Origin of the sequence: Ammoniphilus oxalaticus, from assembly GCF_003609605.1 — a bacterium.
Lineage (GTDB): Bacteria > Bacillota > Bacilli > Aneurinibacillales > RAOX-1 > Ammoniphilus > Ammoniphilus oxalaticus.
On sequence record NZ_MCHY01000009.1, the window covers coordinates 346030 to 403549 of the forward strand.

The 57520-nt window shown below is 42.8% G+C and carries 63 protein-coding genes (2 of these 63 running past the window's edge); 50 read left to right on the plus strand and 13 right to left on the minus strand.

The features are described from left to right. From BEP19_RS13135 to BEP19_RS13145, 3 genes are all read left to right on the plus strand, one after another. Positions 1 to 114, plus strand: the 3' end of a protein-coding gene (locus BEP19_RS13135; protein WP_120190370.1) for a ParB/RepB/Spo0J family partition protein. The gene continues 738 nt to the left of window position 1, outside the view; only the last 114 of its 852 coding nucleotides appear in the window; the start codon falls outside the window, past its left edge; its stop codon occupies positions 112 to 114. A gap of 75 nt (positions 115 to 189) precedes the next feature. Further along, positions 190 to 1350 (plus strand): aminotransferase class V-fold PLP-dependent enzyme, encoded by a 1161-nt coding sequence (locus BEP19_RS13140; RefSeq protein WP_120190371.1) that lies wholly within the window; start codon positions 190 to 192, stop codon positions 1348 to 1350. A 29-nt stretch (positions 1351 to 1379) separates the two neighbouring features. Beyond that, positions 1380 to 2093, plus strand: coding sequence for a DUF554 domain-containing protein (locus tag BEP19_RS13145; RefSeq protein WP_120190372.1), 714 nt, complete (start codon positions 1380 to 1382; stop codon positions 2091 to 2093). Positions 2094 to 2251: 158 nt separating this feature from the next. On the opposite strand, the gene yyaC is transcribed toward BEP19_RS13145, so the two are convergent. Then, the gene (yyaC, locus tag BEP19_RS13150; RefSeq protein WP_120190373.1) at positions 2252 to 2869 is read right to left on the minus strand and encodes a spore protease YyaC; all 618 of its coding nucleotides are present in this window, start codon (positions 2867 to 2869) and stop codon (positions 2252 to 2254) included. Between the two features lie 114 nt (positions 2870 to 2983). On the opposite strand from yyaC, the gene BEP19_RS13155 reads away from it, so the two are divergent. The 13 genes from BEP19_RS13155 to BEP19_RS13215 all read left to right on the plus strand — a co-directional run bounded on the left by BEP19_RS13155 (position 2984) and on the right by BEP19_RS13215 (position 14031). Continuing rightward, positions 2984 to 4012, plus strand: a complete 1029-nt coding sequence (locus BEP19_RS13155; protein ID WP_120190374.1) for a YkvI family membrane protein — start codon at positions 2984 to 2986, stop codon at positions 4010 to 4012. A gap of 19 nt (positions 4013 to 4031) precedes the next feature. After that, positions 4032 to 4280: a putative Se/S carrier protein gene (locus BEP19_RS13160; RefSeq protein WP_120190375.1), complete on the plus strand. Its 249-nt coding sequence runs from the start codon at positions 4032 to 4034 to the stop codon at positions 4278 to 4280. A gap of 16 nt (positions 4281 to 4296) precedes the next feature. Next, on the plus strand, positions 4297 to 5166 hold the full coding sequence (locus tag BEP19_RS13165) for a mechanosensitive ion channel family protein (RefSeq protein ID WP_120190376.1): 870 nt from the start codon (positions 4297 to 4299) through the stop codon (positions 5164 to 5166). A 13-nt stretch (positions 5167 to 5179) separates the two neighbouring features. After that, positions 5180 to 5377, plus strand: a complete 198-nt coding sequence (locus tag BEP19_RS13170; RefSeq protein ID WP_120190704.1) for a DUF951 domain-containing protein — start codon at positions 5180 to 5182, stop codon at positions 5375 to 5377. Between the two features lie 121 nt (positions 5378 to 5498). Then, positions 5499 to 6599, plus strand: coding sequence for a redox-regulated ATPase YchF (gene ychF, locus BEP19_RS13175; protein ID WP_120190377.1), 1101 nt, complete (start codon positions 5499 to 5501; stop codon positions 6597 to 6599). Between the two features lie 140 nt (positions 6600 to 6739). Further along, complete coding sequence (gene rpsF, locus BEP19_RS13180; RefSeq protein ID WP_120190378.1) at positions 6740 to 7027, plus strand: 30S ribosomal protein S6; 288 nt, start codon at positions 6740 to 6742, stop codon at positions 7025 to 7027. Positions 7028 to 7052: 25 nt separating this feature from the next. After that, a complete protein-coding gene (gene ssb, locus BEP19_RS13185) occupies positions 7053 to 7496 on the plus strand; it encodes a single-stranded DNA-binding protein (RefSeq protein WP_120190379.1) in 444 nt (147 codons plus the stop codon). Between the two features lie 28 nt (positions 7497 to 7524). Continuing rightward, positions 7525 to 7761, plus strand: coding sequence for a 30S ribosomal protein S18 (gene rpsR / locus BEP19_RS13190; RefSeq protein WP_120190380.1), 237 nt, complete (start codon positions 7525 to 7527; stop codon positions 7759 to 7761). Between the two features lie 95 nt (positions 7762 to 7856). Then, positions 7857 to 8792: a YybS family protein gene (locus BEP19_RS13195; protein ID WP_147393796.1), complete on the plus strand. Its 936-nt coding sequence runs from the start codon at positions 7857 to 7859 to the stop codon at positions 8790 to 8792. A gap of 12 nt (positions 8793 to 8804) precedes the next feature. Then, on the plus strand, positions 8805 to 10769 hold the full coding sequence (locus tag BEP19_RS13200; protein WP_120190382.1) for a DHH family phosphoesterase: 1965 nt from the start codon (positions 8805 to 8807) through the stop codon (positions 10767 to 10769). Next, positions 10766 to 11212, plus strand: a complete 447-nt coding sequence (gene rplI, locus BEP19_RS13205) for a 50S ribosomal protein L9 (protein WP_120190383.1) — start codon at positions 10766 to 10768, stop codon at positions 11210 to 11212. Before BEP19_RS13200 ends, rplI begins: the two co-directional genes overlap by 4 nt. Positions 11213 to 11244: 32 nt before the next feature. After that, positions 11245 to 12591, plus strand: a complete 1347-nt coding sequence (gene dnaB, locus BEP19_RS13210; protein WP_120190384.1) for a replicative DNA helicase — start codon at positions 11245 to 11247, stop codon at positions 12589 to 12591. A gap of 150 nt (positions 12592 to 12741) precedes the next feature. Beyond that, entirely contained in the window at positions 12742 to 14031 is a 1290-nt protein-coding gene (locus tag BEP19_RS13215; RefSeq protein WP_120190385.1) for an adenylosuccinate synthase, read from the plus strand. Between the two features lie 46 nt (positions 14032 to 14077). On the opposite strand, the gene BEP19_RS13220 is transcribed toward BEP19_RS13215, so the two are convergent. Further along, entirely contained in the window at positions 14078 to 14452 is a 375-nt protein-coding gene (locus BEP19_RS13220; RefSeq protein ID WP_120190386.1) for a hypothetical protein, read from the minus strand. 181 nt (positions 14453 to 14633) lie between these two features. Between BEP19_RS13220 and BEP19_RS13225 the strand changes: the two genes are divergently transcribed. Continuing rightward, entirely contained in the window at positions 14634 to 16052 is a 1419-nt protein-coding gene (locus BEP19_RS13225; RefSeq protein WP_120190387.1) for a peptidoglycan DD-metalloendopeptidase family protein, read from the plus strand. A gap of 100 nt (positions 16053 to 16152) precedes the next feature. After that, positions 16153 to 16941: an MBL fold metallo-hydrolase gene (locus BEP19_RS13230; protein ID WP_120190388.1), complete on the plus strand. Its 789-nt coding sequence runs from the start codon at positions 16153 to 16155 to the stop codon at positions 16939 to 16941. A gap of 2 nt (positions 16942 to 16943) precedes the next feature. Here the strand turns inward: BEP19_RS13230 and BEP19_RS13235 are convergent, their stop codons facing one another. Beyond that, complete coding sequence (locus BEP19_RS13235; protein ID WP_120190389.1) at positions 16944 to 17168, minus strand: hypothetical protein; 225 nt, start codon at positions 17166 to 17168, stop codon at positions 16944 to 16946. Positions 17169 to 17372: 204 nt separating this feature from the next. Between BEP19_RS13235 and BEP19_RS13240 the strand changes: the two genes are divergently transcribed. The 6 genes from BEP19_RS13240 (at position 17373) to BEP19_RS13265 (ending at position 22592) form a co-directional block, all read left to right on the plus strand. Continuing rightward, the gene (locus BEP19_RS13240; RefSeq protein WP_120190390.1) at positions 17373 to 17540 is read left to right on the plus strand and encodes a CxxH/CxxC protein; all 168 of its coding nucleotides are present in this window, start codon (positions 17373 to 17375) and stop codon (positions 17538 to 17540) included. A 97-nt stretch (positions 17541 to 17637) separates the two neighbouring features. After that, positions 17638 to 18117: a 23S rRNA (pseudouridine(1915)-N(3))-methyltransferase RlmH gene (gene rlmH, locus BEP19_RS13245; RefSeq protein WP_120190391.1), complete on the plus strand. Its 480-nt coding sequence runs from the start codon at positions 17638 to 17640 to the stop codon at positions 18115 to 18117. Positions 18118 to 18223: 106 nt separating this feature from the next. Next, positions 18224 to 18907 (plus strand): RluA family pseudouridine synthase, encoded by a 684-nt coding sequence (locus BEP19_RS13250; RefSeq protein WP_120190392.1) that lies wholly within the window; start codon positions 18224 to 18226, stop codon positions 18905 to 18907. 426 nt (positions 18908 to 19333) lie between these two features. After that, positions 19334 to 20533, plus strand: a complete 1200-nt coding sequence (locus BEP19_RS13255) for a DUF4317 domain-containing protein (RefSeq protein ID WP_120190393.1) — start codon at positions 19334 to 19336, stop codon at positions 20531 to 20533. A gap of 302 nt (positions 20534 to 20835) precedes the next feature. Then, a complete protein-coding gene (locus BEP19_RS13260; RefSeq protein WP_120190394.1) occupies positions 20836 to 22017 on the plus strand; it encodes a ParM/StbA family protein in 1182 nt (393 codons plus the stop codon). A gap of 11 nt (positions 22018 to 22028) precedes the next feature. After that, positions 22029 to 22592, plus strand: a complete 564-nt coding sequence (locus tag BEP19_RS13265; RefSeq protein WP_120190395.1) for an uL1 family ribosomal protein — start codon at positions 22029 to 22031, stop codon at positions 22590 to 22592. A 103-nt stretch (positions 22593 to 22695) separates the two neighbouring features. Here the strand turns inward: BEP19_RS13265 and mgtE are convergent, their stop codons facing one another. Together mgtE and BEP19_RS13275 are read right to left on the minus strand one after the other, a co-directional pair. After that, positions 22696 to 24063, minus strand: coding sequence for a magnesium transporter (mgtE, locus tag BEP19_RS13270; protein ID WP_120190396.1), 1368 nt, complete (start codon positions 24061 to 24063; stop codon positions 22696 to 22698). A gap of 241 nt (positions 24064 to 24304) precedes the next feature. Then, on the minus strand, positions 24305 to 24745 hold the full coding sequence (locus BEP19_RS13275) for a YtoQ family protein (protein WP_120190397.1): 441 nt from the start codon (positions 24743 to 24745) through the stop codon (positions 24305 to 24307). A gap of 286 nt (positions 24746 to 25031) precedes the next feature. Between BEP19_RS13275 and BEP19_RS13280 the strand changes: the two genes are divergently transcribed. The 4 genes from BEP19_RS13280 (at position 25032) to BEP19_RS13295 (ending at position 27188) form a co-directional block, all read left to right on the plus strand. After that, positions 25032 to 25526, plus strand: a complete 495-nt coding sequence (locus BEP19_RS13280) for a FixH family protein (RefSeq protein WP_120190398.1) — start codon at positions 25032 to 25034, stop codon at positions 25524 to 25526. Positions 25527 to 25613: 87 nt separating this feature from the next. Then, entirely contained in the window at positions 25614 to 26222 is a 609-nt protein-coding gene (locus BEP19_RS13285; protein ID WP_120190399.1) for an SCO family protein, read from the plus strand. Positions 26223 to 26316: 94 nt separating this feature from the next. Continuing rightward, a complete protein-coding gene (locus BEP19_RS13290) occupies positions 26317 to 26505 on the plus strand; it encodes a tautomerase family protein (RefSeq protein ID WP_120190400.1) in 189 nt (62 codons plus the stop codon). Positions 26506 to 26588: 83 nt separating this feature from the next. Next, positions 26589 to 27188, plus strand: a complete 600-nt coding sequence (locus tag BEP19_RS13295; protein ID WP_120190401.1) for a hypothetical protein — start codon at positions 26589 to 26591, stop codon at positions 27186 to 27188. Positions 27189 to 27265: 77 nt separating this feature from the next. On the opposite strand, the gene BEP19_RS13300 is transcribed toward BEP19_RS13295, so the two are convergent. The 3 genes from BEP19_RS13300 to BEP19_RS13310 are packed head-to-tail and all read right to left on the minus strand — an operon-like array spanning position 27266 to position 29575. Further along, positions 27266 to 27784, minus strand: coding sequence for a hypothetical protein (locus BEP19_RS13300; protein ID WP_120190402.1), 519 nt, complete (start codon positions 27782 to 27784; stop codon positions 27266 to 27268). Positions 27785 to 27792: 8 nt separating this feature from the next. Next, on the minus strand, positions 27793 to 28659 hold the full coding sequence (locus tag BEP19_RS13305; RefSeq protein ID WP_120190403.1) for a metallophosphoesterase: 867 nt from the start codon (positions 28657 to 28659) through the stop codon (positions 27793 to 27795). 37 nt (positions 28660 to 28696) lie between these two features. Beyond that, complete coding sequence (locus BEP19_RS13310; RefSeq protein ID WP_120190404.1) at positions 28697 to 29575, minus strand: copper amine oxidase N-terminal domain-containing protein; 879 nt, start codon at positions 29573 to 29575, stop codon at positions 28697 to 28699. A 163-nt stretch (positions 29576 to 29738) separates the two neighbouring features. Between BEP19_RS13310 and BEP19_RS13315 the strand changes: the two genes are divergently transcribed. The 6 genes from BEP19_RS13315 (at position 29739) to BEP19_RS13345 (ending at position 35844) form a co-directional block, all read left to right on the plus strand. After that, complete coding sequence (locus tag BEP19_RS13315) at positions 29739 to 30413, plus strand: PspA/IM30 family protein (protein WP_120190405.1); 675 nt, start codon at positions 29739 to 29741, stop codon at positions 30411 to 30413. A gap of 79 nt (positions 30414 to 30492) precedes the next feature. Beyond that, on the plus strand, positions 30493 to 31521 hold the full coding sequence (locus BEP19_RS13320; RefSeq protein WP_120190406.1) for a TFIIB-type zinc ribbon-containing protein: 1029 nt from the start codon (positions 30493 to 30495) through the stop codon (positions 31519 to 31521). Continuing rightward, entirely contained in the window at positions 31518 to 32312 is a 795-nt protein-coding gene (locus BEP19_RS13325; protein ID WP_245983559.1) for a TPM domain-containing protein, read from the plus strand. Before BEP19_RS13320 ends, BEP19_RS13325 begins: the two co-directional genes overlap by 4 nt. 35 nt (positions 32313 to 32347) lie before the next feature. Beyond that, the gene (locus BEP19_RS13330) at positions 32348 to 33391 is read left to right on the plus strand and encodes an SPFH domain-containing protein (RefSeq protein ID WP_120190407.1); all 1044 of its coding nucleotides are present in this window, start codon (positions 32348 to 32350) and stop codon (positions 33389 to 33391) included. 142 nt (positions 33392 to 33533) lie between these two features. Beyond that, positions 33534 to 34040 (plus strand): CueP family metal-binding protein, encoded by a 507-nt coding sequence (locus BEP19_RS18220; protein ID WP_342767424.1) that lies wholly within the window; start codon positions 33534 to 33536, stop codon positions 34038 to 34040. A 73-nt stretch (positions 34041 to 34113) separates the two neighbouring features. Next, positions 34114 to 35844 carry a methyl-accepting chemotaxis protein gene (locus BEP19_RS13345; protein WP_170145369.1) on the plus strand — a complete coding sequence of 577 codons (1731 nt, stop codon included), beginning with the start codon at positions 34114 to 34116 and terminating at the stop codon, positions 35842 to 35844. Between the two features lie 74 nt (positions 35845 to 35918). Here BEP19_RS13345 and BEP19_RS13350 read toward each other — a convergent pair whose 3' ends face one another. Next, entirely contained in the window at positions 35919 to 36626 is a 708-nt protein-coding gene (locus BEP19_RS13350; protein ID WP_170145370.1) for a Crp/Fnr family transcriptional regulator, read from the minus strand. A 212-nt stretch (positions 36627 to 36838) separates the two neighbouring features. Between BEP19_RS13350 and BEP19_RS13355 the strand changes: the two genes are divergently transcribed. From BEP19_RS13355 to srtB, 12 genes are all read left to right on the plus strand, one after another. After that, a complete protein-coding gene (locus BEP19_RS13355; protein WP_170145371.1) occupies positions 36839 to 37792 on the plus strand; it encodes an ABC transporter substrate-binding protein in 954 nt (317 codons plus the stop codon). Between the two features lies 1 nt (position 37793). After that, positions 37794 to 38834 carry a FecCD family ABC transporter permease gene (locus BEP19_RS13360; RefSeq protein ID WP_120190412.1) on the plus strand — a complete coding sequence of 347 codons (1041 nt, stop codon included), beginning with the start codon at positions 37794 to 37796 and terminating at the stop codon, positions 38832 to 38834. Next, positions 38819 to 39616, plus strand: coding sequence for an ABC transporter ATP-binding protein (locus tag BEP19_RS13365; RefSeq protein ID WP_245983562.1), 798 nt, complete (start codon positions 38819 to 38821; stop codon positions 39614 to 39616). The genes BEP19_RS13360 and BEP19_RS13365 overlap by 16 nt, the downstream gene beginning before the upstream one ends. Before the next feature lie 14 nt (positions 39617 to 39630). Further along, positions 39631 to 39960 carry an antibiotic biosynthesis monooxygenase gene (locus tag BEP19_RS13370; protein ID WP_120190413.1) on the plus strand — a complete coding sequence of 110 codons (330 nt, stop codon included), beginning with the start codon at positions 39631 to 39633 and terminating at the stop codon, positions 39958 to 39960. A 13-nt stretch (positions 39961 to 39973) separates the two neighbouring features. Beyond that, positions 39974 to 40924, plus strand: a complete 951-nt coding sequence (hemH, locus tag BEP19_RS13375) for a ferrochelatase (RefSeq protein WP_170145372.1) — start codon at positions 39974 to 39976, stop codon at positions 40922 to 40924. An 87-nt stretch (positions 40925 to 41011) separates the two neighbouring features. Continuing rightward, positions 41012 to 41686: a heme uptake protein IsdC gene (isdC, locus tag BEP19_RS13380; RefSeq protein ID WP_120190415.1), complete on the plus strand. Its 675-nt coding sequence runs from the start codon at positions 41012 to 41014 to the stop codon at positions 41684 to 41686. Between the two features lie 34 nt (positions 41687 to 41720). After that, entirely contained in the window at positions 41721 to 44465 is a 2745-nt protein-coding gene (locus tag BEP19_RS13385) for an NEAT domain-containing protein (protein ID WP_245983604.1), read from the plus strand. Between the two features lie 75 nt (positions 44466 to 44540). Further along, entirely contained in the window at positions 44541 to 45407 is an 867-nt protein-coding gene (locus BEP19_RS13390) for a stalk domain-containing protein (RefSeq protein WP_120190417.1), read from the plus strand. 14 nt (positions 45408 to 45421) lie between these two features. Next, positions 45422 to 46297 (plus strand): heme ABC transporter substrate-binding protein IsdE, encoded by an 876-nt coding sequence (gene isdE / locus BEP19_RS13395; RefSeq protein WP_425452784.1) that lies wholly within the window; start codon positions 45422 to 45424, stop codon positions 46295 to 46297. Positions 46298 to 46322: 25 nt separating this feature from the next. After that, on the plus strand, positions 46323 to 47300 hold the full coding sequence (locus BEP19_RS13400; RefSeq protein WP_120190418.1) for a FecCD family ABC transporter permease: 978 nt from the start codon (positions 46323 to 46325) through the stop codon (positions 47298 to 47300). Then, a complete protein-coding gene (locus tag BEP19_RS13405) occupies positions 47290 to 48099 on the plus strand; it encodes an ABC transporter ATP-binding protein (protein WP_120190419.1) in 810 nt (269 codons plus the stop codon). The genes BEP19_RS13400 and BEP19_RS13405 overlap by 11 nt, the downstream gene beginning before the upstream one ends. Beyond that, entirely contained in the window at positions 48080 to 48805 is a 726-nt protein-coding gene (gene srtB / locus BEP19_RS13410) for a class B sortase (protein ID WP_120190420.1), read from the plus strand. The genes BEP19_RS13405 and srtB overlap by 20 nt, the downstream gene beginning before the upstream one ends. A 16-nt stretch (positions 48806 to 48821) precedes the next feature. On the opposite strand, the gene BEP19_RS13415 is transcribed toward srtB, so the two are convergent. From BEP19_RS13415 to ytvI, 4 genes are all read right to left on the minus strand, one after another. Further along, a complete protein-coding gene (locus tag BEP19_RS13415) occupies positions 48822 to 50660 on the minus strand; it encodes an ABC transporter ATP-binding protein (protein ID WP_120190421.1) in 1839 nt (612 codons plus the stop codon). Beyond that, entirely contained in the window at positions 50653 to 52383 is a 1731-nt protein-coding gene (locus tag BEP19_RS13420) for an ABC transporter ATP-binding protein (protein WP_120190422.1), read from the minus strand. Before BEP19_RS13420 ends, BEP19_RS13415 begins: the two co-directional genes overlap by 8 nt. A 103-nt stretch (positions 52384 to 52486) precedes the next feature. Next, positions 52487 to 53035, minus strand: coding sequence for a nitroreductase family protein (locus BEP19_RS13425; RefSeq protein ID WP_120190423.1), 549 nt, complete (start codon positions 53033 to 53035; stop codon positions 52487 to 52489). Positions 53036 to 53274: 239 nt separating this feature from the next. Beyond that, entirely contained in the window at positions 53275 to 54306 is a 1032-nt protein-coding gene (gene ytvI / locus BEP19_RS13430; RefSeq protein WP_120190424.1) for a sporulation integral membrane protein YtvI, read from the minus strand. A 252-nt stretch (positions 54307 to 54558) separates the two neighbouring features. Between ytvI and BEP19_RS13435 the strand changes: the two genes are divergently transcribed. The 4 genes from BEP19_RS13435 to larC form a co-directional block, all read left to right on the plus strand. After that, positions 54559 to 54861: a UxaA family hydrolase gene (locus tag BEP19_RS13435; RefSeq protein ID WP_120190425.1), complete on the plus strand. Its 303-nt coding sequence runs from the start codon at positions 54559 to 54561 to the stop codon at positions 54859 to 54861. Next, positions 54845 to 56020, plus strand: a complete 1176-nt coding sequence (locus BEP19_RS13440; protein ID WP_120190426.1) for a UxaA family hydrolase — start codon at positions 54845 to 54847, stop codon at positions 56018 to 56020. The genes BEP19_RS13435 and BEP19_RS13440 overlap by 17 nt, the downstream gene beginning before the upstream one ends. A gap of 113 nt (positions 56021 to 56133) precedes the next feature. Further along, entirely contained in the window at positions 56134 to 56814 is a 681-nt protein-coding gene (gene larB, locus BEP19_RS13445) for a nickel pincer cofactor biosynthesis protein LarB (RefSeq protein WP_120190427.1), read from the plus strand. After that, positions 56811 to 57520, plus strand: partial view of a nickel pincer cofactor biosynthesis protein LarC gene (gene larC, locus BEP19_RS13450; RefSeq protein WP_120190428.1) — the 5' portion only. It continues 574 nt past the right edge of the window; the window shows 710 of its 1284 coding nt (coding positions 1-710); it begins with the start codon at positions 56811 to 56813; the stop codon falls past the right edge of the window. Before larB ends, larC begins: the two co-directional genes overlap by 4 nt.

Consider the following 57520-nt stretch of genomic DNA (forward strand, 5'->3'; position numbering starts at 1 on the left):
GGGACATCTGTACAAATTAAGATGGCCAAAGGAAAAGGAAAAGGCAAAATTGAAATTGACTTTTTTACAAATGAAGACCTTGAACGGATCATGGAGATCATCCATAGGGACTAGTGATTTGGAAAAAAGAAAAGGTTATGTTGGTGTGAATAGCAACATAACCTTTTCTTTTTGAGAGGAGAGTTTGGGGTGAAGACGATTTATTTAGACAATGCCGCCTCTACGTGGCCTAAACCACCAGGTGTGAAGGAGGCAATGGTCGCCTGTATTGATGAGTATGCGGCTAATCCGGGGCGAGGCGCTCACAAATTGGCGATGGAAGCGAGTAGGACGCTATATTCAACGAGAGCGAAACTAGCAGAGTTATTTAATGTCGTGAATCCAAATGACATTATCTTTGCCCCGAATGCGACGGTTGCTTTAAATCAGGGGATAAAAGGGATGTTAAGATCGGGTGATCATGCGATTACAACGACGTTGGAGCATAATTCAGTGCGAAGACCTCTCGAGTTTTTAAAGGATAAAAACGGGGTTGAATTGTCTTATATTTCTCCAAAGGCAGACATGTCATTTGAAATAGAAGACTTTGAAAAGGAAATTCGAAAGAATACTGCCTTGATTGTTGTTACACACGGCTCCAATTTAACAGGTTCACTTGTCCCTATTAGTGAGATTGGAGCGCTCTGTAAGAAACATCATATCCCTTTCATGGTAGATGCGTCACAAACAGCCGGTGTGTTTCCCATTGATGTTCAGGAGATGAACATTCAGCTACTTGCTTTCCCTGGACACAAGGGGTTGTATGGACCACAAGGGACTGGAGGGCTTTATATTGACCCGCAATTTGATTTTGAGCCCTTGTTTCATGGGGGGACAGGGAGCCAGTCGGAATTAATTGAACAACCATTGACTAGGCCGGATCGCTATGAAAGCGGCACAGCAAACACAGTCGGGATTGCTGGGTTAGGGGCTGGGGTTCAATTTGTATTAGAGACAGGGTTGGATGAGATTAGGCGAAAGGAAATGGAATTGACGACAGCCCTTTTGTTAGAGTTGAAAAAGATACCTGGAATTACGGTGTTTGGACAAACTAGTAGTGTAGAGCGATCTGCTGTTGTTTCTTTTGCGATAAAAGGTTTAGACGCGGCTGCCGCCGCGTTTGCATTGGATCGTCAGTTTCGGATTGCTGTGCGATCTGGTCACCATTGTACACCGCTTGGACATGAAACGATTGGGACGATCAATGAGGGAGCGATTCGGGCTAGTTTTGGTTATTTTAATGATATGTCTGATGTGGAAGCGTTAGTGACGGCTGTCCGTAAACTTGCGACCGAAGTTGATCGTGATTGAAGACAGACCAAGAAAGGATAGGGGTCAGCATGGTATTGTGGGGTACGGTTGTTAATGCGATCGCCATTATTTGTGGTTCACTTTTGGGGAGCGTTTTAAATCGAATAAGCGAAGGGATTAAAACGACGGTGATGCAAGGGATTGGTTTGGTAGTATGTGTGCTGGGCATTACAATGGCGATGAAATCTGATAATATGTTAATCCTTATTTTCAGTCTGGTAATTGGCGGTGTGATCGGTGAGATTTTGCATGTGCAAGCTGGTTTGGATAAGTTCGGAGAGTGGATAGAACGGAAGGTTGGGAAGCGGGGTAACGGAAAAGGGAGTATCGCTACGGGGTTTGTCACCGCGACGCTTGTTTATTGTGTGGGGGCGATGGCGATCCTTGGCGCTATGGATAGCGGTTTAAGATTGAATCATGATATTTTATATACAAAATCCATTTTGGATGGGTTTTCCGCCATTATTTTCACTTCTACATTAGGGATTGGCGTACTCTTTTCAGCTGTGCCGGTCTTCATTTATCAAGGCTTGATTGCTTTATGTTCCACTTTTATTGCCGCTTTTGTCAGTCAAGAAATGCTTGCGGCGATTATTCAGGAGATTACAGCGGTTGGCGGGATCTTAATTATCGGCATTGGAATTAATATTTTAGGAATTAAAAAGATCAATATTGCGAATATGTTGCCAGCGATCGTCGTCGCTATCCTCATGGCGCCGTTGATGGCTACAATCATGCAATAACTTGCCTGAAAATTCAGGGGGACGTCTCTTAATGGGCGCTACGAGTTTCTTAGTAAAACCAAATATGCTTCAATATCATAGATCTAAAAAACTCAGCGTTTTCTGCTGAGTCTTTTACTTTATTGTATCGCAAAAGCATGATGTCCCGCCGCGTTACGTTAAATCCAAGATTGAGCGTCGTTGGACGCTTTTTTAATCATGTGTTGATAATATCGGCTTGTGGAACGGTGCAAGGAATGGGCGATTGTATCCGCCATTTTCATTACGATACTAAGACGGGTGTTTTGTAACACAAAATACTCCATAAAGCCCCCGATGTTGACGATTCCTGTAATATGAAAGCACCCGACTGCTGGCAAGTCTTTTTTCACACCCGCTCCGGGCTTTAATGGGCCATGAGCTACAGTAATGTGCCCTACACTGCTAAATTTACCCAAACAAGCATCTACAGCAATGATAAGCGCGTCTTTATGGTTTCGTTCAATCGTTTCAATCGTATCCTTTAGGTTTACAGCGTGAACAGGCTCATCGATGGTCCCATAAATATGAACCCCAACGGGATACATTTTTTCAAAAATGCTGCCTACAAGAGGCCCTAATGAATCTCCCGTTGATCGGTCGGTTCCAATGCAGAGGACGACAATTTCGGAAACATTATCGAAGCTGTGTAGTCTGTTGCCTATATGTTCGGATAACGAATCAACCGCATCGGAGCTGGAAAATTCAGTTTTGAACGATGATAAAGGGTACTCCTGAGAAAACGGTTTACGCTTCATAGGTACCTCCTGGAAAAAATAAGTAGTAATAGTATACGGTTATTGGACAAATAATATACATTTGGACATTCTTAAAGTTTCTCCTACATAAAGATTTTGTAGGAGGGATGTCCGATGGGAATAGGTAGAGCGGTTAAAGTAGGATTGACTATTATTGGTACGACGATCGGGGCGGGGTTTGCCTCTGGACGGGAAATCTGGGAGTTCTTTGGTTCTTATGGAAGCGCCAGCCAATATAGCTTAATGCTGGCGATGGCGCTCCTGTTTGTGATGATTGCGGTGATTTTATGGATTAGCAGAAGAAAGGAAACAACCCATTATTATGGTATTTTAGAAGAGTTGATGGGGCAAAAGTTGGCGAAAATGTTCGATGGATTAACGATGTTATATTTGTTATCGATGTCAGTTGTGATGTTCGCCGGCAGTGGAGCAACTTTTACACAATGGGAGTTTCCTTATATGTTAGGGGTTGCATTGATGGCTCTGGCGGTATTTGTGGTGCTATTATTTAATGTTAATGGACTCGTTTCGATTCAATCCTTAATCATTCCTATTTTAATTGGCGTACTATTCATCGTTTGTGTTCGATTTATTTTGGGCGTGGATATGGAAACGGTGACTGCTCCGCCGCCAGCTACTACTTCGTGGCCATCAGGCATCACGTATGCGGCTTTAAATATTGTTCCTTTGCTTGCTGTTTTATCTACATTGGGTCAACAGCTAAAAACGCGAAAAGAGCTTTGGATTGCCGCGGGTCTTAGCGCGGGTGGTCTAGGGATGATTGCGTTGTTACTAAACCAATCGCTCCTTCTTTCCGTTGATCAGATCGGGGCCTACGAGATTCCACTGTTTGCGCTTTTGCAAAATGATTCGATGGTAACGATGATTGTTGTATCCGTCGTCTTATGGTTTGCCATCTATACAACGGCGTTGAGCGGCGTGCATGGGATTGTATCGCGGATCGATACTTTTTTCACGATTCCATCCTGGATGGTAACATTGATTATTATTATAGGCATGATTCCGCTCAGTTTATTTGGCTTTTCTACGCTAGTCAGTTTGCTTTATCCGATATACGGTGTGTTAAATTTATTTGTATTAGGCCTGCTAATTTTATATCCTTTAAATAGGATGTTAGAATAGTTGGAGAAAGGTTGACGTTATGGGGACAATTTTAATTGCCTTTGATTCTACGCAGCAAGCGATTCGCGCTGAAACCTTATTGGAATATGCGGATATTGAAATTGACACATTGCCTACTCCGAAACAGGTGACGGCAGGCTGCGCGCTTTCGATTGAATTTTCGGAAGATGACTTTTCGCTCGCAAAGCAAATTATTGAAGAGCAGCGGGTGGAGATAAAAGGATTTTATCGTAAAGAAGGAGAAGTATATACCCTATTAGAGATGTAGTGTAGGAGTGGCTGAGATGGAAATGAATTGGTTTGAAACCATTTATCTTGAAGCATATCAGTATATAACGGATTCGAGTATATGGATTAAGATGGGCGAAGCGGCCGTTAAAATTTTATTAATCATCGTTGCGGCGAAAATCTCAGCGCGTGTAGGGATAGCGAGTATAGACCGTGTTTTTAAGCAACGGGGAAAGTTAAAGGTGAATGAGCGACGTATTGAAACGATGCGCAGTTTGGTTCGAAATGTCGCTTCTTACGTTATTTACTTTATCGCGATTTTATTGGTTTTATCGGAACTTAATTTTGAATTAGCTCCTGTCTTAGCGAGCGCCGGTGTGATTGGATTAGCTGTCGGCTTTGGCGCTCAAAATTTAGTTCGTGACGTGATCACCGGGTTCTTTATCATTTTTGAAGATCAGTATGCGGTAGGGGACTATGTGACGATCGGGGCTTATACAGGAACCGTCCAAGAATTCGGGTTACGGATTACAAAAATAAAAAGTTACACAGGGGAAATTAATATCATTCCAAATGGTTCCATAACGGAGGTGACAAATTTTTCTGTTCAAAATAGTTTGGCGGTGCTTGATGTGCGTGTTGCCTACGAAGAAGATTTGGAAAGAGTTAAGCAGGTGTTGGAGATGGCCTTGCTGCGCGCCCATGTAGAAATTGAGGACATTATTGCAGATCCTGAAATTGTGGGTGTTCAGGATTTGGGTATCTCAGAAATACTTATTCGAGTGACAGCTGAATGTAACCCAACGACTCAGTTTTCAGTCAATCGACAACTACGGGCGCTGATTAAACAGGCTTTTGATGAAGAGGGAATTAGAGTGCCTTACCCGAGATTTGTCACGATTCCACAAGAAGTAAAAAATGAATGAGGGGATGCAGTTGATGGAAAGAAAAGCATTTGCGCTAGGCGATATCGTAGAAATGAAAAAAGCGCACCCATGCGGAACGAATGCATGGAAAGTGATCCGCACAGGGGCTGATGTTCGCATAAAGTGCTGTGGTTGCGATCATAGTGTGATGCTTGCTCGTTTAGAATTTGAACGAAAGATGAAAAAAGTCATCGAGTCTACCACTGAGTGATCAACATTCCTTATCTTGAGGAATGTTTTTTTGTTCTCGGCTTGTTGTTCCTGATTACGATGCGATATAATTGATATTGTTTTAAACTGGACGATAGGTGAATAAGGAGCGCGAATAATAGATGTCTAATTCTGTAGGGATTGTAGGATTGCCCAACGTTGGGAAATCAACTTTGTTTAATGCGATCACCCAGGCGGGGGCCGAATCGGCTAACTACCCGTTTTGTACGATCGATCCGAATGTTGGTGTTGTTGAAGTGCCTGATGAACGGTTAGAAAAATTAACAGAGCTCGTCATTCCGAAGAAAACGGTCCCGACTGCATTTCAATTTGTTGATATTGCGGGTTTAGTCGAAGGGGCCAGTCGTGGAGAAGGGCTCGGAAATAAGTTTTTATCTCATATTCGTGAGGTCGATGCGATCGCCCATGTCGTGCGTTGTTTTGAAGATCCTAACATTACGCATGTAGCGGGAAAAGTAGATCCAATCAGTGATATTGAAGTGATTAACTTAGAATTGATTTTAGCTGATATGGATGCGGTGGAGAGAAGGATCGATCGTTTAGGACGTCGTGTTCGCTCCGGAGAAAAGGAAGCCAAGTTAGAGTTAGACGCATTAACCAAACTGAGTGAAGCCTTTGAAGCGGACAAGCCGGCCCGTAGTGTGGAATTAACGGACGATGAACGGGAGATTGTTCGCGATCTTCATTTGTTAACGATGAAGCCAATTTTATATGTGGCAAACGTTAGCGAGGATGGATTGGCTGACGCTGAATCAAATCCTTATGTGCGACAAGTTCAAGAGTTTGCCGATGCGGAGGGAGCGGAAACGGTCATTATTAGCGCCAAAGTGGAATCGGAAATCGCTGAACTTGAGGGCGAGGATAAGGAGATGTTTTTAGAAGAATTGGGTTTACAAGAATCGGGGCTGGACCGTCTGATTCGCGGCGCGTATAAATTACTCGGTTTGATTACGTATTTCACAGCGGGCGTACAAGAAGTGAGAGCGTGGACGATTCGTCAAAACACGAAAGCCCCGCAGGCGGCGAGTGTCATTCATACTGACTTCGAACGGGGTTTTATTCGGGCCGAAGTTGTCGGTTATAATGATCTTGTCGTTAGTGGTTCGATGGGTACAGCGAGAGAAAAAGGACTTGTCCGTCTAGAAGGGAAAGAATATGTTGTAGAAGATGGAGATGTGATGCATTTCCGATTTAACGTATAACTTGTTTTCTAGCATTGTACATGCTATAATTAAATAATGCGAGTTTGAAACTAATTCAAAACACTTTTTGAAATGGAAACGAACAACTCGCTCCTTGCCCTTATTTAATAAGGGCCGTTAGTCCAAAAGGAGGTGAAGAGATGCGGAATTACGAGTTGATGTATATCCAGCGTCCAGAAGCTGAAGAGGAAAGCAGAACTTCAAATACGGAACGCTTTCAATCCATTATTACAAATAGTGGCGGAGAAATCACCAACGTAGAAGATATGGGTAAGCGCCGTCTTGCTTACGAAATCGATAAGATCCGTGAAGGATTCTACGTTTTAACCAACTTCAAGGCTGAACCTGAAGCGGTAAGTGAACTCGAGCGGATCATGAAGATAAATGATGACGTTATCCGTTATTTAATCGTTAGAGAAGATGACTAATTGATGTCTTGGGGGAGGGGTATTCTTGATTAACCGTGTCGTGCTTGTCGGTCGTCTTACAAGGGATCCAGAACTTAGATATACACCATCTGGAGTAGCTGTAACCACGTTTACAATAGCTGTCAATCGTACTTTTTCTAATGCTCAAGGGGAGCGGGAAGCGGACTTTATTAATGTGGTCGCTTGGCGTCAGTTGGCAGAGTTATGCGCTAACTATCTAAAGAAAGGTTCCCAAGCGGGACTGGACGGACGTTTGCAAACCCGTAACTATGAGAATAAGGAAGGTAGACGCGTATTTGTAACCGAGGTTGTTGCCGATAATGTTCAATTTCTCTCTCCAGCTGGAGAACGTAGAGAGAGTGGTGGTGGCGGAGGATCAGGCGCAGGATATGGATTTGATCAAATGGATGACCCCTTCGCAAATGATAGCAAAACGGTTGATATCTCTGATGACGATTTACCGTTTTAAGAGAGCCGATTAAGAAGGAGGGATTTAGATGGCAGGCCCAAGAGGCAGACGTGGTAGACGTCGTAAGGTTTGTTACTTTACTGTAAATAAAATTTCAAAAATCGATTATAAAGACATCGATACATTGAAGAAGTTTGTTAGTGAACGAGGCAAGATTCTTCCTCGTCGTGTAACGGGAACTTCAGCGAAGTATCAACGTCAATTAACGAGAGCAATCAAACGCGCTCGTCAAATCGCTTTGTTACCATACACAACTGAATCATAAGACATAGAGGGAGCGCTGCGGTGTTCCCTTTTTTAATACTTTACATATTTCAAAATGAACTTACATATAAAAGCAAAGAACAAGGGGCGGGTGACATGCAAAACGAAGTGCGCGCCATGTTGGAAGGGGCTCTCATCAGCGGTCTCTTTTTAGTGATGATTTTTCTTACAATCTATACGCCGCTTGGGATCGTGACAGCGCTCGCTTTACCGATTCCATTTACTGTGTATGCGGCTCGACATCGTCTTCGAAATGCGATCCTTGTTATCGTGGCAAGCGGATTGTTAACGATTATAATTGGCGCATTGCCATCCATTCTGTTGTCGCTATTTGCGGGCGTGTTAGGGACGGTGATGGGGACGGCTTATCATCGACAGAAGTCTGCGTTTATCGCCTTTGTCGGTGGATTGTTGGCGAGTTTGTGTCTGTTGATTCTAGGGGTCGTTGTAAGTTATTACATGACGAAAATCAATCCGATTACAGCGATGCAAACCATGTTAAAAGAATCGATGGCGATGAGTAAAGCCATGCTGGAAAATTTTAACATGGTCGATCCAAAGCAAGTGGATAAAATGGATGAAATGATTGAATTCGTACCAAAACTAGCGCCAATGTTACTTATATTTGCCTCAGCTCAATCCGCGATGTTAAACCACTGGTTATCTCGCAAAATTTTGCGACGTTTAGGTTCTCCCGCTCCCGCGTTTCCGCCATTTCGGGATTGGAGATGGCCGCGGTCGATGCTCTACATTTACCTTGGCGTCACCATTGCCGCAATTTTTCTCAGCGCTAATCAAGATCAATTTAGTTATGTGATTGTCCTAAATTTAAAACCAATTCTTGATACGCTGATGATCATTCAGGGATTGAGTTTGGTCAGTTTTTATTCCCACCAAAAGGGGTGGGGCAGAGGATTGCTGATTATTGCTATCGTTATGCTATTTATTTTTTCGCCAATCCCTTTTATACTAGTGTTATTGGGTGTTTTAGATTTGAGTATGAATGTTAGGAAGCCATTGAGCAAAAAGTAAGGAGCCGAATCAATGAAAAAGTTCCTCCTAAAGCGTTGGCATGGATTGCATATGATCCTAGCTTTTATCTTATGTATGATTCTGCTTGCCGTTCTGTCGATATATAACTGGTCCATAGCTTTGCTAGGCGTATTTGCTTTGCTAGCGTTGGCTGGTTTTATTTATAAGGCGGAGCAGGCGTTTCGAGCAGACTTACAGCAGTATATTCTGACGCTCAGCCATCGGGTTAAACGAGCGGGCGATGAAGTATTGAATGAAATGGAGTTAGGGATTGTACTCTACAGTGAGGAAAAACGAATAGAGTGGTATAATCCGTATATGTTAGCGTTAACAGATCAAGAATCGCTATCGGGTCAAGATTTAATGGATGTTATTCCCCAGCTAGCTGATCTGACACCAGGAGAAAAAAAGTGTGAAATTACGATGAACAAACGAATTTATGAGGTGCTTGTTCACGCGGAAGAAAGGCTTCTTTATTTTACAGATGTTACGGAATTTAGAGAGCTGGAGCTTCGCTATCATCAGGAGAAGGTTGTTTTCGCGATCATTCATTTAGATAATCTCGATGAAGTTTCCCAGGTGATGGATGAACAAAGCCGTAGTTTAATGCTGACAAATGTAACGGGCGCCATTAAGGAATGGGCCCAAAAGTATAAGATCTACTTGCGTAGCACCGCCTCAGATAAATTTTTAGCGGTGATGGATGAGGGAACATTGCAACAAGCGCTTGATACTGGGTTTGATATTTTAGATGTCGTTCGGGAAATGACGGCAAACAATAAAATTCCGATTACGCTCAGTATCGGAGTAGGGGCCGGGGATGAGGAGTTTTTAAAACTGGGTGAGATGGCCCAATCGAGTCTAGATATTGCCCTCGGTCGCGGAGGAGATCAGGCGGCGGTCAAACAGGGCGAAAAGATGACGTTTTATGGCGGCAAGTCGAATGCGGTGGAAAAACGAACGAGAGTGCGGGCGCGGGTCATTTCGCATGCGTTGCGCGATTTAATTTTAGAAAGCGACAAAGTGATCGTAATGGGACATCGTTTTCCTGATATGGATTGTATCGGATCATCGATCGGTATTTTAAAAGCTGTTCACGCCAATCAACGAGACGGATTCATTGTATTGGATAAAGTAAATCCATCGATTGAACGTCTGATGGCGGTCATTTCCGAACATGAAACATTGCCGGAATATTTCATCAGTCCCGACCAAGCGCTGGCAATGACGACCTCAAGAACACTCATTGTCTTAGTCGATACTCACCGTCCATCGATGGCGATTGAACCAAAATTACTGCAATTGACGAGTCGGGTAATGGTCATTGATCATCATCGTCGTTCGGAAGAATTTGTTGAGGATCCCGTGCTTATTTATATTGAACCGTATGCATCCTCTACATGTGAGCTCGTGACGGAATTGTTGCAATATCAGAGTGAGAAGTTTACAATGGACAGTCTGGAAGCGACTGCGCTTCTTTCAGGGATTGTTGTCGATACGAAGAGTTTTGCTTTTCGAACGGGCGCCAGAACCTTTGAAGCCGCTTCCTTTTTAAGAAGAAATGGCGCAGAGCCGACAATGGTGCAACGAATGTTGAAGGAAGATCTTCCGCAATTTATTAAACGATCAGAACTTATGCAAAACACGGAGATTTTATTTGATATTTACGCGGTTGCGGTCGGAAGTGAAGACGAGAGTTATAGTCAAATGATGATTGCTCAAACAGCGGATTCATTGTTAACGATTTCGGGAATTCAGGCCTCTTTTATTGTTGCTCAGAGACACGATGAATCGATTGGAATTAGCGCCCGTTCATTGGGCGATATTAACGTGCAAATGATTATGGAACAGATGGGCGGCGGCGGTCATTTAACAAATGCCGCGACTCAAATCAAAGAGATGTCATTAGATGAGGTTGTTAAACAACTGAAATCAGTCATATATGAATATCATGAAGAGGGGAGCTCGACGAAATGAAAGTAATCTTGCAAAAGGATGTTAAGGGACACGGGAAAAAGGGCGAACTGGTTGAAGTTTCTGAAGGCTATGCTCGAAATTTCCTTTTACCAAGGGGTCTGGCGGTAGAAGCGACGAGCGGCAACCTGAAAAGTTTTAAACAGCGTAAAAAAAGCGAAGAGAAAAGAAAAGAGGAAGAAAAAGATCAAGCGATCCAGCTTGCTGAAGATCTAAAAGAGCTAACGATCCGAATCCCTGCCAAAACAGGAGAAGGCGGTCGTTTATTTGGAGCGGTTTCTAGTAAGCAAATTGCTGACGCGTTGAAGAAGGAAAACCTAAAAATTGATCGTCGTAAGTTAGTTCTAGACGAGCCAATCAAGACACTTGGCGTAACGAAAGTGCCTGTGAAGTTACATCCAGATGTGACAGGCGAGTTAAATGTCCATGTTGTAGAAGAAAACTAATGTAGAAACAAATATGAAGCGAGGTGAGTAATGTGAGCGATATCCTTGCTGATCGAACTCCGCCCCATAATATCGAAGCTGAACAAGCTGTATTAGGGGCGATCTTTTTGGAGCAGGATGCATTGGTTTCAGCGAACGAGATTATTGCGCCTGGTGATTTTTACCGTCCTGCCCATCAACGCATTTTTCAGGCGATGACGGAATTAGCGGAGCGTGGAGAACCAGTCGATCTCGTAACCGTGACGGCCGGTTTAGAGACGCGTAAGTTATTAGAAGACGTAGGCGGGGTTAGTTACTTAACCGATTTGGCAAACGCTGTGCCGACAGCGGCAAATATCGAACACTACTGTCGAATCATTGAACAGAAAGCTGTCTTACGTCAATTGATTCGGACAGCTACGAAAATTGTTACGGATGGATTCAACCAGTCTGAAGATTTAGGAGACTTGTTGTCAGACGCCGAAAAGAATATTATGCAAATCTCGCAACGCAGGACGCGTGGTGGTTTTCAACACATTAAGGATGTTTTGATGGATGCGTACGAGCGAATTGAGACGTTGTCTGTAAGCAAGGGAGAGGTCACAGGTTTGCCAACAGGCTATCCCGACCTTGATAAGATGACATCTGGATTGCAAAAGAGTGATTTGATTATTCTTGCCGCTCGCCCTTCCGTTGGAAAAACGGCTTTTGCCCTTAATGTGGCCCAGAATGTTGCGGCAAGAGCGGGAGAGGTTGTTGCTATTTTTAGTTTAGAGATGGCCGCTGCCCAATTAGTGATGCGGATGATTTGCGCGGAAGGAAATATTGATTCAGGAAAAATTCGGACAGGCTATCTCGATGATGATGATTGGCGGAAGTTGACAATGTCAATCGGCACACTATCGAAAGCCTCTATTTTTATCGATGACACGCCGGGGATCACGATGCCGGAAATTCGCTCTAAATGTCGTAGATTGCTGGCGGAGCAAGGAAATATTGGCTTGGTGTTAATTGATTATTTACAGCTTATATCTGGAAGAGGCGGCGGCGATAACCGTCAGCAGGAAGTATCTGAAATTTCTCGATCCTTGAAATTGATGGCGAGGGAATTACACTGCCCTGTGATGGCTTTATCGCAGTTGAGCCGTTCGGTTGAGCAGAGACAAGATAAACGACCGATGCTGTCCGACATTCGTGAATCAGGCTCGATTGAACAGGATGCCGATATCGTTGCCTTTTTATATCGCGAGGACTACTATGATCAGGAAACAGAAGACAAGAATGTGATCGAAGTCATTATCGGTAAGCAAAGAAGCGGACCTACGGGCACGGTGAAGCTGGCTTTTTTAAAGGAATATAATAAATTTGTCAGCTTAGAGCAACATCACCAGGCCCTCTAGGTCCTTTTGTTTTGCCAATTGGATGGATTGATTGAATGTAAGACGAACGAATCATGTGTAAAAAAACACAATGTTCGTGTTCTGCGTTGACAATCATGTGGTTAAACTGTAAACTAGGTATGTTCTTTTAATTGTTTTGGAGGTGTCTTGATGTCATCTGTAGTTGTAGTTGGAACCCAGTGGGGAGATGAAGGAAAAGGTAAGATCACAGATTATTTAGCTGAGAGAGCGGAAGTGATTGCCCGTTATCAAGGTGGAAATAATGCGGGTCATACGATCGTTTTTAATAATACGACATACAAATTGCATCTTATTCCTTCCGGGGTTTTTAATAAAGAGAAAACATGTGTCATTGGGAATGGTATGGTTGTTGATCCGAAAGCGCTTGTTGAGGAATTGGAGTACTTACACGGGCATGGTGTAAATACGGACAACCTGCGCATTAGTGATCGGGCCCACTTGATCCTTCCTTATCATCTTCGTTTAGATCAAGTAGAAGAAGAAAGCAAGGGCTCAAATAAAATTGGCACAACAGGCAAAGGAATTGGACCTGCGTATATGGATAAAGCGGCTCGGATCGGGATTCGAATGGCCGATTTAATGGATGCGGAAGAATTCGAACGAAAGTTGCGTCGAAACCTTGAAGAAAAGAATCGAATCTTGGAGAAAGTTTATAGTACGGAAGGGTTTACCGTCGAAGGTATTCTTGATGAATACTTAACAATCGCTGAAAAAATTAGGGGATATGTTACAGATACGTCTGTAGTGCTTAATGACGCGATTGATGCGGGAAAACGTGTCTTATTTGAAGGAGCGCAAGGGGTCATGCTGGACATTGACCAAGGGACTTATCCTTTTGTAACTTCATCTAATCCCGTTGCGGGAGGCGTTTGCATCGGTTCAGGGGTCGGACCAACGAAAATTGATCAAGTTGTTGGGGTCGCAAAGGCTTATACAACACGTGTTGGAGATGGACCTTTCCCAACCGAATTGAACAATGAAATAGGCGATCGTATTCGCGAAGTTGGAAGAGAATATGGCACGACAACAGGACGACCGCGTCGTGTTGGTTGGTTTGACAGCGTCGTTGTGCGTCATGCGCGTCGGGTCAGCGGTATTACGGGGTTATCGTTAAATTCAATTGATGTCTTGACCGGGATCGAATCGTTAAAAATTTGTAAAGCTTACCGCTATCGCGGTGAAATTATCGATTCTTACCCAGCTAATTTGAATGTATTGGCTGAATGTGAACCGATTTACGAAGAACTACCGGGTTGGACAGAAGATATTACAGGTGTAAAAACGATGGCAGAATTGCCCGAGAATGCTCGTCACTATATTGAACGGGTAAGTTCATTGACGGGAATCCCTATTGCGATTTTCTCTGTAGGTCCAGATCGAGATCAAACAAATGTTATAAAAAGTGTGTATGGGCTATAGTCATAAGATGAGTAAAAGGCGCTGATTTTCAGCGCCTTTTACTTTTTTAGATATTTCCGCCATATTGTTTAATGATCTGCTCTGCTTGTTCTGCTTGGTCAGCGGGGACAACCGCAGTGAGTAACACGCCTTGATTAACTTCAGGCATCATCCCGTCGCCGTCTGACATCCCGCTGGCGCTGACGTCAGTAGCGGCTAGGATGGCTGCTGACTTGGAATTGAACTCGGCATCGAGTGTCAAGTAACCAAGGCTTGGGATGTTTCCTGTGAGCGGATTCATCACTTGTTGCGGACCTTCGCCAGGGTATGGACTAATTTGATCGACTTGAGTGATCGTGAAACCCGCCTCGTTTAGAGCTTGTTCAGCTGCCTGCGCATCATCAATTGAGACAAAGCCAGCGAGAAAGTTCTTTTTTGCCATGGTTGTACCCCCTAAAAAAATAAGTTGTTGTCGAATTGTGTAGAAATCGAAAAAAAGTTGAATGATACGCTCGAACTGTGTTAGGTTAGTTAGTGGTAAGGATTTGAATAAAAAATGGTTAATATCCCCTGAATTTTAGGTTTTTATTCAGGATTCAACCTGATGAAATCTGGAGGTCAAGATGGAACGATTGAAAAAGGCGAAAGCTTGGTTATCTAATCAATTACGCCGAGGCGTTACTTTCGCTAAGTTGAATAAAGGAAAAACGGCTGCAATCTTAGTGACAGCCCCTTTATTTATTACGGGAACCACCTTAGCTAGTCATTATTATAATGCAAACTCTACAACCTTATACTACGTGTACGTAGACGGTGAAGAAGTGGGAGCGGTTGATGACCCTAATCGGGTGCATAGCTATATCCAGCAAGAAATTGCGCGGCAACGCGAAAAACAGATCAAGCCAAAAGTTGCAAGTGAACTGAAATTTAAAGAGGCGTCGTCATTAAAGGAAAAGCCAAATACAACGGAAACATTAAAACTGTTGGAAAGGGAGATAAAATTTAGCGCGGCAGCGAAATCGCTTTCCATTGACGGAAAAATTGCTGGCTATGTGTCGGATCAACAGGATGTCAGCGCTCTTTTAAATGAAGTAAAGGGCAAGTACGGGCCTTTGCCTGAAGCAGATGAAGAGGCGACAACTGTGGTCGATTTTAAAGAGGATGTGAAGATTAAAAACGATGAAGTTTCCCCGCGCAAGGTGATTACCGCGGAACAACTAAAAACGTTAATTGAAGATGGAACATTGGAACAAGTGACGCATACGGTTACGGAAGGCGACACTTTAAGTATGATTGCCGAACAATATGACATTAAAACGAAAGATATTATTCGGATGAATCCTGAATTGACAGAAGAATCATTGCTTCAGTTAGGACAAAATATTAATGTGACAGCGGCCAAGCCTTTACTTACTGTGCGTAAAGTGGAAAAGATTAAAGAGAAGATCGTATTAGATTATAGTCTTGAAGTTGAAATGAACGAAGAAATGTATCGTGGTGATTCTCGGGTGATTCAAGCGGGACAAGAAGGTCTAAAGGAGATTACATACGAGATTGTAGAAGAAAATGGTTTAGAGATTGAGAAGAAGGTTATTGATGAACAGATCATTTCTGAACCGATTAGTAAGATCATGCAAAGAGGTACGAAGGTCAAGCCTGATCGTGGCAGCGGTAGTTTTTTATGGCCGACAAATGGGGGCAGAATTTCGAGCGTATACGGGCAACGCTGGGGACGTATGCATAAAGGAATTGATATCGCGGGTGTCTCTGATCGAACGATTAAGGCAGCGGATAATGGCCGAGTCGCATCAGCTGGTTGGAACGGGAATTATGGAAATTGTGTGATTATTGACCATGGCAACGGCTATCGAACGTTGTACGGGCATTTAAGTTCAATCGATGTATCGGTCGGTCATGTTGTTGAACGAGGGGAAAAAGTAGGAGTTATGGGCAGTACGGGTCACTCGACTGGCGTGCATCTTCATTTTGAAGTCATCCAAAATGGAAGTCATCGAAATCCGCTAGATTTCGTTCATCGATAAAAAGGTAGCAGGGATTCCCCTGCTGCTTTTTTCATGAGAAAAGAAAGGATAGCCATGGTATGATAGAGGAAGAGTAATTTAGCTGTTGGGGGAAAAAAGCATGCGATTTAGTATTTTGGCAAGTGGGAGTACAGGCAATTCAATTCTTGTTGAAACAGATCAGACAACACTTTTGTTTGATGCTGGACTAAGCGGAAAACAAATAGAAACGCGTTTAAAAGAAATTGAGATTGATCCGCGTAGCATCGATGCGATTGTTGTCACGCATGAACATTCTGACCACATTAAAGGTGTCGGTGTCTTAGCGCGAAGATACAGTTTACCGGTTTATACGCATGAAAAGACTTGGGTAGAAATGGACCGCTTGATTGGCGAGATCCCAATTGAACAGAAGTTTAGTTTTGATGAAGGCGAAGTAAGATCATTCGCTGACCTTAGTGTTGAAAGTTTCGCGATCTCTCATGACGCCGCTTTTCCGATGGGTTTTTGTATTTATGAAGGGGATAAAAAGCTAACGATTGCTACTGATCTAGGATATGTTAGTCAGCGAATAAAGGAAACGATCTCAGGTTCCAACGCTTATATCTTTGAATCGAATCACGATGTTGAAATGTTAAGGATGGGTCGCTATCCGTGGAATATCAAACGACGCATCTTAAGTGATGTCGGGCATCTCTCAAATGAGGATGCCGGAGAAGCATTATCCGACATCCTGGAAGGGCAAGGGGAGAAAGTGTATCTATCCCATTTAAGCCAAGATAATAATATGACGGAGTTAGCGCGTCTAACGGTGAAGAACATATTAGAAGAAAGCGGGTTTAGCGTTGATAAAGATGTAAAATTATTAAGCACGTCTCCGATTAAACCAACGCCAATTGATGAAATTTAATTTCAATCGACGTTGGATGACGCCGATCTTGTGATTAAATCCAGTGTCATATCCACTTCTAGTTCTTTTGTTTTTTGCAAAACTGCTTTTCTAGAGACGATCCCATTTTCTACAAGTAGTTCTACTAGAGCGGAGATAACGAGCGTGTTGTTATAGTCGACCTCTTTTAGGTCAGAAAGTTGGGCGACAAGATCGATTTCATCAATCGGTCGAAAGTTTCGTTTCATTTGTATTGACTCCTTTCAGAAACAGTGGTTATACTTCCATAGTAGCCCAGTTGATCGGTTAATATACTATCAGATAATTTTATAAGATATACGTTGAATATACGCGTAGATAGGGCGGGACATCGCCCTATTTTTTTCTCTTTAATTTGGAGCAGAGCAGTCTATACTAAGCTATATGAACAATTGAGAAAGGAGTCAGAGAAGATGATTATTTGCTGCGGGGAACATATGGACCGAGCGATTGATGATTTTGTTGATGAGTATGAAGATGCCCCAGATATTTATAAATTGACCACCACAACCTTTACCGCATGGACTCCGCCAACATGTTGCGAATATTGTAAGCAAGCTTCAGTCTATTTAGTAATTTAAGTTATTCACAGAGCGAATGTTAAAATCAACAGAATTGTGCATATGTGGATAACTTTTGTGGATAAGTGGATTATTTAGGGGATAAAGGGAGCCAGTTATGAATATTTCTATCATTTCAGTTGGAAAGTTGAAGGAAAAGTATTTGAAAATGGGGATTGAGGAGTATCGAAAGCGATTAACGCCATACGCTAAAATCCGTCTTTTGGAGGTTAATGATGAAAAGGCTCCAGAAAACTTGAGCGAAGCGGAAATGAGGCAAGTAAAGGAACGGGAAGGGCAGCGTATTTTAGCGCAGATTAAGCCAGAAACGTATGTTATTGCCTTAGCAATAGAAGGGGAGAAGTGGTCTTCGGAAAAACTAGCGAGTCAACTTGATGCGTATGGTACCTATGGAAGAAGTTCGGTCGCTTTTGTGATCGGGGGCTCTTTAGGGCTTTCTTCAGCCGTCTTGCAACGGGCCAATCAACAAATATCTTTTTCTAATATGACCTTCCCGCATCAGTTGGTTCGCTTAATCCTACTAGAGCAAATCTATCGCGGTTTTAAAATCAATCGGAATGAACCGTACCATAAATAAATGAGGCAAGAGGGACTTAATCATTCAAGTCCTTTTTTATCATGTTACAAATACGATAATAAAATGATAAGATAGAAGCAATATGCCTTCAGGAGATGAAGAATCCATGAAAATTCCAATCTTGTTTGAAGATAATCATCTGCTTTTGGTAGAAAAGCCGATTAATGTCCCTGTTCAAGCGGATCGTAGTGGGGATCTAGATTTGTTAACGATATTAAAGAATGATATAAAGGAACGCTATCAAAAGACTGGTAACGTTTATTTGGGACTTGTGCACCGTTTAGACCGTCCCGTTGGCGGGGCGATGGTATTCGCAAAAACATCGAAGGCGGCTTCAAGATTATCTGATATGTTTCGTAGACAAGCGGTTAAACGGAAATATTTTGCGGTTGTCCATGGAATCCCACGCAAGAAAAAAGGGAAACTGGCGCATTATCTTCTTAAAGATAACCGGAAGAATAAGGTGTCCGTTGTTTCTCCTAACCATCCAAAAGCTAAAAAGGCTGTACTAGACTATGAGGTTATAGAATCGAGAAAAGGGTTTAGCCTACTTTCTGTCAAGCTCCACACCGGAAGACCACATCAAATTCGAGTTCAGTTGTCTAAAATGGGCAATCCCATTTTTGGGGATCAAAAGTACGGCGAGCATCTGAGCAAACCGAGACAACAACTTGCGCTTTGGGCCTATTCTATTTATTTCGAACATCCAGTTAGGAAGGAACCTTTAGGAATTGAGTCTGCGCCGCCGAATGACTATCCTTGGGAATTTATGAGGGACTATATAAAGTAGGGCAATGTGATTGCGTTAAATAACGAAATGCAATAAAACCGATGGAAAAGGTCCGTTGATTTATAGAGACCTTTTCTGTTCCTTTACCGAAATAATTTTTGCATCCACCCCGTATTCTCTTCTAATTAATTTGCGAGCTCCAACCGTCGTTCTTGCGTTGACCTGTTTCATTTGCCTGATACCATTTAGTTTCACTTCAACGAGGAAACGTTTTGAATTTCACATCATATCCTGTTCTCACCTCTCGCGTAGTTCCGTTTGCTTCCTATTATTGTAGAGTAATTCTCTTAAAAGGGAAAATGATCTTCTAGATGTCACTGTCTATAGCTTAAACCTTGTTATAATAAGGGAGTGTCAAAAAATGAAGTGTATTTTTTGCGCTCTTTTTTGTTTTGCATTTTATGAATTGGGGAGTTGGAATAGTAGATGAATAGAAAGGATGTTGCCGCGCTTCGTAGGCAATTAAAGTTGGATAACGATTTATTATCGATTACTCATATTTATAACGTTTTTATTAAACAGGAGAGCAGTGATATTTACCACGAAGAATGTCAGGCGTTTGCTCTGCTTGATCGTGAACAACAGGAGTTATTTTTGGCTAATTTTAAAAAGGTGTTAGGCGGCAGACTAGGTGAGAAGCTGTTTGAAATACGATTCCAGCGTTCAGCTGTTGATCAGCCAAATGAGACGCAACAACGGTTGTATGAAGGGTTACAGACAGGTGATCTTGGAGAATGGAAGGCAATCTTACGAGAATTGGCTCTAAAGATGGTCCAGGACGTTCAGTATGATAAAGATATTGTCATTACGTACATACGCGGCGATTATCGTAAACCAACAAAAAGGCATTCTCAAGAAACAGAAATACATGAATTTGATGAGGTATACAGGACTCCATTCATGCTTTGTAGTTTAAATCAAACGGAACAGCCGAAACGTTCCCTCATATTTGATTTTATTGAAAAAGAGTTCAAATTGAATTGGATGGCGGATCCAGTCATTAACTTAACCTCTCCCCTTGGCGGCTTTTTATTTCCTTGCTTCACCGATAATGCGGCTGACGTCAATCATATTCTATATGCTGCTGGAAAAGCGAACCAACCGGACATGCGCTTTATCGAAAGTGTGTTGGGTGGCGAGCAAATGATGACAGCAAAGGAGGATAAGGCTGTTTTTGAAGAGATCGTTAAAGAAGTGATAGGGGATCAGGTTAACGCGGAAACGCTGTCTAACGTATATGAGGAAATTAATCGATTGATTGACGAAGAGGAAGAAGAGCAAGAAACGTCGGCGATGTTGGATACGAAAGTAGTCGAGCGTGTGTTGAAGGTAAGCGGGGTAGAAGAAGCGGACACGGAGAAAGTGCAAAAAGCTTTTAAAAAGGTAGTTGATGATGAAAATTATGAGTTAAAGGCAAGCCATGTCCTTCCTAGCTTTACTTCCAAATCGATCAAGATTGATACAAAGGTAGCTAAAATTTCGATCAGCCCCCAAGATTTAAAGTATGTCAGACAGGTTAACTTGAATGGGAAGCGGTGCATATTGATCGAAGTTGAAGAAGACGCAGTCATAGAGGGCTTTACGCTACTTCCAGAAGAGTTGTTGAAAGAGGGAGAGAGTCGGTAACAAATAAGTTCTCCAAGTCCATCCTAGTAGAGTAAAAGTAGAGATGCAGATACTGATTGGGCTCGTATACTGAATTGAATACAAGTATACAGGATGTACACAACCGTATACGTTAGAGTAAACAAGTGTACAGTTGTGTATACTTGTTGATTTAACAATATGTGTACCATTTTGTAGACGAATATACTAAAATAGTAAACATGTTTACATTTAGTAATAGAGACAAAAGTTGGATGGACCAATCAATAGAAATTAGGTAACATCTTACTTAAATTACCACGTTGAGAGGAATGGTTTAGTTAATGAGTACTCGAATTGCGGCAGTCGATGTAGGAAATGATTCACTAAAGGCTATTTTTGGGAAGATGGATTCAGAAGTAAATATTCCAAACGTGGTGGCGATTGATGTTGCAGATCGTCCTGTAATCGGAATAGAAGAGTTGGATAATCAAAATCCTTTTGAAGGGATTCACGTTCGTCTGCATTCACCAGCTTTAATGAATAATAATGTGATCTATCGTGTGGGGCACTTGGCGACAAGGGCTGATAACTCGACTGAATTAGATCCCGGCAGCAATAAGTCCGAAGAAGATCAGACAATTGTAATGCTGCTAACTTCTATTGCGTTAGATGCGGTTCGCGATGAGAATCGACATCTTTTTAAGCGGGCTAACAATGTTATTGAGGCTACGTATACGCTAGGCACAGGGCTTCCATTGCGGGAAGTGAAAGAAGGGCGAGATGTTGCTTACCGATCTAGTTTACTTGGCTCTGTGCACCAAGTAGAATTTTTAGTAACGCCGAAGTATCAAGGCTTAAAGGTAAATATTAAATTCGATGAGGTCAAGGTTTATCCGGAAGGGTTTGCCGCTTTCATTAATCTTGTAATGGACAACGATTTAAATATTATCAATAAAGAACTGATCGATAAGAGAATTATTATTCAAGATATCGGCGGTTTGTCGACGGATATTGCGGTCATCGCTAATCGCAGGGTCGATGATGATAAGGCGCAAGGTTTTAACATTGGTGTTTCGGAATCCCTTGACTCAATTCGCGATGAAATTCGCACGAAACATGGTGTGGAATTAGATAGTCGACGTGATATCGTCGAAATCATTACAAAGAAAAATGATCGAAACCACATTATGGTGAAGGGAAGTCGAACGAGCGTTCACGATATTGTTGATCGTTTGCTGTTGGAATTGGCGAAGAAACAATATCGTCATTTGCGCAATGTTTGGCAAAGAAATTCTCAGACAGAGATTTGTTATTTTGTTGGCGGGGGCTCAATCGTTTTAAAGGATTATTTAAAAACCCTCAACAATAATTTAGACGGATACAACATTGACTTTTTTGAAGACGAAAAAGAAAGCATCTGGATGATGGCGAATGCTTACTACAAGTTAATTGCTGATTTTGCTAGAAAGAATCAAAAGCCAACAAAGCCAAGTGACGATCAAAAAGCAGCTAGCTCTAAATAGGGTGATTTTACATGAAGGAAGTAGAAATAAAAAGAGGACAACCGATTACGTTCCGAGTTCCCTCTGATACGCCTGATCATATTTTAAAACACTTAGGTCATTTGAAGAAGACGGAAAAAAGGAACTTCTCCAGTAAAATTGCTGAATTTGTGTTGAATGGGGTCAGTGATTCGAAATCAAAGCAAAGGGAAACGTTGACAATCGTCTTGCCAAAAGGTTTAAGCAAAACGCAGCGCGATTGGATCAAGCATGAACATTCGGAAGCTTTATTAGGGAGTATTGTTTATCAATTGTTGGCGGACCCTGTACGGGCTGCCTCGCTTTTAGCAACACTTAATAGTAGAGCGCTAGATATCGATGAGGCGCTTTACCTTCAGGAAGAAACCGTAAATCATGAGCCGATACCTGAAACGGTAAAATTGGAAGAGCAGCAAATTGAGGAACGATTGGATGATGATTTAGACAGCTTCAACTGGGAAACAGCAACAAAGGCTGATTCGGATCTCGCAGAAGAAGATAAAGTGGAAGACTTGGATGATTTACTTGGCGATTTTCTAGCGCAAATGAATAAGTAAAGGTTATCCACATGTGGATAAAAAGGTTTTCTGTCATAGGCAGGAAACCTTTTTATTTTTAATGTAACTAAAAAACCCCGCCTAAAGGATAGGCGGGAGTGATTTAAAGTAAAATTTCACTATATTTTGATATGAACATCGTTGCAATTCCGAAATAAATAAGCAACGATAAAATGTCATTAAGCGTCGTGATCAGTGGACCTGAAGCAACAGCAGGGTCCACATTAAATTTATACAAGACCAAGGGGATAATGGTTCCCGCTAAAGTTCCGATAATTAATGTAAGTAATAGCGAGCTACCGACAATGAGACCGATCACTTTACCCTTCCAAACAACAGCGATAATGGAGATCATTATTGCGCATATAATTCCGATAATGATCCCAACCCAAAGTTCGCGAAGAATGAGTTTAAGTGATTCTTTAAAATCTAGATCCTTGGAGACGAGGCCGCGCACGACAACGGCGAGTGATTGCGTCCCAGTGTTTCCGGTCATACCTGCAATCATCGGCATAAAGAATGTAAGAGCGATCACTTTTTCAATGGTTGCAGAAAATCCGTCTATAATACTTCCGGAAACAAGTCCAATTAACAAAAGCAGAATTAACCAAGGCAGGCGTCGATAGGCGGCAACCCATGGTTTTGTGTTGAAATCGATCGCTTTACCAGAAGCGGATAATTTCTCGATGTCTTCATTTGCTTCTTGAATGACGACATCAATAATGTCATCGACGGTGATAATCCCGACCAGATGATTATCATCTTCGACGACAGGCATAGCAACAAAATCATATCTCCGAATGAGTTTGGCAACCTCTTCCTGGTCTGTAAGCACATCAACTTTAACAACACGGCTAAACATGATGTCTTCAATCTTATCGTACAAATCGGCGAGTAATAGATCTTTATAAGAAACAACGCCGACAAGTTTTTTATCTTGATCGATTACGTAAAGGTAGTTCAGGTATTGCGCAAGTTCGGCGAAGTCTTTTAATTTATCAACTGCTTCTCGAACCGTGTAGTGCTCATCGATCCATACGTATCGATTATTCATGATCCTTCCCGCCGTTTCCGATGGGTAGTTCATCAGGTTTTGAACAATCTCAGATTCTTCTTCTTTCATCCCCGATAAGAGTTCTTCAATCTTGTCGGGTTCAAGATCGGTCAGTAAATTAGCAAGGTCATCATTTTCCATCAAATCAAGGACTTCTGTCGTTTTTTCAATCCCTAATTTGTAGAGAATATCTAATTGCTCTTCTTTTTCAAGCTCATTAATAAAACCAGTTAGTTGCTCGAGCGAAATACTTAGTAGGAATTTACTTCTATGTTTAATCGGTAAATGGCGATATTGCTGCGCGATATCGTAAGGATGTAACTCATATAGAAGATCCTGGACCGTATTCTTTTTCCCTTCTTTTATCGCTTGAACGATGGCGAGGGTAATTTCATCTTCAGTCATTGCTAATGACATAAGTTCGTCGCCTCCTTTGCATGAAAAAACATGGTGATTCTCCCTTGTTATTATTCCCACAAATACCGGAAGGGGAACCATTTTGGGACATGAATGACAATAATGTTCAATCCCTCACATTACATGATCTAATTGACTTTAGCAACAGCTATCCCCGTTTATTTTGTAAAATGTTAGTAAGTGACCAAAATAAAAAAACGGGGGATCTTAAACCGCAGATCCACCCGCTACTCTATTTGAATTACTCAAAGATATAGGCAATTGCCGCAATCGCTTGGTCGACAGTTTCTACCGTAACGTTCGCTTTATTAGAAAGCTCCTTCAATGGATGAATCAATGCTTCTGGTCGGATGATGATTAACGGTTTGTTCATGGTGATCGCCGCGCTCGCATCCATTGCTGTATTCCACTGTCTGTATTTATCCCCAAACAAAGCGATTACGATATCTGACTTTTGCATTAACACTTGGGTTCTAAGGTTGTTAATATCAGATGCTGCATGATCTCGATACAGTTTCCCAGGTTGCTCACCTAAAATCGCTTCGCCAATGTCATCGGAACGGTCGTGATTTGTTTGCGGAGCTACAAATTTTAACGGGAGATTTTTCTCTTTTGCTTTTTGTTCGATTTCATCTCTCCAGTTGTCGTGTATCTGACCTGCTAAATAAACGGTTAGTTCCATGGTTACCCCTCCAAAATTAGTTGTTCTAGCTCTATACTAGTCCATATTTGAACTTCAGGAAAACCCTCACGGTAAAGAATACCATAGACATCCTTATTTTCAAACCGCCTGCAAATGATCTAAACATGTTGAGGGATGTTTGTTTCTAACATAATGTCACAAATTCATCACATATTTTGATAGTTTTTAATTTGAATACGGTAGTAAACTTGTTAAAATAGATGTTGCAAGATGTTTAATTTCATCAAGAGTAAAAATATTCTAATATACTAATGGGGGATCGAGGATGAGGGGATTTCGCTTTTTATTTGTTGTTTTGTCGGCTTTATTTATTTTGTCTGCTTGTTCTTCAAAGGACAATGGACAAGTCATTGATGAGGAGGAAGTTCTTGATACATTGGAAGCTGAACTGATAATTCCAAGTGAACTTGCCGTAAATGAAGAGATTTTATTAAGTGTTAAAGTAACATACGGCGCTGAGATTGTCGAAGACGCTGATGAAGTGCAATTTGAGACGTGGAGAATTAATCAAAAAGAAGATAGCAGTGAGTTGACCGATGCGTTTTATGATGAGGATGGAATTTACAGTATTCATAAAGCGTTTACCGAAGACGGTGTTTATTACGTTCAACCTCACGTAACTGCGCGTGGCTTACATACGATGCCTGTTCAACCGATCATCGTCGGCAATCCGAGTGATGAGGAACTTCAACAACTAGAACAGAAGAACAATCCTGAACATAGTGAACTTGATGATCAGGGTGAACACGGCGATCACTAAAATTTTAAAGTCCCAAAGTCTCCTATTAAGGAGACTTTGCTTTGTCTAGCAAAGTATAAATATCGGAGTGGAAAGGGGCGCATGAGTATGAAGAATATAAAGGTATTTATTTTCGGACTCGTTTTTATGTTCGTATTAGCCGCATGCGGGGGGCAAAAGAGTTCAAATGAGACAGGTGATACAAACGGAATTGAACCGATTGTGATGAAGGGAATTGCCGATTTCTCATTTACAACACAGGATAACGACACATTAAGCCTGGACGATCTGAAGGGAAAATGGTGGATTGCCGATTTTGTATTTACGAACTGTACAACGGTTTGTTTACCGATGACCTCGAATATGTCCGCGCTACAAGATCGCATCAAGGAAGAGCGCTTAGATGTTCAACTTGTTACGTTTACGGTTGATCCGGCGCGTGATACAGCTGAAGTTTTAAAGGAGTACGGGGAAGAATATGATGCTGATTTTGATTCGTGGACGTTTTTAACAGGATACGATTTTGAGACGATTACCGAATTATCAACCAAGTCCTTTCTATCGTCCTTACAACCGCCGCGTGAAGGATCAGATCAGATTACACATGGAATCAGATTTCACTTAGTCAATCCAAAGGGCGAAATGATTAAATATTACGATGGGGTCAATTTTAATGAGATTGAAACTATAATTGAAGACTTAAAGAAAGTTGATTAATTACACGGAGTCCACTTTTGAACAAAAAGAGGAACTTTGATAAGATAACAATTAAATGTAACCAAGTTGTTATTAGGTTGATTGGAGGTTCTAGATGCCGATTGTTCGCGTTGAGATGTTTGAGGGTAGGACAGACGCTGAAAAGCAAGCCATGGTCCGCGCGGTAACCGCCGCAATGGCCTCTTCGCTAAAGATTGATCAAGAAGACGTTGATATCATTATTCAGGAAATTAAAAGAAAAGATTGGGCGACAGGCGGCGTGACCTGGGACCAACAATCTTAAACGAAGTTATTTTTGGAGAAAATAACCCTTCGTTTATATACGGACTGTAAGTAGACTTAAGTAAGTAGAAAGTGGGGAAGATTATGCATTCATCTATTCAAGAGATTGTCGGGCTTTTGAAAGAGCGTCCGACGCTTTCCGTTGGACCTCAAGTGATTTGGAACGAAAGACTGGACAGACAAATTACATCGATTCCTTTGACCAATGGAGATGACGAGAAAAGAGCGTACGAAATTGCGTTAAAGGGAGCTTTTTTAATCTATAATGACAGTTTAAGTAAAGGCCATGATGAGCTACAGGATCGTCTCGTCTACGCTCGCAATGATACAGCTAGTTATTGGCATGGGATTATGCACCGTAAAGAAGGCGATTATAACAACGCGAAACATTGGTGCCCTTCCAATCATCCGATTCACGTTCAATTGCTAGAAAAGGCGCGCGCCTATGTTAAAGCGCAGACAATTGAAAACGGGGAGTTAAAGGCTACTTTGCAAAAGTTGGTAGAACAATCCGCGTGGAATGCGCGTTTATTTGTTGACATAGTGAAAGACAATGTGCTTAATGGATTAACAGATGAGGCGGCTACGCTTTTAGCTAACATCCAGCAAATTGAACTCGAATTACTGCTTGACTATACTTGTGAGAAAGCGGTTGGGAAGACGTTTACGGAGATAGCATCTTAATATTTTGGTCCTAAAAATGAAACGGGCATGAAAAACAAATCGTTGTTTTTCATGCCTATTTTTTGCGTTTCTTTCAGTCAGCTTATCCCATTTCTATATTGTTCAATTTCCTTTGCGAGTTTCGACTTGCTAAATCCTTTTTGACGAATAAATTGCTTTATTTCTTCTAGGCTTAGGTAAGATAACCGAATGTGGTAGTAATTGATCTGTTCAATGATAGCGAAAAGATAGAGAAATAAGCACCAATAGAAGATGAGTGACGAGATCATGAATTCATATATCATCAAAGGGATCCCTAAGGCAATTAAAGTTATGTTCACTTTCTTGAAAAAGGAGAATAGCCGCATTTTTTGGTCGGGTAGATTAGAGAAGTCTCTTTTACGGACTTGTTTCCATTTGAGGAACCAATAATAACTGCCTTGCAGGAGGATCATTTCAAGCAAAAGGAAGAAGTACACGGAAGCGAGAGAGGTTAAGTAAGGCGCTGTCCACTCCGAATTTTGGAGATAGAGCGCCCACAAAACGGCAAATAAAAGGGTCGAAACGAATTCCCCTGTATACAAATAAAACAATCTGCGCACAGTCTTTTTATACATAGAATTCACTAAAACTCCTTATGGAATGTAAATAATGTGATCTCCGGGCGACATGCAAAACGCAAAGGGAGGATTGTCGTCCCGATGCCGCGATTTACATATAACAATAAGTTGGAATCAGCGATTGGAAAGAGACCATTGATGTATTTCTTTGCGCCTGGCGGTGTGATGACTGATCCGAAAAGGGGGATGCGGATTTGCCCGCCGTGACTATGGCCAGAGAGTTGTAGGGTAATCGGGTAATTTTTGCATTCATCCGCAAAGTCTGGTGTGTGTGATAACAAGATGATGAAATCCTCGTCGCCAACTCCATTCATTGCTTGTTCGAGATCGGGTTGACCCGCTAGGCTATCGTCTACGCCAACCATTCGAATCGACTGGTCATCCTTATTTATCTGGTGTTGCCGATTGACAAGCACCTTGAATTGAGCTGCTTCGAGAACGGAAGTGAGGAGAGAAACATTTCCCCGGTAATCATGATTTCCAAGAACAGCATACTTTCCAAAAGGAGCTTTGAGCTGGGACAAGGTCAAGATGGAGTCCTCATATTCTTCGACTCCACCCTGATCTGCTAAATCCCCAGTAAAACAAATAATATCCGGCTGCAGCGAATGAATCTGTTCAACGACTTCACGCAATTCTTGCTGACCGAAGTAGTGACCTAGATGCGTATCGCTAAATTGTACAAGACGAAGTCCATGAAAGGCTGGGGGGAGATGGTTGAATGTAAGGTTAACACGTTTCACATCATACCAAAACCTCTCACCACGAAAGGAATAGCCTAGTGACAGGGCGGAAAGTGTCGCCATGCTCAAGATTCCTGTTATCCCTTTCTTTAGGAACGATCGACGAGTAGTTAGCCGGTTTTTACTCATTGTTTCTGTTCTCCTTTACGAGTGAGAAGTCAAGAGCTTAAGATTGATTTTCTAGCAATAAATCAACGAATTGTTGCGGTACATACGTTCTGCCATCTTTAATCTCTGGAGCGACATCAAGATAGCCTAAGCTGCGATTATAGCCATAATCTTTGGCTCCAATCGTGAGTTGATAAGAACTGGCTTGTTTTGTTAAAGTGACACGTTTTGTTGATTCATCCCATTCTACGTCATAGCCAAGCCCTTCCGCAACTTCTCTTAACGGGACCATTTCGGGCTCAATTACTTCGTCGATCTCCTCATTTAAAGGATCAAGAGCGATGATCTTGTTAGGCGTCGTTTGAGCGGGAATGCTTTTGGTTGAAGCAGTGTAGAACACGATCAACTCTTTGCCGTTCAGCTCATCTTCTTTAATCTCCTTTCCTTGATGATTGACTAGCTGGGTATCTTCCGCAAGATTGAGTTTAAGTTGATTGTCGAGACTCACGAACTCGTTCGTAAACTTGCCAACCTTTACTTGTCCCATTTCTTCGCCGTGAACAATTACGATCTCAGGGGCGATTTGTGGGGGGTAGATCATAATCATCGGTTTATTTTTGTCATAATAAGCATCAACGGTCAGTTCCTTCTTCAATTCGCTTTCATCCACGCGATTTCCAGTTGCGCTGTCAAGGATGAGCGTCTTGTCCGAGATCAAGAGATAAGCTGGATCGTTCTCCATATCATTCAAAAACAATTGAAGCAAGTCACCCTTTTGTCCAACTTCAGAGATGATTCCTGAGGCTTTCATGTAGTCAGACGCCTCAATTTGGTTGTCGATTTGAATGGGGGTGGCGGGAGAAGATGCTAGCGCGATATTTCCGCTAAGTATCGTGATAGTTAAAGCAGCAGTGGTGAGAACTGAATATTTTTTCATTTTATTTCTATCTCCTTTTAGATGGTTTCATCCTCTTAGACGAGGAAGTTTTATAAAAGGTTGCAAAAAACAATACTGCGGGGCTTTTTTCCAGTTTCCTGAGACTTTATCACTTAAAAACCAGTATAATATAATTAAGGATCTGCAAAAAGGAGTGGAAACGATGAGTATTATCGCAAGATTTAAGGATATTATGTCCAGTAATATTAATGCCTTATTAGATCGGGCGGAAAACCCGGAAAAGATGATTGACCAATATTTGCGAAATTTAAATCAAGATTTGGGTAAAGTGAAAGCCGAAACAGCATCTGTGATGGCGGGAGAGCAACGCTCAAAAAGAGCGTTGAATGAATGCCGAGACGATATAGATAAAATGGAACGTTACGCGATTAAAGCGTTGGAGGCGGACAATGAAGCCGACGCGAGGACTTTTCTTGAACGAAAGGGAACGCTGGAAGGACAACTAGCCGAGTTGCAATCGGCTTATGAATTGGCGGCCTCGAATGCTGGTCAAATGAAGCAAATGCATGACAAACTTGTTTCTGATATCGGTGAACTGGAGTCGCGCCGCAAGATGTTGAAAGCGAAGTGGAAGGTGGCCCAAACACAAGAGAGAGTTAATAAATTGGGGGCGGCTGACTCGAACCGTTCTTTATCGGCGTTCGGACGAATGGAAGATAAGATTAATCAAGCGTTGGATGAGGCTAACGCGATGGCTGAACTCAACGCGGGGCCGAAGGATGAAATTGCGGATTTAACCGCGAAATATGACAGCCCAAAGAGCAGTGTGGACCAAGAATTGGCTGCCTTGAAGGCAAGAATGAAGAAGGATGAGTAGGTAACAAAGAAAAAAGCTGCAGCAGCTCTGACTGCAGCTTTTCAACTTTTATAAGCATGGGGAGGGGGATGGGTCCCACGTGATTCTGCATTATAAATGTCCAAACTGCGGCAGCGATATGAATTTTGACGCTGATTCGGGCTCCTTAAGTTGTCAGAGTTGCGGCAGACATGACAATATTGAGAACATACCTGAAGATTTACGGACAGCCACTTTTTCGGAAGATGAGGCAAAAGAATACGAATGTAAAAATTGCGGGGCGGCGGTCATTACAGCGCAAGAGACAACAGCGACACACTGTAGCTTTTGTGGGGCGGGCGTCGTTTTAGTGGATCGCTTGTCGGGTCATCTTGCTCCAGCTAAAGTCATTCCTTTTACGATCAGTAAAGAGGAAGCAATTCGCGCTTTTAAAAAGTGGTGTAGGAAAGGATTGTTAACGCCGAAAGGCTTTATGACCGCGGATCGAATCAAAAGTATGACAGGAATCTATGTCCCTTTCTGGTTGTATGATTTAAACAGTAAGGCGAACGTCACCGCCACATGCGCGAGGGTTAGAACGTATTCGCGCGGTGATTACATTTATACGGAAACGAAATATTATGACGCGTTTCGCGATATTGACCTGAATTATGTGAAAGTGCCTGTGGATGCTTCGGAAAAGATGAATGATGAGTTAATGGATAAGTTGGAACCTTATCCCTACGATCAATTAAAAGAATTTAAAACGCCTTACTTGGCTGGCTATTTGGCAGAAAAGTACAACTTTACCGATGAGCAATTGTTGCCGCGCGCGAAAGATAAAATTAATGAATACATTGAATCGTATATTAGTTCTACCTTTGCCGGCTATCATTCTGTTAGCTATAAGCGGAAGCAAATCAATACGAGAAATATGAAAAGCGCCTATGTACTTTTGCCTGTCTGGATGGTTTGTTATGATTACAATCGAGCGGAACATATATTCGCGATGAACGGGCAAACAGGCAAAGTGGTTGGCAAGCCACCGCTAAGTTCGAGTAAGATCGCATTATGGTTTGGCGGGATTGCCGCTGGTACATTGTTTGCGTTAAAATGCGCCTCTTGGGCGATGGGAGGCGGCTTTTGGTGAGACGAACTTTTGCTTTATTACTGATGGTCTGTTTGTTCGTCTTACCTGGCGGAAACTTTGCTAAGGCAGAGCCTGTCGATCGGCAACAGTATATTTTTGACTACGCGGAATTGTTAACGCCCCAAGAAAGAGAGCAGCTTCAATCTTTAGCAAGCAAATTAGGGGCTGAGCGGGAGACGGCATTTCTCATTGTAACGCTTAAAGGAACGGGTCATTTAGATATTTCAGAATATATCGATGAGTTTTATGATAATGGAGCGCCTGGTTACGATAAACCACATGGAAACACGGCAATGTTAACGATAGATCTCATGGAAAAAGAAGTTGAGTTGACGGGTTTTAAAAAGGCGGAAGACTATTTAGATAATGATCGAATGGATCAAATACGGAGAAAAATAACTCCCCACCTAAAAGAGGCGCGTTACTATGAATCGTTCTCTACGTTTATCACTACTTCACATAAGTATATGGGCTATGAACCAGGGGTGGATCCCGAAAATATCTTGTTTAAATGGTGGTTCCAGGTATCGGTTGCAATCGGTGTGGCCGGCGCCGTTGTGTTTTTGATGGCCTACCATTCAGGTGGAAGAGTGACGGTAAACCAGCAAACATATTTAGATGGTCAACGGTCACGGGTGGTGGACCAATCCGATCGTTATGTGCGACAAACAGTGACCAAGCGTAAAAAGCCGTCATCGAACAGTAGAAGTAGCGGTGGTGGCGGTGGCGGTGGTAGCGGTAGAGTGACACCAGGCGGTCATTCGCGCAGTAGCAGCAGAGGGAAATTCTAATATTCGTTGAAATTACAGGAAAGGAGAGTTGATCGATGTTCTTTTTCAGAAATCAATTGGCTAACGTTGTTGAATGGCAAGAATTTAGAGAGGACATGATCTTCTACAAATGGCCTAATCGTGAAATTAAAAAGGGAAGTAGGTTGATCGTTCAACCGGGTCAAGATGCGATCTTTTTCAACAATGGAAGAATCGAAGGGATATTTACAGAGGCGGGCGATTATGACATTGAGTCGGAGATTATCCCCTTTTTATCGACGTTAAAAGGCTTTAAATTTGGCTTTAATAGCGGAATGCGCGTAGAAGTTTTATTCGTCAATACAAAGGAATTTATCGTGAAATGGGGCACGCAAAACGCGATCAATATCCCTGCTCCGGGTTTGCCGGGCGGAATGCCAATTCGAGCAAACGGTACGTTTAACTTTAAAGTAACGGATTACGTTGCTTTAATCGACCAAGTTGCGGGGGTTCGTGATCAATATTTAATTGAAGATGTGCGGATTCGAATCACGTCGGCTCTCGACCAATTGCTGATGAAATGGATTGTCAAAGAGGGCACGAATATGTTTGATTTGCAGATTAATTCAACCGAGATTTCAAAGGGTATCCAGGAAGATTTGGATATGCAAATGATCAAAAGCGGGATTACAATTACGGCCTTCAGTATCATGAGTTTCAACTATCCAAAAGAAATTCAAGAGATGATTAATAAAAACGCGTCGCATAGTATGGTCGGCAACGTGGACCGCTACCAACAAATTGAGCTGACGGATGCGATGGCATCTGGAAAAATGAGCGGTAGCGGCGGGGGAGCGGCCTCCGATATGGCGGGGATGATGATGGGGATGAACATTACAGGTAAAATGATGGACAAAATGAATCAACAGGAAAAGAAGAACCAGTCAGCTTCAGAGACAGCGCAGTCCACGCCAACTCCACCGACTCAAAATACGCCTCCTGCTGCCGAACCGAAAGCGGATGGGCAAGATGGACAACAGCGACCGAACTTCTGTCCGAACTGCGGAACAAAGACGAGCGGCGGGAATTTCTGCTCCAATTGCGGTCAAAAACTCGTGTAAAGTAATGTAGAAATTGTGTCAAAATCGGAAACATGACCTTGTTGGTTTTGGATCACGATATAATGAAGCGATATTGATAATAAAAGCAAGGCGGTGAACGAAAGTGAAAGGGAAACTAGCAACGATCGTAGTAGTGTTCGCGATGTCCATCCTATCTGTAGCTTGCGGCAATACGAATTCAAATGAGGAGCAAACAGGTCAGCAAGTGGATGCAGTTTTAATTAAGCAACTAGTCCATGACTATAGTGTTGAAGATTTTAAAGGCGAAGTTCAAGCATCGATTACATCAGATGAACTCATTGTTACGAACAATAATGGCGATAAAGAAATCTATCAGCTGCCTGAAGAAGAATTTTTCGTTTCCATCGCTCCGTATATTGAGCAAACTCATCCTTGAACAAACCATAGCTTGACAGGTTGTCAAGGAGAACTCGTTGCGGAGAAATTTGACGTGCAAATTCATGACGAACAAGGCCGTCCGATTATCGATACGATGATCGCGACGGAAGCAAATGGATTCTTTGATCTATGGTTGCCGCGTAATCAAACGTATCAAGTGAAAATTCAGCAAGGAGACAAAGTTGCCGAAGCAAAGCTTGCAACTTTCAAAGATGATCCGACCTGCATCACGACGATGCAACTGCAGTAAAAGCGCCAGACGGCGCTTTTTTTACTTAACAACTTAATTAAGTAGCCGATATTACTATAAAAAAAAGGTGGTATTGGAGGGAGTTTCTATTTTTAGACGTTATTTTTCTTCGTTATCAATACGAACAAAGCTTCTTTTTCTTTTTAGCGCCATTTTAATCTTCTCTTTTTCGATAAAGGGTTATCAAGAAACGATAACGCTAGAAAAGACAATACAAGGCGAAGCGTTAGAAAAGGCAAGATCTGATTTGCAAACAGGACTGGCTATTATCGATTTGACTTATCCGGGAGATTGGCGAGCTGAAGGTGAAAAGCTATATAAAGGCGAGACGCTCATCAATAATAACTTTGAAATCGTAGACCTCATTGGTGAATTAACAGAGGGAGATACGGTTACTATCTTTCTGCATAATAAGCGAGTCACAACGAATGTTTTGGTCGATGGGCAACGAGCTGTCGGCACAACCGTTTCAGATCTTGTTGCTGAACGTGTTCTTGGGCAAGGCGAGTTGTTTCTTGGGCAGGCGAATGTTGTTGGTCATACATACCAGTCGGCCTATATGCCGCTAAAAGATCGCGCTGGAGAAATCATCGGTATTTGGTATGTCGGCGCTCCGGACGCAAGTGACCGTATTCAACAGATCCAAAAGGATAACCTGCTCGCTATCATCGTTCAAGTGTTTGCGCTCTTAATTATAGCGATTGGATTAAACACGTTACTTACCCGCCCGATGATCAGAAGAATAAAGTTAGCTTCAGAGCGGTTACAAATGATTGCGGATGGAGACCTTACTTTTGAAAATATGAAAACAAACAGCAATGATGAAACGGGGTTATTAGTTAGAGCGACGAATAGAGTTAAAGACGATCTGCGCGAAATTTTGAGTAATGTGAGAGAAACAACATGGCAAGTCGCTTCATCTTCTGAGCAATTGACCGCGATCGCCGGACAAAATAGTGAAGCGACTGAACAAATTACCATTGCGATGCAAGAAGTTGCTGTTGGTTCAGAGCAACAATCTACTCGTTTTATGGAAGCTAATGAAGCCGTTTCAACTATTGCGCAAGGAATAGACCGTGTGTCTGAGTCGATTGACTTAATGACGAGTTCATCAACTTCGGCCAACGAAAAGGCTCGAAGCGGAACGGAAACTGTATTGCAAACAATTGAACAAATGAATCGAGCGCAGTTATCAGTTGGGGAAACGGTTAAAGTGATTGATTCGTTGGAAGAAACATCGAGGGAAATAAATCATATATTGGAGGTGATTACGCAAATTGCGGATCAGACGAACCTGCTATCGTTGAATGCCGCAATTGAAGCGGCCCGCGCGGGGGAACATGGGAGGGGTTTTTCTGTTGTCGCTGATGAAGTACGAAAGTTAGCGGAGCAATCGGCTGGAGCAGCGGAACAAATACATGAATTAATTAAACAAGTTCAATCAGAATCTAACAAAGCAGCGGCTTCGATGAATGAAAGCGCGACGGTCGTGGCGGAAGGAATTAGTCGGGTCCGTCTGTCAGGTGAAGCTTTTAATGAGATAGTCCATTCAGTTACCGAAATTTCAAAGCAATCGCTAGAGGTGACAAATGTTCTAGAGCAAGTCAAACAAAGTGGACAAGATATGGTTCAAACCGTCGCCCAAGCGGCGGATCTATCGCAAGACACGTCCGGGAATACCCAACAAGTCGCTGCCGCGGCGCAAGAACAAAACGCATCGATGGAGGAAATAGCCGTCTCCGCTGATTCATTGAGTAACTTAGTAGAAGAATTGCGCGGAATGATAACTAGATTCAAACTATAATGAGATAAAAAAGTGGGAAGATCCTAAAAACATGGGATCTTCCCACTTTTTATTTAACAATGATCGTTTGTTGTTCATTTTTCGATTGAATAACGTTCTTTTAGTATAGCGGGAGTGAGAATGAATCGACCTTGCTTGTCGCGCGCTACTAACTTTTTAGAAATTAACTTTGTTACGACCCTACTGACTGTCTCACGAGAAAGACCAACCATATTAGCCAAGTCTTTAATTTGAAATGGTGTTAGAAATAAAATCTGTTTGGTTGAAAGAGTAATCCCATGATCCTTTGATAGTTGGATCAGTAGCTTAACGATTTGTTCTTCAATCGTGTTTAGCATTTTATTTTCTAAACGGAATTGCATGTCATTAAGTTGATTTCCAATGATCTTAAGCAAAGCAATACTCATCCGCGGGTATTTAATGAGCAGTTGTTCCAAATCGGCAATAGGAATCGTAAATATTTCAACATCCTCCTCAGCCACCGCGTTGGTTGAATAATGACAATGATCACTCAGAAAATGATCATAAGGAAAGGTTTTTGCGCGGGTATAGATTGAGAGAATTAAGTCCCTCCCTTTATCATCCACTTTATATATACGAACCCTTCCTTGGCAAAGAAAGAAAACACGGTCCAGTTGGTCACCTTGCCTATATAAATACGTGGTTTTTTTAACTGTTCGATATAAACAACGGGATACAAGGTCTTCCTGTTCCTTCCTATTCAACTCCTTAAATAAAGGAAATAGATGCAAGTATTGTACAATAAATCTTCTGTTATCCAACGTTACCCCTCCCAATAACGATAATCATTATCAAATAAGTGCTAGAAAATTCGTGTAATTACAACCAATTTCACCAGATAATGTTAAATACGTGATTATAATCACGCGGAGCGTCGAAAATACCATTTATAATGAGGTCACGTTGAGAACGCTTATCATTATCAATATAGGACAATTTAGAAAAAAAGACAAAGTCGGAATGGGGAATGATGTTGAAAACAAAAATGATCATGCTGTGTTGGTTATTTGCAATTATTATTTCTGGTTGTTCAAGTCAAACGGTCAGCACGGAAGTAAAAACCGATCAAAATGGGGGAGTCATGATTACTGACCATGCCGAACGGACAGTGAAATTTAATGAGCCGCCTGAACGGATCGTTTCGCTTGCGCAAGGAGATTTGGAGATCGTATATCAACTTGGAGGAAATATTGTTGGACGTCCTACAGCGAGGATTCAACCGCTGAAAGAGTTAGCGGAAGTTGAACAAGTAGGAACCGCGCACGACGTCGATTTCGAAAAGGTTGTAAGTCTGAAGCCAGACCTAGTCATTGGACATGCGGATTTAAATAGAAAGGATATTAGTACTGCGGAATCATTAGGGCTTAAGTTGTTTTTAACAAACGGAAATCAATTTGAACAAATTGTTGAGATGATTGATCAATACGGAACCATTTTGGAACGGAAAAATGAGGCGAGTCGTTTGATTGCTAACATTCAACAAAAAAGAGAGGCAATTGAGGCCGATCCGTTACCGAGGGAGATCAAGGCATTAATTGTTTATGGAACGACTGAATCATTTATGGCTGCTTTACCGTCCTCGCTCTCAGGGAATTTACTCGATATCGCAGGCGGTCAAAATATTGCCGATGGGCTGCCAAAGGTTGAGCATTATCCAGATTATGCCCAGCTTAGTATGGAGCACGTCATCGCAAAAGATCCCGATGTCATCTATTTCATCACACACGGTGAACCGGAAGCGGTGAAGGAAAAATTTGAACAAGAGCTTAGGGCCAATCCGGCATGGAGAGGTGTGAAAGCTTTTAAAAATGATCAGTTCATTTTCTTGCCATTTGAACTCTTTGGCTCAAGTCCCGGACCAAAGGTGGGAGAATCGCTTACATTCTTAAAAGAGAGCTTAGATCAAGTTGCGGTTAAAGGAGAGTAATATGGCGCAACGCGATAGTCAACTAACCATAACGCGAGTGGAAGACCCACGGCGTAAGAAGAGGATCGTTACGTTGCTTATTTTCTTGTTATTATGCAGTCTGTCGATCATTTACGGGATTATGGTCGGACCGGTCTCCATTCGACTCAGTGATATTTGGCAAGCATTTATTGCCTCGCCGAGTACGGTTGAAACGAGGATTGTGTGGGATCTACGGTTGCCTCGTTTGTTAACTGGCTTGTTGGTTGGTTCTTGTTTAGCTGTATCAGGGGCATTGTTACAAGGGGTCATGCGAAATCCGCTAGCGGATCCGGGAATTATTGGTGTATCCGCCGGCGCGGGGCTCGTCGCGGTGATTATGATGATTGTTTTCCCGGCATATACCCATTTAACTCCTTTTGGAGCGTTTATCGGAGCGTTGGCTGCTACATGTATGATTTATTTCGTAGCTTGGAACGGCGGTGTGTCTCCACTGCGAATGATTTTAGCGGGAGTGGCAATTAACGCGTTGCTGGGGGCTTTAACTTCAACGGTCATGATTTTATATAGCGATCGCGTTCAGGCTGTGCTTCCGTGGCTTGTTGGGGGTCTTGCGGGGAGGAGTTGGCCACATTTCTTTATCATCTTGCCCTATGCGGCGCTTGGATTGTTTCTATCCATTTTTGCGATCAAGCACGCCAATATTATGTTACTTGGGGATGAAGTGGCTCGGTTAGCGGGCAATAAAGTGGAGCGAAGCCGATTTTACCTCATTATTCTAGCGGCTTTGTTGGCGGGGGCAGCAGTAAGTGTAGCCGGATTAATTGGTTTTGTCGGACTGGTTGTGCCGCACTTTGTGCGATTAATCGTTGGCAATGACTACCGATATTTGTTGCCGATATCAGCAATTGCCGGCGCATTTTTAGTTGCGCTCGCGGATACTTCGGCAAGAAGTTGGTTTGATCCAATTGAACTTCCCGTTGGAATTTTATTAGCGGTCATTGGGGCGCCATTTTTTCTGTACTTATTGAGAGGAGGAAAACAGGGGTGGAAGATGTCTTAGTCGCAAACGATCTATCTTATCGGTATACGGATTCATATTGTATTAAAGACTTTTCCCTATCCATTCAAAAAGGGGAAATTGTAAGTATCGTCGGTTCAAACGGGTCAGGGAAATCAACCGTGTTACGTTTGCTCACCCGGCTTTTAAAGACAGAGAGCGGCGCTATTCTATTGGAAGGCCAGTCGATTAACCAATTAACGGATAAACAATTTGCCAAGAAGATGACAATGTTGCCGCAAGTGTTAAATCATCAAGTGGAAATGACGGTGAGAGATTTAGTGTCGCATGGTCGTAACCCGTATTTAAAGTGGTATGAGGTGGTTGATAACCAAACGAATTATATCGATTGGGCGTTATCGGTCACCCACTTAACGGCGCTGCAACATCGACCATTATACGCATTGTCGGGCGGTGAGCGGCAACGGGCTTGGATTGCGATGTCAATTGCTCAAACGCCAAAGGTTTTAATTCTAGATGAACCGACTAGTTATTTAGACATCTCGCATCAGCTAGAAATTATGGAATTATTAAAAGAACTAAACGATTCTCTGGGGATGACTATTATTATGGTGCTGCATGACCTCAATCAAGCGGCTAGATACAGCGATCGAATCATTGCAATGAAAAATGGAAAGGTGGTGAGGCAAGGAAAACCTTGTGAGGTGTATGATCATGATTTTTTCGAAGAAGTTTTTTCTATAAAAGCTTCCATTCATTTCGACGGGGATAAACCGGTTTGCACCCCGATTGGATTAGCGCAAAGTCAACAAAAGAAAAATTAAATGGAGTGATTAAGATGTTTGTAATTTCTAATACGTTGAAAATAAAAAAGGGTTTTGAAGATCAATTTCTGGCTCGGTTCGAAATGTTAGGAAAGATTGAAGAATCACCTGGGTTCCTCATGTTAAATGTGCTGAAAACGAGAATGGAAGAAGAGTACGATGAGTTTACAATTTGGACAAAATGGCAATCAAGAGAAGCCCATGATGAATGGTCTAAGTCAGAATCTTTCCGTAAATCTCATGGAGGCGGCCGTTCTGAATATATTCTTGATTTTAAACTCGGGTTCTATGACGTTGTGTTAGAGAAATTATCCGCGACCAAAGTTGTAAAAGATGTTAGCTAAAGGGGAAAACGCGATGATTGGAATCATTTTGATGTCATATGGCGGACCTGAGCGGATCGATCAGGTTGAATCTTTTTTCACACAACTTCTGCAAGGCAGAAAACCGTCCGCCGAACAGGTTGAAGCGCTAACAAATCAATTTCGATCGCTTGGGACCGTGGATCCATTGCGGATGTACACGGAACGTCAAGCGCATATGCTGCAACAAGTATTACACAGAAATGGCGTTGCGAATGTAAAGGTGTATTTCGCTTACAAAAATGGAACGCCATTTATTGGAGAAACCATTGGAAGAATGTTAAAGGATAAAGTGAGCCAGATTGTTACCCTGCCTTTGAACCCATTTTACTCAAAGACAGGGGTCGGTTCTTACCAACGGGAAGTGGAAACTGAGCTGGAAAAGGCGAAAGCATCCACTCCAGTTTTTCATATCGAACGATGGTATCAACATGAGGGTTATGAGGAAGTGATGGTTAGACGGGTAAGTGAAGCATTGCAATGGTTGCCCCAAACAAGTTCGAGTAAACGGGCAACCATCGTGTTTACAACACATAGTTTACCTGGTTCATCTGAACAGCATCAAGCGTACATAACTCAGTTATCAGAGTTAGCTCAACAAATCGCTAATAAATTGAATGTTCAAAATTGGCGAATGGCTTACCGCAGCGCAAGGCAAAAGCAAGGATGGCTAGGACCTGATATTAAGGATGTCATCTTTGAAGAAGCAACAAATGGACAAAATGGGCTTGTAGTTTGCGACCTTCTTTCTGTTTCAGAAAATGTAGAAGTGTTGCAAGAATTAAGAACGGAATGTCAAGAACACGCGAAAGATGCGGGGATTGAGTATGTCTGCGCCGATTTCCCCAATGATTCAGCCGATTTTATGTTTGCTTTGGCGGATATTGTTGAAGCCAAATTGAAATTAATAGGGAGCCTCAAGGACCCGCAAAAGGTTGGAAAATAGCTTCTAAATGTGGTGATGGCACGATTGCGTCACCACAATGTTTTTCATTAGGTGATAATGATAATCATTTATTTTTAGGAGGAAGAGATGAAGAAACAGTTGACTGTATTAATGGCGATAGCCTTTATTTTTGTATTTTCAACTGCATATGGCGCCAATGCAGCCAATTTAGCGGATGGAACGTACACGATTAATTATACGATGTTAAAAGCGGAAAATGATTCCGCGTCAATGGCTAACGATTACTTTATCAAGCCGGCCGATTTGATCGTGAAGAATGGCGAGTTGGAATTGAGAGTGAAGGTAAAACAGAGCAAGTGGGTCAAGGCGCTCTCCACAAATTCGAATGGCAGCTTTTCTCCAGTTAACGTGATCAGCGAAGATCAAGCGGCCAATACAAGAGTGGTTCAATATAAAGTGAAAGACTTAGCTCAGCCACTGGCTACTTCGATGCATATACTCATTCCAGAGCAAGATTATGATTCGAAATATACGATTCGCCAATCATTTCATCTAGATAGTTTACAGGCAGTGAATGTAGCAACGAAGGAACAAAGTCAGGCGAAGGAAAACTTGGTGACAGGCGCTCAAACACCAGTACAGCAAGGCTCCAACAACGTGGGGACGAAGTCAGGGGATGCTAACCCAGCTAACGTAGTCGACAACCCAAAAACGGGCGACGCTTCAAAGTTTGGCTTGCTTATGACTTTCTTTCTATCATCCTTGCTAGTTATTTATAAACTTAACGCGCGAAAACATTAATCTATACCGATCAAAGGAGATATAAAGGGTGAGAATGAAGACGAAAAAAGTAACATCGATCATGCTGCTTGCTGTTTTATTGTTTACGACAATGATACCAACCTTTCCATCTATATCGGCAATTGAGCCGGATTTGCGGGATGGTGAGTATACGATTGATTTTACATTCTTAAAGGATCAAACAGAAGAAGCTTCAGTTGTTAATGACTATGTTTATCAACCGGCTAACCTTGTCGTGGAAAACGGGCAAATCGCGGTAGAGATGGATTTAAAGGATCAAGGTTGGATCCAATCTTTTGAAGTAAAAAATAAGCAAGGGTTTGCCGCTGCGGAAATAATCCGTGAGGATCGTGACGCCCTTCGTTTTTATGTGGATGATTTAACGAAGAAACTGAATGTTCGTACACAGGTGCGCGTAACGGGTATTCCTGGTTTTGAGTATGACAATACATACAACGCGCAGATCGAATGGAATCTTGATCGTTTAACAGAAGTGAATGTGAGTGATCCAGAAGCTACGGAACCAGAAGAGGAAGATGAGGAATCTGAGGAACCAAACGTCTATGAGGATGGCGAATATACGATTCCGTTTCGGGCCTTACACGCAACCAAAGAAGCAGAATCTTCGATGAAGGACTGGTTGGTTAATCCGGCTAAGCTTGTCGTTAAAGATGGAAAGAATGAAGTATACATTACCGTTCAGGAAAAGCCAGGTCAGTATTTAACCGATATTCGACTGGAAAACAACGGCAAGATGGATTCTCAAGACATTATAAGTGTGGATGAAGCATCACTTCGACGTGTCATCAAGTTTGAAGTACCGAAACTTGGGACGATTAACGCTGAAGTAGATATGTTTGTAGAAAAGGCTAACTATCGAAACACGCAATCATTCAGAGTGGCTTTTGATACGGATGGGACCGAGCCGAGCGAGGATCCGACAGAACCTGAACAGCCGACGGGCGAACAGGTGGATGTGACTGTGTGGAAAGATCGAACGAATGAACGATCTTCACTAGATAGCAATATAAAAAAACCAGTCTATTCCGAGGTGAAAGACGGTAAGAACTATATCACATTAACGCTGACGGATAGTAGTTCGGTCAAAGGATTTAAAACGGAACAGGCGAATGGTGAATTTGTTGAAGCGAGAGTGTTAAGCGAAGATGTGGAAGAGAATACGAAAGTGATTCAATTTGTCGTTCCAGATCTAACGAAAAAAGTAAACGCAAAACTTCATGTGTATATTCCAGCGATTGATTACGATAACGAGTACACGGTTCAACTGGAATTCAACACATCAGGGAAACCTGAGGAACCGATAGAGCCAGAGGACCCAAAAGACCCGGGCGTAAAACCAGGTAATCCTGGAACTAACCCAGGTTCAGGAGGGGGCGGTGGACCAGTCGGCGCGAAACGGTCATCCATTAATTTAACGATTTTACAAGCGGGATCAGGGGACGTGTCTGTGATGAATGGATATGTTCAAAATCCAGCCACCTTAATCGAAGAAAAGGGAAAGAACTATATCGAACTTACTCTTAAAAGTAGTAACTGGATTCAAGCGTTTAAAACACAACAATCAGGCGGGTACGTTGATGCGACAGTAGTAAGCAACGATGGGGATCGACGGGTTGTTCGATTTGAAGTAGAGGATTTATCAAAAAAGTTAAATGCGACTACGCGGGTATATATCCCAGCTAGTGAGTTCCCAGGCGGTGTTGCTTATGATAACGAATATAGCGTTCAGATCGAATTTAATCGATTGGAAACAAATTCGCCTACGCCTCCAGGAGCAGGCGGGATGATCGATTCCAAAGCGAAAATCAGTGGGTCAAGCGGTGGGAAGTTTGAAGCGGATGGGTTGACGATCACGTTCCCAGCCGGTTCATTTTCGGGTGATTTCAACGTCACCGCGAAGAAAGTATCGGATGTAGATCAGCTTGCGTTACCTAAAAACATGAGTTATGTCAGTGATGTGCTAGAGATTGAAAAGGACCAGATGGGAGACTTCACAAAGCCGATGACGATGACGTTTGCCTTTGATCCTAATAAGGTAAATGATCAAGCGCAAAGATTAGGAATCTACTGGCTGAATGAAGAAACGAAGGAGTGGATCAAGCTTGACCAGATCAAAGTTGATCTCAAAAAAGGGGAAATTAGCGGTGAGATTGATCATTTCACAAAATTCGCGGTATTAGCGGTTGACGCGTCAAAAGAAGAAGTTGAATTGGAAGTAGAAGCGGAGGAAGAGGAAGAGATCTTCTTTACGGATGTGAACGGCCATTGGGCGAAACAATCCATCTATACGCTTGCTGAACAGGGCGCGTTAAAGGGATATCCCGACGGTCGTTTTAAACCAAACTATTCAATTACAAGAGCGGAGTTTACGACAGCTTTAGTCAAGGCGATGGGGCTCGATGTGATTCAAGGAACAAAGTTCATTGACACGAAAGATCATTGGGCGAATGACTATATTATGACAGCTGAAGTGCACGGCATTGTTAATGGGTACAATGAGAACTATTTTGGCCCGAATGATTCCGTGACACGTGAGCAGATGGCGCAGATGATCGTATGGGCAAAGCAAATCAAGTCTACCGAAGGTCATGCAATCTCGTTCCAGGATGCGCATCAGATTGCTAGTTGGGCGCATGATGCAGTGAATAAGGTAGTTGCTGAAGGGATTATGAGCGGCTACCCAAATCAAACATTTCAACCAAAAGGACAAGCAACGAGAGCAGAAGCAGCAACGGTAATTGTAAAGGCATTACATTAACAAAAATAAGAGGATGGTTCGCGAACAAGGCCATCCTCTCTACCATTTTTAATACAGTACAAGGGGAGATTATTTATGATAAAAAAGCTAAATCCGATTCATGCATCGCTCTTAGCGGGTGTGCTTTGTATCCTGTGCTTTATGACATCCCATGTAAAGGCTATCACGCAACTGGCCAACGGAAGTTATTCGATTCAATTAAAAGCATTAAAAGAGAACAGCTCGGAAGAATCACGTGTTCAACAATCGATTGAACCGAACGGAGAACTGAAGGTAAAAGACGGGAAGGCAGTAGCGTCGATCACGATGAAGGACAGCTCAGATATTACCCATTTTAAAGTGGAACAGCAAGGCGCAATGAGAGATGTGAAAGTCATTGAATCAAATGCGGAAAATAATACACGCGTGGTGGAATTTGAAGTGACGGATATTACCCAACCAGTTAAAGCGTGGGTAGATATCTACATTGAGCTGCCCGGATTAACATATGACCAAGATTACACCATTCAATTAAAATTTGATCCGAATAGTTTACGAAAGATAGCCTCTTCAGCAGCGACAGAGGGGACCTCGATGAATCTATTGCTTTATCTATTTAATAAAGAGGCCTTTTCAAACGGTGTCGCTTTTCAACTATCGGAAGCTCCGTATTTAAAAAATGACTATACGATGGTTCCTGCCAGATTTATTAGTGAAAATTTAGGGGCGCAAGTAACGTGGGATGATCAGAGCAAAGTCGTTTCGATTGAGCGCGATCATCACATGATTCAGATGAAAAACGGGAGCTCGCAGGTTACGGTTAACGGGACTGTAGTTACAGTGGACACAGCCATAGAGATTAAAAATGGGTCCACATTTGTTCCTCTCCGTTTTATAGCAGAACAACTGGGAGCGGAAGTGAAATGGGATGCGAATCAAAAGAGTATTGCGATCGTCAGGTAAGAACGATGTTAAAAATAAAGCGTAAAACGCTTGCGCTAAGTATTCCTTTATTGCTTGGATTGATGATCGGTTGTTCATCTGAACAACCAGCGGCCCCGACTGCGGTAGACGGCGCCGATGAACATCGGATTGTATCGACAACAGTTGCTTTCACGGAGATCATGGATGTGTTGGAGTTGGATCTCGTTGGGATTCCGACGAGCTCTAAGCCGCTGCCGCCAAGATACGATGGGATTACGGAGGTCGGTTTTGTAAAAAATCCTGATTTAGAAGTAATCAAGTGGTTAAAACCTACCGAAGTCTTGTCCGTCTCTACGCTAGAATATGATTTAAAGCCAATTTTTGGAAGCGCGGATATCAACGCAAATTTCTTAAATTTAGATCGAGTTGAAAATATGCAACAGACGATCAGAACAATGGGAGAGAAGTATGATCGTCCGCAACAAGCGGCTGATCTGGCGCAGAAAATTGATCAAAAGATCGGTGAGATTGAAAAACGAATTGAAGGAAAAGAGAAACCAACGGTCTTGATATTACTAGGGATCCCCGGCAGTTATTTAGCAGCGACAGAACATTCATATTTGGGTGATTTGGCTCGCTTATGCGGTGGAATCAACATCTTAGCAGAGCAAGCAGTCGAATATGTGGCCCCGAATACCGAATATTTGCAAGAGAAAAACCCTGACATTATTTTAAGAGCGGCCCACGGGATGCCAGAACAAGTGGTAGAGATGTTTGAACAAGAATTTAAAGAAAATGATATTTGGAAGCATTTTGACGCAGTGAAACATGACCGTGTGTATGATTTAGAAGAAGAAATATTTGGGACAACAGGCAGTCTGGAGGTCATCAAGGCGCTGGATGAAATGATGAACCTGTTATATCCGTAAACAACTAAACAAAGGGCGTTACAACATGAAAAGAGGATTTTGGAGTTTTTTCATTGTAATTATTTTAACGATTATTGTGTTTGTCTCTTCTGCCGCTTCTGGTAGTTTAGAAGTTACGGTGGGGGAATTGGTCAAAGGGCTGATCACGGGAGATAACGAAAAGGTGAATATCATCAAAGATCTACGATTTCCACGGTTAATTGTAGCTTTGGTGACTGGGGCAGCGTTAGCGGTGTCAGGTGTACTCTTGCAAGCGGTTATGAAGAATCCACTGGCTGAAGCTGGGATCATTGGGATTTCAGCCGGGGGAAGATTTTTATTTCTACTTGTGATGGGATTTTTCCCTCAACTGTTTTTTTGGACCCCTCTGTTTGCGTTTCTAGGTGGGGCGCTGGCCTGCTTTTTAGTATTTAGTCTTTCCTGGAAGTCAGGATTGAGCCCGTTACGCATTATTTTGGTAGGGATTGCGGTTAATGCGACCTTTACTGGCTTGAATCAATCGTTTATTTATTTTGTTGGTTCTTCAAGTATGACGCATGCGACTGTCTCAAATTTTGCGATGAAAACGTGGGGTGAGGCCCAGGTGATGATGGTCTATGGTTTAGTCGGTTTAACCATATCTTTATTTTTGGCCACGTGGTGCAATCTGTTATCCCTTGAGGATAAAACAGCAAAAAACTTAGGGTTCAATGTTACCGTCATTCGATTGTTGATTTCGGCTGTGGCCGTGCTGCTAGCGGCAGTTACCGCAGCCATTGCTGGGGTGATTGCCTTTGTCGGCTTGCTGATCCCGCATATCGGTCGGATTCTTGTTGGAACCGATCACAAGGCGCTAATTCCGTTCTCGGCTTTGTCAGGGGCTCTTTTAATCTTATTGGCGGATACGATTGGAAGACTGATTCTTCCGCCGAATGACATTCCAGCATCGGTGATGATAATGGTAATTGGCGGGCCGTTTTTGATATTCTTGCTTAGAAGGAGTGAGCGTTTTCATGGAAATTAAAGAGATTAGCTTTTCATATGATGGCAAAACTCCGTTATTAGAGATGGTTAGCGGTCAGATTCATACCGGTAAAATTACGACGATTATTGGGCCGAATGGGAGTGGAAAGTCGACATTACTTGGGATTATGTCAAGAAACTACTTGCCGAATGCGGGAGAGGTGGTCTTAGACGGAAAGGCGATTTACCACTATAAAGCAAAGCATTTGGCAAAGAAAATCGCGGTTGTTCATCAACAAAATGAAGCGCCGATGGATATGACCGTTGAGAAATTAGTTGGCTTTGGACGATTGCCTCATCAACGGTTTCTCGCTCAACCGAGTGAAGCGGATGAACGGGCAATTGAGTGGGCGTTAGCGTGTACCAAGTTAACCGAAAAACGCCATCATCGCCTACAAGCATTGTCTGGGGGAGAGCGACAAAGGGTTTGGATTGCAATGTCTCTCGCTCAACGCGCGCCGATGCTCTTTTTGGATGAACCGACCACCTATTTAGATATCTATTATCAGTTGGAGATCTTGGAATTAATTAAGCGTCTTAATCAGGAGCAAGGATTGACCATCGTGATGGTATTGCATGATATGAATCAAGCCATTCGGTATAGCGATCAGATTATGATTATGAAAGAGGGTCACATCGTGGCGAATGGCAACGCGGATGAGGTCATGACAGTGAGTCGCATTAAACAAATATACGGGGTGGATGTCGTCGTGCAAACGGACCCAAAGCATGGTTTATACGTCGTTCCGCTAGGAATTGAGGAGGCTGAAGAACAGGGAAATGAAGCGACGGTTATCTAAGTTAATTCTGCTCATTTCGTTCGCCGTTGCTTGTGTTTCTCTCTTTAAGTTAACGGACCTGTATGCGGAGGATGTTCGCAATCAGCAAACGATCCGCGAAGCGAACGGGCTCTATTCGCCTACTGCCGAGCAGACGGGAGTCGAGGCGAAGTTTGCCGCATTACGCAAGATCAATCAGGATGTAGTGGGGTGGTTACAGATCGATTCAATCAAGGTAAGTTACCCCGTCGCGCAGGCGGAGGACAATGATTATTATTTGAACCGAAATTGGAAGGGGGAGGAAAGTCGAGCGGGAAGCATCTTTATCGATTATCGAAATGATTTAGCGCTGGAACCAGAACATATTATATTATATGGGCATCGAATGAATGATGGATCCATGTTCGGTCAATTGAAACGTTATTTAGACGAAGACTTCTTTAAGGAAAATAGATCGTTTGACTTTGAAACACAAGCTCAAGATTATCGCGCGGAGATATTCTCCGTATATGTGACGACAACGGATGATTATTATATCCAGACCGATTTTGATCGGCAACAAGCGTATGAATCGTTTTTGCGGATGATCCAGGGGCGATCTCACTTTACAACTGATACGATCGTGACGGAACAAGATCAGATCCTGACCCTATCTACGTGTGATTACACGTTAGATCCGGAGGAGGGAAGATTGGTTGTTCACGCAAAAATAAAGAAGCGAGTGTAGGGTAATGACGGTTGCCCTACACTCGCTTTTCTGATGTTTGGCTCAGAAATAAGTCAGCGTAAAATCCTTGTTGTTCTTGTAATTGTTGATGATTGCCTCGTTCAATGATTCTTCCGTGATTTAGGACAAGAATCTGATCGGCCTGCTGGATTGTATTCAAACGGTGGGCAATAATAAAGCACGTTCTCCCTTCCATTAGTTGCTGTAAGGCGCGTTGGATATGGATTTCTGATACGGTATCAATATTACTCGTCGCTTCATCTAGAAGGAGGATGGACGGATTGCTTAACAGCGCGCGGGCGATCGAAAGTAACTGTCGTTGACCTTGACTAATCCCGCCACCATCCTGATCTAACATAAACTCATATTGACCTGGCAGCTTCATAATAAACTCGTGCGCAAAAGCTCGCTTAGCCGCTTCTACCACATCCTTGTCACTGGACTCAAAATTTCCGTACCGAATATTATCGCGAATCGTCCCGTGAAAAAGATACGCGTCCTGTAGCACAAAGCCCATTTGTTGAAGGAGGCTGTGGCGTTTAACTTTTGTAATATCGGTTCCATCAATGAGTATGGCTCCCCGTTCAAGCGGATAAAAGCGGGCGAGCAACTGAATTAGCGTTGTTTTTCCCGCGCCGGTTGGACCGACAAGGGCGATTGTCTGACCTGGCGATGCTTTAAACGAAACATCTACAAGCGTTTGAGCCCCTTTTTCATAGGAAAAAGAGACGTTTTTAAATTCAATTTTCCCTTCCATTTTTTCTATTGTCATCGCATCTAATTCGTCACGTTCCTCTTTTTCATCCATGATTTCAAAGACACGTTCGGCACCGGCAATGGCTGATAGGAACAGATTAAACTGATTAGCTAATTCGTTCAGTGGTCGCGTAAATTGTCTTGCATATTCGGCGAATACAACGATGACTCCGACGGTTACGGCATTGCCTAGTAAGGCAAGAATACCACCGACCCCAGCAATGACAGAAAAGTTGAGGTGATTAAGAAAACCCATAACCTTTGGAATAAACCCTGTATAGGTTTGAGCCCAAAATGCTGTTCCTTTTAAGTCTGCGCTCTGTTCATGAAATTGACGAATCACACGTTTTTCTTGTGAGAATGTCCGCACGATCTGTTGGCCGGAAATGGTTTCCTCAATAAACCCGTTAAGTTCCCCTAATACCCGTTGCTGATCTTTAAATAGTTTTCTCGTTCGTCTTGTAATCCATCTGATACTAAGAACCATGATGGGAATTGTAATCATTGTAACAAGTGTCAACAACGGACTCAGATAAAGCATGACCGCGACCGCGCCGATGAGAGTGAGAAGGCTCGATAGGATTTGGATCAATGACTGACTTAAAGTCGCGCTAACCAGCTCGATATCATTGGTGACCCGACTCATTAATTCGCCATGCTGCCGGTGGTCGAAGTAAGAAACCCTCAAGCGATGCAAATGATTAAATAAATCAGCGCGCATCCGAAAAATGGCATGATGCGCAACATGGATCATTGTATAGTTTTGCAAAAAGAGGGAGATGGAATAAACAAGATAGACTGCGGATAGTTGAATCAGTAGCCCAAGCAGACCGACAGTCTGTTTCGTCATGATATACTCATCGATCGCCCGACCTACCAAAAAAGGGCCTAACAAACTGAAACCTACGCTGAGAATAACCATGCATAGGGCGAATAGTAAGCGGACTTTATAAGCAAGCAAATAAGAAAAAATTCGAGCTAACGTTTTCGAACGATTTGAAGTTTGTTGATTGCCTTTCACTGTTCGGGCTGAGTTCTTTATATCGTGTCGATTGATTATCTTTTTATATTGAAAAGGGGTACGCAATTGATTAAACATAATGAACCCCCTCTTTTTTAGACTGTGACTGAAAAATCTGCTGATAGAGCGCGCTATGTTCCAATAGTTCTGCGTGGCTGCCTTTGGCGACAATCCGCCCTTCATTCATAATAAAGATTTGGTCCGCGGTTAATGCTGTGTTTATTTTCTGCGTAATGATCAACGTCGAGCATGCGTATTTTTCTAACGCTTGAAATAAGCGGTTCTCAGTCTGCGCATCAAGCGCGCTGGAGCAATCATCTAATAACAGAATACGCGGCTGTCGAATGAAGGCCCTTGCGATGGAAAGGCGTTGTTTTTGGCCACCGGATAGATTCACTCCTTTTTGTCCGATAATCGTATCGAACTGGTTCGGCAAGGAGGCGATAAAAGAATAAATTTGAGCGTCCTTGGCCGCTGCGATGACTTCTTCTAACGTCGCATCTTCCTTTCCCCACGTTATATTTTCAAAAATGGACCCTGAAAATAAATAGGGAACTTGCCCGACATATCCAATCTGTTGGCGTAACTCGTCTACCTTGATATCGTGTAGATCACGCTTATCTATTAAAATGGTTCCTTCTGAAACATCGTATAAACGTGGGATTAATTGAAACAAAGTAGATTTTCCTGATCCCGTTGCGCCAAGAATTACAACCCTTTCCCCTTGATTCACATGGAAGGAAAGTTGATGTAACACTTCTTTGTCTGAATGGGGGTATGTAAAAGATACATTCTCGAATTTAATTTCCCCTTTTATTGAAAGTGGTATTGACGTTGTGTTGCCTAGCGCAATGTCGTTGGTTGGTTCACGCAATATTTCGGAGATTCGATTTGCCGAAGCCTTGGAACGGGTGAACATAGAGACAATCATTGTGAAAACGGGTAGCGTGGCTGTAATACGCGTCGCATAGTTTATAATAGCGACCACATCCCCTTCTTTCATCGCGCCCATCAATATGTGGTTGTTTCCAAACCAAAGAATAAGAACAATACTCAGGTTCATAAGTAATAAGGATAGCGGCATGATGACTTCCATAAAGCGCAAAACCGTAATGGTTTGTTGTCGTAAGTTTTCGCTCGCTGTTGTAAAGAGGCCCGATTCGTACGATTCCGTATTGAAAGCTCGAATCAAGCGTATGCGCATTAAACTTTCTCTTACCGTACTGTTTACGCGATCAAGCATGGTTTGTACTTCTCGAAAAAGCTTTCCGCCTGTTTTCACCATTAAAAGAATCAGAACGATTAAGATTGGAACGGTTCCCAAAAGGATAAATCCCATTTTTGCATTTACAAGTAATGACATCACAACCCCGCCAACGATAATTAAAGGGGCGCGCAACATAATTCGTAGCCCCATGAAAATGGCTTGCTGGGTTTGCGTTACATCATTTGTCATTCGGGTGATCAGTGACGAAGCGGGCAGACGGTGAAATGTCTCTAATGAAAAGTTAGTTATTTTCTCAAATAAACGTTTCCGGATGTCGTAGCCATAACTTTGACTTACATGCGCAGAGTAAAACGAACTTGTCATTCCAGCGGCAAAAGCAAGAAATGAAACCCCGAGCATGATACTTCCCCAACTCAGAACCGCTTGAAGATTACGGGGCAAAATCCCTTCATCAATGATCTTTGCCATAAATAGCGGCTGCGTGAGTTCAACCGTAAGCTCTACGAAGGTTAGTAAAATCGCTACCCCCATAGCTACGCGGTATGGTTTTAAATAAGAGAGTACCAATTTCATACGACTCCCCCTCCGATTAGGATGATCGTAACTGCTGTCAAACTCTTTCGAATAACATCGACTTGCGCGTGATGTCTAGAACTTGCGTTAGCCAACTCGCTTATCATTTGATAATGTCAATTTTGTTTTCAATCGGTGTTCTTGGCCTAGCTTCAGGAAGCGCTTCTGGGTAGCCCATTTGCAGATGAGCCACAAACTTCTCGCCCGGCTTAATTCCGAATTGCTCTCTCACGTAGGGGGAGTATATGTAAGGTCCCGTTTTCCAAATAGAGCCTATTTTTTGTTCCCAAGCAGCTAACTGGAGATTTTGGATAAAGGCGCTCACAGCTGCAAAGTCTTCTTCCCATTCTTTTTGTCGCGGATCCTCTTGCATGACAATGAGCAGATGGATTGGAATACGCAAAATGTTTTCACGAATTGCTTCGGGCGATTTTTTCTTTGGTCCTTTGATCGGATTGTCGATGAGTGTTCTCGCAAGTTTTTCTCGTCCTTCTCCCATAAAGAGAATAAAGCGCCATGGTTCACGCAAGCCGTGATTAGGAGCCCATGCCGCGGTGTTTAACAAGTTTAAAATTGTATCCTCGGAAATAGGATCCGCTTTAAAACGTTTAATGGATCTTCGTTCTGTAATAACTGTAGAAATCGTTGACATATGAACTACTCCTTTATCGTGTTGTAAATACAAATGATAATCATTATCATAAATATTGTCAATGATTTCAAAGTTCGGGTATTGGTCAAGTGGACAGTGAATTAGAAGAACTATTGCGAGGTATGTTATAATGGTGTGGATGGTGTGTTTAAGTATGACTACATTGACACATTACCTTTTCGGCTACCCAAACGTTGGGTAGCCTTTTCTTTTTTTTGTAGGGAAACGTTTAAACATAATTAGAAGTCGATCTTTATTTTAATAAAGTCGGCATTCAATAGCGCCTGAACAATAATGACCAAAGCAGGTCCAAGCGCAAGTCCGAATAAGCCGATTAATTTAAACCCGATAAACATACTTGCGAAAGCGGCTAAGGCCGAGATACCCAGACTGGTGCCAAGAATCTTCGGTTCAATGATTCGTCGCGTGACGGTAATCACGATGAAAAGAATCAGTAATCCAATTGCGATTTTATTTTGCTCATTGATAAATAAAACGATCGCCCATGGGACAAAGACAGAGCCAGTCCCAAGGATCGGCAAAATGTCGACTAGGATAACGACGAGCGAAATGGCTGCGGCGTAATGAATATTTAAAATAAATAGCCCGATAAACGTCAACATGTAGGTCAACGTGCTTAACATGAGTTGGGCGCCAAGAAAACCAATCGCCGCGCGATTCAACTCCTTAATCACCAATTCAACTTTTTCCCTAGCGGAATCTGTAAATAGATTCATGAATCTAGCTTGAATACCTGGTAAATCTAAACTAATTAAAAACAAACCGACTAAGTAGATAATGGTCGTAATCAGTAATTCCGGAATCCCCGCAATGATCCCCAACACCCATTTTCCGATGGATGAGGCGAACGCGATCGCTGAATTTTGTAGTGACACTAGCGCTTGGCGAATAGTAAATACTGTTTCATCCGGTAGTAAATCGTAATATTTTTCAAACTGCTCAACAATTCCCGCTATCGATCCCATCATATGTTCAGATAAATATGGTAACCGTTCCGCTAATTGAACACTTTGCACGAAAAGGGTTGTTCCAACCCAATAGCATCCTAATAGGAAAGTCATTAAAAATAAAAGAAAAGTAATCGATGAAGCCCAAATTCTTTTTAGACCTGTTGTTTTGATGAGTAATCGAATGAGCGGTTCTATTAAAACTGCAGTTAAAAAGGCTAATAGTAACGGTCCGCTTTTCCAAATGAGGATCGAAAAAAGGATGATAAAAACAAGGACATTGGCGATTTGTCTGCGTGACATGATCGGCTCCTTACCTTAAATTTGAGTTCTTTACCATAATCCCCACCTTCCAAAAGCATTAAACGGGCTAAATCGGTTGGATTGAATCTATTTTATCAAATATTCAAAATATATTCAGGTAATTGTTTTAAGCATCAACCTTCCAAGCGGTGTCGTAGGTTTGATGGGAAAAGGGTTGTTCAAATGAGGACAAAAATTGATATAATGTTGAATATCGTGAATGAACGATGATTTTTGAGAGGAGTAGTCGAAATGAGTTATAAAACGGTCATGATGCGGCCGCAAGATACGGTAGCAACGGCGTTGGAGCAAATTCCCGCGGGCGTTAAGCTTACGGTCCAGTGTCAAGATCATACCTTTGATGTAGAGCTTAAGGATGAAATTCAGTTTGGCCATAAATTCGCGGTTACACCGATCAAACAAGGCGAAGATATTTTAAAATACGGTGAGGTCATCGGGGTCTCAACGGGTGAGATTGCGGTTGGCGAGCATGTGCATGTTCATAATTTAGAAGGAAAAAGAGGGAGAGGGGATCGCGTTGTCAAATCTACCTAAAGGGAAGTTTTGGGGGTACCGTCGTTCAGATGGAAAAGTTGGCGTTCGGAATCATGTCTTGATTTTGCCAACGATTACGTGCGCGGCGCAAGCGGCGAAGCAGATTACGGAACTTGTCGATGGAACGGTGTCATTTATCCATCAGCATGGTTGTACGCAAGTCGGAGTGGATTATGAGCAAACATTTCGTACCTACGTTGGGATTGGAGCCAATCCCAACGTATATGGGGTTGTTGTGCTTGGACTCGGCTGTGAAACGCATCAAGCGAGAAGTGTTGCTGATGAGTTAGCGAAAACGGGTAAGCCCGTAGAAGTTGTATCCATTCAAGACCACGGCGGAACGTTAATGGCTGTTGCCCAAGGCGCGAAAATTGCGACACAAATGGTTCAAGATGCCTCCGCGCAAATGAGAGAGTTATGCGATTTCAGTGAATTAATGATTGGAACAGAGTGCGGCGGTTCGGACGCATGTTCGGGATTATCCGCAAACCCAGCGGTGGGCGTTGTCAGCGATCGAATCGTAGAATATGGGGGAACTGCAATTCTAGCAGAAACAACCGAGTTGATCGGAGCGGAACATTTGTTAGCGGATCGAGCGGTTAACGAAAAGGTAAAGAAACGGGTGTATGAGGTGATCGAAGCGATGGAAAGTCGGGCGATCATGATGGGAATTGATATTCGAACAGGGAATCCAACACCTGGAAATATTCGCGGCGGATTGAGCTCACTGGAAGAAAAGTCGTTAGGGGCAGCAACGAAAGCAGGCGCCAGTCCACTGCAAGAATTAATCGATTACGCTGAGGCGCCATCGAAAAAAGGGCTTGTGTGGATGGACACACCAGGACAAGACATCGAACAAATGACGGGAATGGTCGCTGGCGGAGCGCAGATTGTTTTGTTTACGACGGGACGCGGGACCCCGACTGGTTCCCCGATTGCTCCTGTCATTAAGATTTCTACTAATTCGGCCTTGTTTGAAAGCATGGCGGATAATATGGATTTAGATGCGGGTACAATTATTGAAGGGAAAGAAACAATCGAAGGCGTGGGTCAACGCATTTTGGATGAGATTGGAATCGTCGCATCCGGAAAGCGAACAAAATCCGAGATATTGAAGCAACATGATTTTGGTATTTGGAGAATCGGCCCCACCTTTTAAACGGAATGGCTATAAAAGAAAGACAGCAATCCGATCGATTCGTTTGATCTTATTTAATAGAGGACTGCTACAATGACGCATTTTGAATACGGAAAGATAGGGTTGTGACAGAGATGGATTCTTTTGAGGATATGGGCTTTAGTAAAGTAGATATCGGTCGCGAAGAGCGAACGGGTTATCCTGAAGTGATCTTTGGACAAGGGAAGACGGTCGAACAAGTTCAGGCGATTTTTACTCGTCTCGTCGAAGCGCATGATCGGGCAATGGTTACGCGCGCTTCGGCGGAAATGGCGGACGCGATTAAAACAGCGTTTCCTGATGCTATGTTCGATCCGATCGCTAGAATGATCACATATGGACAGTGTCCGCAAAAATATAAAGGAACCGTAATGGTGCTCTGCGCGGGGACATCAGATGTGCCGGTTGCTGAAGAAGCGGCTCAGACGGCGGCTTGGATGGGCTGCGAAGTGGAACGCGTATATGATGTTGGCGTGGCGGGAATTGATCGGTTGCTTGCTTATCGGGAAAAGATTCGGGCGGCCTATGTGTTGATTGTTGTCGCGGGGATGGAGGGCGCATTAGCCAGTGTGATCGGAGGGATGGTGCGTAGACCGGTTATCGCTGTGCCGACTTCAGTTGGTTATGGGGCTCATTTGCATGGGTTGACCCCTTTGCTTTCCATGCTCACTTCTTGCGCGGCTGGCGTGACAGTCGTAAACATCGATAATGGTTTTGGGGCGGGCTATTCAGCCGCGATGATGCAACAGCTTGTTTTGGAGGCGGGACAAAAATGAAGACATTGTATTTAGATTGCTTTGCGGGGATTGCTGGAGATATGACGTTAGCCGCATTGCTCGATCTGGGGGCTGATCTCGATTATATTACCGAATATCTACGGCGACTACCGATCGATCCGTTTAAAATGGAGACGCAGTCGGTAGTAAAACAAGGGATTTCCGCTAAATATCTACAACTCCAGATCGAAGGCGGCGCAGGAGAGGCTGACCATGGCCACCATCATCATAATCACAGCCATGAACACCACGATCATAGTCACGGTCACGGTCACAGTCATCATCACGATGATCACCACGACCATGATCATCATGAACACCGCCACGCCGCGGAAATTTTGGCGATGATTGAACAAAGCGAACTGCCTGCCCGCGTGAAACAGCGGAGCCTGGCTATTTTTCAAGTGATTGCGGAGGCGGAAGGAAAGATCCATGGGATGGATCCGAGCGAGGTTCACTTTCATGAAGTGGGAGCGATGGATTCGATCATTGATACGATTGGTGTTTGTCTCGCCCTAGAGAGCTTAGGAATTGATCATATCATCGCTTCACCCGTTGCGACGGGAAAAGGGTACGCTCAAATGGCGCATGGACTTTATCCGATTCCCGCGCCAGCGACATTGGAATTGCTAAAAGGGATTCCGTTAGCGGATCTAGAGGTTCAAGGTGAATTGACGACGCCGACAGGCGCGGGAATCTTGAAGGC

Excerpts from the sequence above, each read along its gene's own strand:
- BEP19_RS13145 (WP_120190372.1), top strand. The coding sequence starts at position 1,380 with ATGGTATTGTGGGGTACGGTTGTTAATGCGATCGCCATTATTTGTGGT.
- yyaC (WP_120190373.1), bottom strand. The coding sequence starts at position 2,869 with ATGAAGCGTAAACCGTTTTCTCAGGAGTACCCTTTATCATCGTTCAAA.
- BEP19_RS13155 (WP_120190374.1), top strand. The coding sequence starts at position 2,984 with ATGGGAATAGGTAGAGCGGTTAAAGTAGGATTGACTATTATTGGTACG.
- BEP19_RS13160 (WP_120190375.1), top strand. The coding sequence starts at position 4,032 with ATGGGGACAATTTTAATTGCCTTTGATTCTACGCAGCAAGCGATTCGC.
- BEP19_RS13165 (WP_120190376.1), top strand. The coding sequence starts at position 4,297 with ATGGAAATGAATTGGTTTGAAACCATTTATCTTGAAGCATATCAGTAT.
- BEP19_RS13170 (WP_120190704.1), top strand. The coding sequence starts at position 5,180 with ATGGAAAGAAAAGCATTTGCGCTAGGCGATATCGTAGAAATGAAAAAA.
- ychF (WP_120190377.1), top strand. The coding sequence starts at position 5,499 with ATGTCTAATTCTGTAGGGATTGTAGGATTGCCCAACGTTGGGAAATCA.
- rpsF (WP_120190378.1), top strand. The coding sequence starts at position 6,740 with ATGCGGAATTACGAGTTGATGTATATCCAGCGTCCAGAAGCTGAAGAG.
- rpsR (WP_120190380.1), top strand. The coding sequence starts at position 7,525 with ATGGCAGGCCCAAGAGGCAGACGTGGTAGACGTCGTAAGGTTTGTTAC.
- BEP19_RS13195 (WP_147393796.1), top strand. The coding sequence starts at position 7,857 with ATGCAAAACGAAGTGCGCGCCATGTTGGAAGGGGCTCTCATCAGCGGT.
- BEP19_RS13200 (WP_120190382.1), top strand. The coding sequence starts at position 8,805 with ATGAAAAAGTTCCTCCTAAAGCGTTGGCATGGATTGCATATGATCCTA.
- rplI (WP_120190383.1), top strand. The coding sequence starts at position 10,766 with ATGAAAGTAATCTTGCAAAAGGATGTTAAGGGACACGGGAAAAAGGGC.
- BEP19_RS13215 (WP_120190385.1), top strand. The coding sequence starts at position 12,742 with ATGTCATCTGTAGTTGTAGTTGGAACCCAGTGGGGAGATGAAGGAAAA.
- BEP19_RS13220 (WP_120190386.1), bottom strand. The coding sequence starts at position 14,452 with ATGGCAAAAAAGAACTTTCTCGCTGGCTTTGTCTCAATTGATGATGCG.
- BEP19_RS13225 (WP_120190387.1), top strand. The coding sequence starts at position 14,634 with ATGGAACGATTGAAAAAGGCGAAAGCTTGGTTATCTAATCAATTACGC.
- BEP19_RS13230 (WP_120190388.1), top strand. The coding sequence starts at position 16,153 with ATGCGATTTAGTATTTTGGCAAGTGGGAGTACAGGCAATTCAATTCTT.
- BEP19_RS13235 (WP_120190389.1), bottom strand. The coding sequence starts at position 17,168 with ATGAAACGAAACTTTCGACCGATTGATGAAATCGATCTTGTCGCCCAA.
- BEP19_RS13240 (WP_120190390.1), top strand. The coding sequence starts at position 17,373 with ATGATTATTTGCTGCGGGGAACATATGGACCGAGCGATTGATGATTTT.
- rlmH (WP_120190391.1), top strand. The coding sequence starts at position 17,638 with ATGAATATTTCTATCATTTCAGTTGGAAAGTTGAAGGAAAAGTATTTG.
- BEP19_RS13250 (WP_120190392.1), top strand. The coding sequence starts at position 18,224 with ATGAAAATTCCAATCTTGTTTGAAGATAATCATCTGCTTTTGGTAGAA.
- BEP19_RS13255 (WP_120190393.1), top strand. The coding sequence starts at position 19,334 with ATGAATAGAAAGGATGTTGCCGCGCTTCGTAGGCAATTAAAGTTGGAT.
- BEP19_RS13260 (WP_120190394.1), top strand. The coding sequence starts at position 20,836 with ATGAGTACTCGAATTGCGGCAGTCGATGTAGGAAATGATTCACTAAAG.
- BEP19_RS13265 (WP_120190395.1), top strand. The coding sequence starts at position 22,029 with ATGAAGGAAGTAGAAATAAAAAGAGGACAACCGATTACGTTCCGAGTT.
- mgtE (WP_120190396.1), bottom strand. The coding sequence starts at position 24,063 with ATGTCATTAGCAATGACTGAAGATGAAATTACCCTCGCCATCGTTCAA.
- BEP19_RS13275 (WP_120190397.1), bottom strand. The coding sequence starts at position 24,745 with ATGGAACTAACCGTTTATTTAGCAGGTCAGATACACGACAACTGGAGA.
- BEP19_RS13280 (WP_120190398.1), top strand. The coding sequence starts at position 25,032 with ATGAGGGGATTTCGCTTTTTATTTGTTGTTTTGTCGGCTTTATTTATT.
- BEP19_RS13285 (WP_120190399.1), top strand. The coding sequence starts at position 25,614 with ATGAAGAATATAAAGGTATTTATTTTCGGACTCGTTTTTATGTTCGTA.
- BEP19_RS13290 (WP_120190400.1), top strand. The coding sequence starts at position 26,317 with ATGCCGATTGTTCGCGTTGAGATGTTTGAGGGTAGGACAGACGCTGAA.
- BEP19_RS13295 (WP_120190401.1), top strand. The coding sequence starts at position 26,589 with ATGCATTCATCTATTCAAGAGATTGTCGGGCTTTTGAAAGAGCGTCCG.
- BEP19_RS13300 (WP_120190402.1), bottom strand. The coding sequence starts at position 27,784 with ATGTATAAAAAGACTGTGCGCAGATTGTTTTATTTGTATACAGGGGAA.
- BEP19_RS13305 (WP_120190403.1), bottom strand. The coding sequence starts at position 28,659 with ATGAGTAAAAACCGGCTAACTACTCGTCGATCGTTCCTAAAGAAAGGG.
- BEP19_RS13310 (WP_120190404.1), bottom strand. The coding sequence starts at position 29,575 with ATGAAAAAATATTCAGTTCTCACCACTGCTGCTTTAACTATCACGATA.
- BEP19_RS13315 (WP_120190405.1), top strand. The coding sequence starts at position 29,739 with ATGAGTATTATCGCAAGATTTAAGGATATTATGTCCAGTAATATTAAT.
- BEP19_RS13330 (WP_120190407.1), top strand. The coding sequence starts at position 32,348 with ATGTTCTTTTTCAGAAATCAATTGGCTAACGTTGTTGAATGGCAAGAA.
- BEP19_RS13360 (WP_120190412.1), top strand. The coding sequence starts at position 37,794 with ATGGCGCAACGCGATAGTCAACTAACCATAACGCGAGTGGAAGACCCA.
- BEP19_RS13370 (WP_120190413.1), top strand. The coding sequence starts at position 39,631 with ATGTTTGTAATTTCTAATACGTTGAAAATAAAAAAGGGTTTTGAAGAT.
- hemH (WP_170145372.1), top strand. The coding sequence starts at position 39,974 with ATGATTGGAATCATTTTGATGTCATATGGCGGACCTGAGCGGATCGAT.
- isdC (WP_120190415.1), top strand. The coding sequence starts at position 41,012 with ATGAAGAAACAGTTGACTGTATTAATGGCGATAGCCTTTATTTTTGTA.
- BEP19_RS13385 (WP_245983604.1), top strand. The coding sequence starts at position 41,721 with ATGAAGACGAAAAAAGTAACATCGATCATGCTGCTTGCTGTTTTATTG.
- BEP19_RS13390 (WP_120190417.1), top strand. The coding sequence starts at position 44,541 with ATGATAAAAAAGCTAAATCCGATTCATGCATCGCTCTTAGCGGGTGTG.
- BEP19_RS13400 (WP_120190418.1), top strand. The coding sequence starts at position 46,323 with ATGAAAAGAGGATTTTGGAGTTTTTTCATTGTAATTATTTTAACGATT.
- BEP19_RS13405 (WP_120190419.1), top strand. The coding sequence starts at position 47,290 with ATGGAAATTAAAGAGATTAGCTTTTCATATGATGGCAAAACTCCGTTA.
- srtB (WP_120190420.1), top strand. The coding sequence starts at position 48,080 with ATGAAGCGACGGTTATCTAAGTTAATTCTGCTCATTTCGTTCGCCGTT.
- BEP19_RS13415 (WP_120190421.1), bottom strand. The coding sequence starts at position 50,660 with ATGTTTAATCAATTGCGTACCCCTTTTCAATATAAAAAGATAATCAAT.
- BEP19_RS13420 (WP_120190422.1), bottom strand. The coding sequence starts at position 52,383 with ATGAAATTGGTACTCTCTTATTTAAAACCATACCGCGTAGCTATGGGG.
- BEP19_RS13425 (WP_120190423.1), bottom strand. The coding sequence starts at position 53,035 with ATGTCAACGATTTCTACAGTTATTACAGAACGAAGATCCATTAAACGT.
- ytvI (WP_120190424.1), bottom strand. The coding sequence starts at position 54,306 with ATGTCACGCAGACAAATCGCCAATGTCCTTGTTTTTATCATCCTTTTT.
- BEP19_RS13435 (WP_120190425.1), top strand. The coding sequence starts at position 54,559 with ATGAGTTATAAAACGGTCATGATGCGGCCGCAAGATACGGTAGCAACG.
- larB (WP_120190427.1), top strand. The coding sequence starts at position 56,134 with ATGGATTCTTTTGAGGATATGGGCTTTAGTAAAGTAGATATCGGTCGC.